This is a genomic window from Brevundimonas sp. NPDC055812, from assembly GCF_053616535.1.
Genome location: NZ_JBSHDX010000001.1, coordinates 54,770 through 108,559 on the forward strand (window position 1 = coordinate 54,770; position 53,790 = coordinate 108,559).

The 53,790-nt window shown below is 68.5% G+C and carries 55 protein-coding genes (2 of these 55 only partly in view); 26 read left to right on the top strand and 29 right to left on the bottom strand.

Going from position 1 to position 53,790, the window contains the following annotated elements:
• Nucleotides 1-145, bottom strand: the 5' portion of a protein-coding gene (gene murC, locus ACWGL1_RS00285; RefSeq protein WP_452110836.1) for a UDP-N-acetylmuramate--L-alanine ligase. Its footprint begins 1,301 nt before the window's first position; 145 of the gene's 1,446 nt are visible here — the first part of the coding sequence; the start codon lies at nt 143-145; its stop codon lies off the left edge, out of view.
• A gap of 61 nt (nt 146-206) precedes the next feature.
• A complete protein-coding gene (catB, locus tag ACWGL1_RS00290) occupies nt 207-836 on the bottom strand; it encodes a type B chloramphenicol O-acetyltransferase (protein WP_452110837.1) in 630 nt (209 codons plus the stop codon).
• Between the two features lie 304 nt (nt 837-1,140).
• Between catB and ACWGL1_RS00295 the strand changes: the two genes are divergently transcribed.
• The 3 genes from ACWGL1_RS00295 (at nt 1,141) to ACWGL1_RS00305 (ending at nt 5,709) form a co-directional block, all read left to right on the top strand.
• Complete coding sequence (locus ACWGL1_RS00295; protein WP_452110838.1) at nt 1,141-2,220, top strand: DNA methyltransferase; 1,080 nt, start codon at nt 1,141-1,143, stop codon at nt 2,218-2,220.
• 131 nt (nt 2,221-2,351) lie between these two features.
• A complete protein-coding gene (locus tag ACWGL1_RS00300) occupies nt 2,352-3,443 on the top strand; it encodes a glycosyltransferase family 4 protein (RefSeq protein ID WP_452110839.1) in 1,092 nt (363 codons plus the stop codon).
• Nucleotides 3,444-3,561: 118 nt separating this feature from the next.
• Nucleotides 3,562-5,709 (top strand): amylo-alpha-1,6-glucosidase, encoded by a 2,148-nt coding sequence (locus tag ACWGL1_RS00305; RefSeq protein ID WP_452110840.1) that lies wholly within the window; start codon nt 3,562-3,564, stop codon nt 5,707-5,709.
• Here ACWGL1_RS00305 and mutY read toward each other — a convergent pair.
• Complete coding sequence (mutY, locus tag ACWGL1_RS00310; RefSeq protein ID WP_452110841.1) at nt 5,706-6,728, bottom strand: A/G-specific adenine glycosylase; 1,023 nt, start codon at nt 6,726-6,728, stop codon at nt 5,706-5,708. The genes ACWGL1_RS00305 and mutY overlap by 4 nt on opposite strands.
• Before the next feature lie 22 nt (nt 6,729-6,750).
• On the opposite strand from mutY, the gene ACWGL1_RS00315 reads away from it, so the two are divergent.
• From ACWGL1_RS00315 to smc, 4 genes are all read left to right on the top strand, one after another.
• A complete protein-coding gene (locus tag ACWGL1_RS00315) occupies nt 6,751-7,314 on the top strand; it encodes a DUF721 domain-containing protein (RefSeq protein WP_452111121.1) in 564 nt (187 codons plus the stop codon).
• Nucleotides 7,315-7,413: 99 nt separating this feature from the next.
• Nucleotides 7,414-8,049, top strand: a complete 636-nt coding sequence (locus tag ACWGL1_RS00320) for a thioredoxin domain-containing protein (RefSeq protein WP_291778209.1) — start codon at nt 7,414-7,416, stop codon at nt 8,047-8,049.
• Nucleotides 8,050-8,053: 4 nt separating this feature from the next.
• Nucleotides 8,054-8,710, top strand: coding sequence for a DsbA family protein (locus ACWGL1_RS00325; RefSeq protein ID WP_346487241.1), 657 nt, complete (start codon nt 8,054-8,056; stop codon nt 8,708-8,710).
• 10 nt (nt 8,711-8,720) lie between these two features.
• Nucleotides 8,721-12,161: a chromosome segregation protein SMC gene (gene smc, locus ACWGL1_RS00330; RefSeq protein WP_452110842.1), complete on the top strand. Its 3,441-nt coding sequence runs from the start codon at nt 8,721-8,723 to the stop codon at nt 12,159-12,161.
• A 224-nt stretch (nt 12,162-12,385) separates the two neighbouring features.
• On the opposite strand, the gene ACWGL1_RS00335 is transcribed toward smc, so the two are convergent.
• The 5 genes from ACWGL1_RS00335 to ACWGL1_RS00355 all read right to left on the bottom strand — a co-directional run bounded on the left by ACWGL1_RS00335 (nt 12,386) and on the right by ACWGL1_RS00355 (nt 16,838).
• On the bottom strand, nt 12,386-13,246 hold the full coding sequence (locus ACWGL1_RS00335; protein WP_452110843.1) for a WecB/TagA/CpsF family glycosyltransferase: 861 nt from the start codon (nt 13,244-13,246) through the stop codon (nt 12,386-12,388).
• Between the two features lie 159 nt (nt 13,247-13,405).
• Complete coding sequence (locus tag ACWGL1_RS00340; protein WP_291778428.1) at nt 13,406-13,828, bottom strand: MucR family transcriptional regulator; 423 nt, start codon at nt 13,826-13,828, stop codon at nt 13,406-13,408.
• Between the two features lie 165 nt (nt 13,829-13,993).
• Nucleotides 13,994-15,211, bottom strand: coding sequence for a DUF2336 domain-containing protein (locus ACWGL1_RS00345; protein ID WP_452110844.1), 1,218 nt, complete (start codon nt 15,209-15,211; stop codon nt 13,994-13,996).
• A 56-nt stretch (nt 15,212-15,267) separates the two neighbouring features.
• Complete coding sequence (gene cysK, locus ACWGL1_RS00350; protein ID WP_291778190.1) at nt 15,268-16,257, bottom strand: cysteine synthase A; 990 nt, start codon at nt 16,255-16,257, stop codon at nt 15,268-15,270.
• A gap of 98 nt (nt 16,258-16,355) precedes the next feature.
• Entirely contained in the window at nt 16,356-16,838 is a 483-nt protein-coding gene (locus ACWGL1_RS00355; RefSeq protein ID WP_291778187.1) for an Lrp/AsnC family transcriptional regulator, read from the bottom strand.
• A gap of 85 nt (nt 16,839-16,923) precedes the next feature.
• Between ACWGL1_RS00355 and ACWGL1_RS00360 the strand changes: the two genes are divergently transcribed.
• Complete coding sequence (locus tag ACWGL1_RS00360; RefSeq protein ID WP_452110845.1) at nt 16,924-17,835, top strand: EamA family transporter; 912 nt, start codon at nt 16,924-16,926, stop codon at nt 17,833-17,835.
• Between the two features lie 133 nt (nt 17,836-17,968).
• Here ACWGL1_RS00360 and ACWGL1_RS00365 read toward each other — a convergent pair whose 3' ends face one another.
• Nucleotides 17,969-19,468, bottom strand: a complete 1,500-nt coding sequence (locus ACWGL1_RS00365) for a methyl-accepting chemotaxis protein (RefSeq protein WP_452110846.1) — start codon at nt 19,466-19,468, stop codon at nt 17,969-17,971.
• 206 nt (nt 19,469-19,674) lie between these two features.
• Here ACWGL1_RS00365 and fliI point away from each other — a divergent pair, with 206 nt between their 5' ends.
• From fliI to ACWGL1_RS00380, 3 genes are read left to right on the top strand one after another with little or no spacing between them, the layout of a single operon-like run.
• Entirely contained in the window at nt 19,675-21,018 is a 1,344-nt protein-coding gene (gene fliI, locus ACWGL1_RS00370) for a flagellar protein export ATPase FliI (RefSeq protein ID WP_452110847.1), read from the top strand.
• A 16-nt stretch (nt 21,019-21,034) separates the two neighbouring features.
• Nucleotides 21,035-21,448, top strand: a complete 414-nt coding sequence (locus ACWGL1_RS00375) for a flagellar export protein FliJ (protein WP_452110848.1) — start codon at nt 21,035-21,037, stop codon at nt 21,446-21,448.
• Between the two features lie 3 nt (nt 21,449-21,451).
• Complete coding sequence (locus ACWGL1_RS00380) at nt 21,452-22,522, top strand: endo-1,4-beta-xylanase (protein ID WP_338576343.1); 1,071 nt, start codon at nt 21,452-21,454, stop codon at nt 22,520-22,522.
• 19 nt (nt 22,523-22,541) lie between these two features.
• Here the strand turns inward: ACWGL1_RS00380 and ACWGL1_RS00385 are convergent, their stop codons facing one another.
• Together ACWGL1_RS00385 and ACWGL1_RS00390 are read right to left on the bottom strand one after the other, a co-directional pair.
• The gene (locus tag ACWGL1_RS00385; RefSeq protein ID WP_312219780.1) at nt 22,542-22,922 is read right to left on the bottom strand and encodes a hypothetical protein; all 381 of its coding nucleotides are present in this window, start codon (nt 22,920-22,922) and stop codon (nt 22,542-22,544) included.
• On the bottom strand, nt 22,922-23,050 hold the full coding sequence (locus ACWGL1_RS00390; RefSeq protein WP_003169681.1) for a hypothetical protein: 129 nt from the start codon (nt 23,048-23,050) through the stop codon (nt 22,922-22,924). The genes ACWGL1_RS00385 and ACWGL1_RS00390 overlap by 1 nt, the downstream gene beginning before the upstream one ends.
• A 146-nt stretch (nt 23,051-23,196) precedes the next feature.
• Here ACWGL1_RS00390 and ACWGL1_RS00395 point away from each other — a divergent pair, with 146 nt between their 5' ends.
• Entirely contained in the window at nt 23,197-24,306 is a 1,110-nt protein-coding gene (locus ACWGL1_RS00395) for an NADH:flavin oxidoreductase/NADH oxidase (protein ID WP_338576346.1), read from the top strand.
• On the opposite strand, the gene ACWGL1_RS00400 is transcribed toward ACWGL1_RS00395, so the two are convergent.
• From ACWGL1_RS00400 to rpsD, 3 genes are all read right to left on the bottom strand, one after another.
• Entirely contained in the window at nt 24,282-26,528 is a 2,247-nt protein-coding gene (locus ACWGL1_RS00400; protein WP_452110849.1) for a bifunctional diguanylate cyclase/phosphodiesterase, read from the bottom strand. The two genes, ACWGL1_RS00395 and ACWGL1_RS00400, sit on opposite strands and share 25 nt — an antisense overlap.
• A gap of 238 nt (nt 26,529-26,766) precedes the next feature.
• Complete coding sequence (locus tag ACWGL1_RS00405; RefSeq protein ID WP_291778166.1) at nt 26,767-27,159, bottom strand: hypothetical protein; 393 nt, start codon at nt 27,157-27,159, stop codon at nt 26,767-26,769.
• Between the two features lie 162 nt (nt 27,160-27,321).
• Nucleotides 27,322-27,939, bottom strand: coding sequence for a 30S ribosomal protein S4 (gene rpsD, locus ACWGL1_RS00410; RefSeq protein ID WP_003169687.1), 618 nt, complete (start codon nt 27,937-27,939; stop codon nt 27,322-27,324).
• 256 nt (nt 27,940-28,195) lie between these two features.
• Here rpsD and ACWGL1_RS00415 point away from each other — a divergent pair, with 256 nt between their 5' ends.
• Entirely contained in the window at nt 28,196-29,668 is a 1,473-nt protein-coding gene (locus ACWGL1_RS00415; protein WP_452110850.1) for an amidohydrolase family protein, read from the top strand.
• A 67-nt stretch (nt 29,669-29,735) separates the two neighbouring features.
• On the opposite strand, the gene ACWGL1_RS00420 is transcribed toward ACWGL1_RS00415, so the two are convergent.
• Nucleotides 29,736-30,350, bottom strand: coding sequence for a superoxide dismutase (locus ACWGL1_RS00420; RefSeq protein ID WP_452110851.1), 615 nt, complete (start codon nt 30,348-30,350; stop codon nt 29,736-29,738).
• A 192-nt stretch (nt 30,351-30,542) separates the two neighbouring features.
• Between ACWGL1_RS00420 and ACWGL1_RS00425 the strand changes: the two genes are divergently transcribed.
• Nucleotides 30,543-30,725, top strand: coding sequence for a hypothetical protein (locus ACWGL1_RS00425; protein ID WP_291778122.1), 183 nt, complete (start codon nt 30,543-30,545; stop codon nt 30,723-30,725).
• Between the two features lie 15 nt (nt 30,726-30,740).
• On the opposite strand, the gene cckA is transcribed toward ACWGL1_RS00425, so the two are convergent.
• Genes cckA through fliQ form a run of 4 tightly spaced genes read right to left on the bottom strand, consistent with a single transcriptional unit; the run spans nt 30,741 to nt 34,989 of the window.
• A complete protein-coding gene (cckA, locus tag ACWGL1_RS00430; RefSeq protein ID WP_452110852.1) occupies nt 30,741-32,810 on the bottom strand; it encodes a cell cycle histidine kinase CckA in 2,070 nt (689 codons plus the stop codon).
• Between the two features lie 59 nt (nt 32,811-32,869).
• A complete protein-coding gene (gene flhB, locus ACWGL1_RS00435) occupies nt 32,870-33,946 on the bottom strand; it encodes a flagellar biosynthesis protein FlhB (RefSeq protein WP_291778112.1) in 1,077 nt (358 codons plus the stop codon).
• Entirely contained in the window at nt 33,939-34,709 is a 771-nt protein-coding gene (fliR, locus tag ACWGL1_RS00440) for a flagellar biosynthetic protein FliR (RefSeq protein ID WP_291778110.1), read from the bottom strand. Before fliR ends, flhB begins: the two co-directional genes overlap by 8 nt.
• Before the next feature lie 16 nt (nt 34,710-34,725).
• Nucleotides 34,726-34,989 carry a flagellar biosynthesis protein FliQ gene (fliQ, locus tag ACWGL1_RS00445; RefSeq protein ID WP_291778108.1) on the bottom strand — a complete coding sequence of 88 codons (264 nt, stop codon included), beginning with the start codon at nt 34,987-34,989 and terminating at the stop codon, nt 34,726-34,728.
• A gap of 191 nt (nt 34,990-35,180) precedes the next feature.
• Between fliQ and ACWGL1_RS00450 the strand changes: the two genes are divergently transcribed.
• Nucleotides 35,181-36,176: an OmpA family protein gene (locus ACWGL1_RS00450; protein WP_452110853.1), complete on the top strand. Its 996-nt coding sequence runs from the start codon at nt 35,181-35,183 to the stop codon at nt 36,174-36,176.
• A 70-nt stretch (nt 36,177-36,246) separates the two neighbouring features.
• Complete coding sequence (folE, locus tag ACWGL1_RS00455; protein WP_291778102.1) at nt 36,247-36,837, top strand: GTP cyclohydrolase I FolE; 591 nt, start codon at nt 36,247-36,249, stop codon at nt 36,835-36,837.
• 25 nt (nt 36,838-36,862) lie between these two features.
• On the opposite strand, the gene ACWGL1_RS00460 is transcribed toward folE, so the two are convergent.
• Nucleotides 36,863-37,741, bottom strand: a complete 879-nt coding sequence (locus ACWGL1_RS00460; RefSeq protein WP_452110854.1) for a hypothetical protein — start codon at nt 37,739-37,741, stop codon at nt 36,863-36,865.
• Between the two features lie 121 nt (nt 37,742-37,862).
• Between ACWGL1_RS00460 and ACWGL1_RS00465 the strand changes: the two genes are divergently transcribed.
• Nucleotides 37,863-39,008: an acyltransferase family protein gene (locus ACWGL1_RS00465; protein ID WP_343830967.1), complete on the top strand. Its 1,146-nt coding sequence runs from the start codon at nt 37,863-37,865 to the stop codon at nt 39,006-39,008.
• Here the strand turns inward: ACWGL1_RS00465 and ACWGL1_RS00470 are convergent.
• The 4 genes from ACWGL1_RS00470 to ACWGL1_RS00485 form a co-directional block, all read right to left on the bottom strand.
• On the bottom strand, nt 39,005-39,388 hold the full coding sequence (locus ACWGL1_RS00470) for a VOC family protein (protein ID WP_291778094.1): 384 nt from the start codon (nt 39,386-39,388) through the stop codon (nt 39,005-39,007). The two genes, ACWGL1_RS00465 and ACWGL1_RS00470, sit on opposite strands and share 4 nt — an antisense overlap.
• A 159-nt stretch (nt 39,389-39,547) precedes the next feature.
• The gene (locus ACWGL1_RS00475; protein ID WP_121481316.1) at nt 39,548-39,751 is read right to left on the bottom strand and encodes a cold-shock protein; all 204 of its coding nucleotides are present in this window, start codon (nt 39,749-39,751) and stop codon (nt 39,548-39,550) included.
• Nucleotides 39,752-39,949: 198 nt separating this feature from the next.
• On the bottom strand, nt 39,950-40,774 hold the full coding sequence (locus tag ACWGL1_RS00480) for an extensin-like domain-containing protein (protein ID WP_452110855.1): 825 nt from the start codon (nt 40,772-40,774) through the stop codon (nt 39,950-39,952).
• A gap of 14 nt (nt 40,775-40,788) precedes the next feature.
• Nucleotides 40,789-41,901 (bottom strand): serine hydrolase domain-containing protein, encoded by a 1,113-nt coding sequence (locus ACWGL1_RS00485; protein ID WP_452110856.1) that lies wholly within the window; start codon nt 41,899-41,901, stop codon nt 40,789-40,791.
• A gap of 94 nt (nt 41,902-41,995) precedes the next feature.
• On the opposite strand from ACWGL1_RS00485, the gene ppk2 reads away from it, so the two are divergent.
• Both ppk2 and ACWGL1_RS00495 read left to right on the top strand, forming a co-directional pair.
• The gene (ppk2, locus tag ACWGL1_RS00490) at nt 41,996-42,739 is read left to right on the top strand and encodes a polyphosphate kinase 2 (protein ID WP_452110857.1); all 744 of its coding nucleotides are present in this window, start codon (nt 41,996-41,998) and stop codon (nt 42,737-42,739) included.
• Nucleotides 42,740-42,767: 28 nt separating this feature from the next.
• Nucleotides 42,768-43,532, top strand: coding sequence for a COG4705 family protein (locus tag ACWGL1_RS00495; protein WP_291778072.1), 765 nt, complete (start codon nt 42,768-42,770; stop codon nt 43,530-43,532).
• A 4-nt stretch (nt 43,533-43,536) separates the two neighbouring features.
• On the opposite strand, the gene ACWGL1_RS00500 is transcribed toward ACWGL1_RS00495, so the two are convergent.
• Nucleotides 43,537-44,175 carry a hypothetical protein gene (locus ACWGL1_RS00500; protein ID WP_452110858.1) on the bottom strand — a complete coding sequence of 213 codons (639 nt, stop codon included), beginning with the start codon at nt 44,173-44,175 and terminating at the stop codon, nt 43,537-43,539.
• Nucleotides 44,172-45,458 carry an acyltransferase family protein gene (locus ACWGL1_RS00505; RefSeq protein WP_452110859.1) on the bottom strand — a complete coding sequence of 429 codons (1,287 nt, stop codon included), beginning with the start codon at nt 45,456-45,458 and terminating at the stop codon, nt 44,172-44,174. The genes ACWGL1_RS00500 and ACWGL1_RS00505 overlap by 4 nt, the downstream gene beginning before the upstream one ends.
• A 12-nt stretch (nt 45,459-45,470) precedes the next feature.
• On the opposite strand from ACWGL1_RS00505, the gene ACWGL1_RS00510 reads away from it, so the two are divergent.
• The gene (locus ACWGL1_RS00510) at nt 45,471-46,397 is read left to right on the top strand and encodes a LytTR family DNA-binding domain-containing protein (protein WP_452110860.1); all 927 of its coding nucleotides are present in this window, start codon (nt 45,471-45,473) and stop codon (nt 46,395-46,397) included.
• Here ACWGL1_RS00510 and ACWGL1_RS00515 read toward each other — a convergent pair.
• Both ACWGL1_RS00515 and ACWGL1_RS00520 read right to left on the bottom strand, forming a co-directional pair.
• Complete coding sequence (locus ACWGL1_RS00515) at nt 46,361-47,557, bottom strand: MFS transporter (protein WP_452110861.1); 1,197 nt, start codon at nt 47,555-47,557, stop codon at nt 46,361-46,363. The two genes, ACWGL1_RS00510 and ACWGL1_RS00515, sit on opposite strands and share 37 nt — an antisense overlap.
• A 97-nt stretch (nt 47,558-47,654) precedes the next feature.
• Nucleotides 47,655-47,870, bottom strand: coding sequence for a DUF4287 domain-containing protein (locus ACWGL1_RS00520; RefSeq protein ID WP_200167180.1), 216 nt, complete (start codon nt 47,868-47,870; stop codon nt 47,655-47,657).
• A gap of 125 nt (nt 47,871-47,995) precedes the next feature.
• On the opposite strand from ACWGL1_RS00520, the gene ACWGL1_RS00525 reads away from it, so the two are divergent.
• The 6 genes from ACWGL1_RS00525 to ACWGL1_RS00550 all read left to right on the top strand — a co-directional run bounded on the left by ACWGL1_RS00525 (nt 47,996) and on the right by ACWGL1_RS00550 (nt 53,316).
• Entirely contained in the window at nt 47,996-49,015 is a 1,020-nt protein-coding gene (locus tag ACWGL1_RS00525) for a UbiA family prenyltransferase (RefSeq protein ID WP_452110862.1), read from the top strand.
• A gap of 25 nt (nt 49,016-49,040) precedes the next feature.
• Nucleotides 49,041-49,883 (top strand): DUF3298 and DUF4163 domain-containing protein, encoded by an 843-nt coding sequence (locus ACWGL1_RS00530; RefSeq protein ID WP_291778056.1) that lies wholly within the window; start codon nt 49,041-49,043, stop codon nt 49,881-49,883.
• Between the two features lie 174 nt (nt 49,884-50,057).
• Nucleotides 50,058-51,359: an adenylosuccinate lyase gene (gene purB / locus ACWGL1_RS00535; RefSeq protein WP_452110863.1), complete on the top strand. Its 1,302-nt coding sequence runs from the start codon at nt 50,058-50,060 to the stop codon at nt 51,357-51,359.
• Nucleotides 51,359-52,090 (top strand): 2OG-Fe(II) oxygenase, encoded by a 732-nt coding sequence (locus ACWGL1_RS00540; RefSeq protein WP_452110864.1) that lies wholly within the window; start codon nt 51,359-51,361, stop codon nt 52,088-52,090. The genes purB and ACWGL1_RS00540 overlap by 1 nt, the downstream gene beginning before the upstream one ends.
• Before the next feature lie 2 nt (nt 52,091-52,092).
• On the top strand, nt 52,093-52,581 hold the full coding sequence (locus ACWGL1_RS00545) for a DNA-deoxyinosine glycosylase (protein WP_452110865.1): 489 nt from the start codon (nt 52,093-52,095) through the stop codon (nt 52,579-52,581).
• Nucleotides 52,582-52,698: 117 nt separating this feature from the next.
• Entirely contained in the window at nt 52,699-53,316 is a 618-nt protein-coding gene (locus ACWGL1_RS00550; RefSeq protein ID WP_343830946.1) for a fasciclin domain-containing protein, read from the top strand.
• Between the two features lie 164 nt (nt 53,317-53,480).
• On the opposite strand, the gene ACWGL1_RS00555 is transcribed toward ACWGL1_RS00550, so the two are convergent.
• On the bottom strand, nt 53,481-53,790 hold the 3' portion of the coding sequence (locus tag ACWGL1_RS00555; RefSeq protein ID WP_291778042.1) for a DUF1476 domain-containing protein. It continues 14 nt past the right edge of the window; 310 of the gene's 324 nt are visible here — the last part of the coding sequence; its start codon lies off the right edge, out of view — the gene reads right to left on this strand; it ends in the stop codon at nt 53,481-53,483.

Here is a 53,790-nt window from a genome sequence, read left to right on the forward strand (position 1 = left end):
TGGCGCTGGTCTTGGCGTCCGAGCCCTGCACCTGATAGCCGATCTTCAGCATGATCTCGGCGATGCCGCTCATGCCGATGCCGCCGATGCCGACGAAGTGGACAGGCCCAAGGGCGAACGGAACGGGGCGAAGACGACGGATCATCTTCGCCCCATAGCTCAAACAGGATGCGATTTGCACCATGCCTTCGCCGGGATGAGCGGGTTTATAGGGCCCACTCGCGCCAGAAGGCGTGCAGGGCCGCGATATCGCCGCTGCACAGCAGGGGCATGGCCTGGCCCAGACGTTCGTCGTCCCAGTCCCACCACTTCATCTCCATCAGCATGGCGATGCTGTCGTCGTCGAACCGCTTGCGGATGACCCTGGCCGGATTGCCGCCGACGATGGCGTAGGGCTCGACATCGCGCGTCACCAGCGCCCGCGTGCCGATCACGGCGCCGTCGCCGATCTTCATGCCCGGCATGATGATGGCCTCGCTGCCGATCCAGACGTCGTTGCCGATGACTGTGTCGCCCGCCTTCTCGAAGGCGTCGACCGCCCCAGCGAAATGCGGGACCTCGGGCATGTAGAAGAAGGGGAAGGAGCTGGCCCAATCGTTCCGGTGCCCCTGATTGCCGGCCATGATGAAGGCCGCTCCGCTGCCGATCGAGCAGAAGTCGCCGATGATCAGCCGGTCTACGCCCGGCTCGGTCATCAGATAGCGGGCGCAGTCGTCAAAGCCGTGGCCGTGATACCAGCCGGAATAATAGCTGTAGCGCCCGACGATGATGTTGGGATTGGTCGCCAGATCGGACAGCAGTCGGCCCTTGAACGGGCTTTCGAAAACCTGAGTCATGGAAATCTCTATGTGCGCGGCCGCACCCGGTCAGCGCCGGGCAGCCGTTGAATTTTACTGAAGCTATGAAGCGCGCAGCCGTCATGCGCCGGGCGAAACCGGGTCGCACAGGATGCGCCGCTCGGGGGCGTCAGGCCCGCACGGACGCTATCAGAAGGGTCTGACCGCCATTTCCATGCTGTGATCATGGCGCCCGCACCGCCCGGGCGCAATCAGCACAATCGCCGCCGCGTGAATCTTGGTTACTCCGCCTTAACCGTAAGGATTCACCATAAGCGCCTCATCTGTCCGGGGCCGCTTATCCATGTCCGAGTTGAAGACCGACGTCATCCTGCGTGGCGACTGCATCGAGGTGCTGAAGGGCCTGCCGGACAAGTCGGTGGACATGGTCTTCGCCGACCCGCCCTATAATCTGCAGTTGGGCGGCGACCTGCTGCGTCCGGACAACTCCAAGGTCGACGCGGTCGACGACGACTGGGACAAGTTCGACAGCTTCGCCGCCTATGACGCCTTCACCCGCGCCTGGCTGGGCGAGTGCCGTCGCGTGCTGAAGGACGAGGGCAGCCTGTGGGTCATCGGCAGCTATCACAACATCTTCCGCCTGGGCGCGGCGATGCAGGACCTGGGCTTCTGGGTGCTGAACGACATCATCTGGCGCAAGTCGAACCCGATGCCGAACTTCAAGGGCACGCGCTTCACCAACGCCCATGAGACGCTGATCTGGGCCGCCAAGTCGCGCGAGCAGAAGCGCTACACCTTCAACTACGACGCGCTGAAGGCCTTCAACGAAGACACCCAGATGCGCTCGGACTGGACCCTGGCCCTGTGCACCGGCAATGAGCGGCTGAAGGACGAGGACGGCGCCAAGGCCCACCCGACCCAGAAGCCCGAGGCCCTGCTGCACCGCGTGCTGCTGTCGGCCAGCCGCGTCGGCGACGTGGTGCTGGACCCCTTCTTCGGCACCGGCACCACGGGCGCTGCGGCCAGGCGTCTGGGCCGCCACTTCATCGGCATCGAGCGCGACGAGACCTACGCCAAGCTGGCTGAAAAGCGCATCAAGGCCGTCATCCCCGCCGCGCCGGAAGACCTGGTCGTCACCGGCTCCAAGAAGGCCGAGCCCAAGGTGCCGTTCGGCGCCCTGGTCGAGGCCGGGCTGCTGGCGCCGGGCGACAAGCTGTACTGCCCCAAGGGCGAGCGCGAGGCGCGGGTGCGGGCTGACGGCTCGCTGGTGTCCGGCGCCCTGACCGGCTCGATCCACAAGCTGGGCGCCCTGCTGGAAAACGCCCCGGCGTGCAACGGCTGGACCTACTGGCGCTTCAAGACGGATACGGGCCTGCGCCCCATCGACGCCCTGCGCGCCGAGATCCGGGCCGGGATGCAGTAAAGGGCGAATTCCGTTCGCTCCTAACTCACAGGCGGGATTGAAGAATATCGTTCCAGCAACGCTGGAACCCAGGCGAACCTGGGCGGATTGAGGTTGCAGCGCCGCGTATCGACGCGACGCAGGAGCCCGCCATGAAAATCGCCCAAGTCACGCCCTTGTATGAGGCCGTGCCGCCCCGTCTTTACGGCGGCACGGAGCGCGTGGTCGCCCATCTGACCGACGCCCTTGTCGATCTCGGCCACGACGTCACCCTGTTCGCCAGCGCCGATGCGCGCACCCGCGCCCGCCTGATCCCGGTTCGCGATCAGGCCATGCGCCTGGACCCCGCCCCGTTGAAGTCGGATCTGGCGGCGCATATGAGCCAGCTGGCCGAGGTGCTGGACCGCGCCGACCGTTTCGACGTCATCCATTTCCACACCGACATGGTCCATTTCCCCTTCTTCGAGGGCTGGGCGGACAAGACGGTGACGACCCTGCACGGGCGGCTCGACCTGAAGGATCTTGCGCCCGTCTATGACCGCTGGTCGGAGTTCGGCCTGGTGTCGATCTCGGACGACCAACGCCGCCCCCTGCCCCACGCCAACTGGCGCGCGACCGTGCACCACGGCATGCCGGGCGACCTCTATCGCTTCTCGCCCCGGCCGCAGGGCTATCTGGCCTTCCTGGGCCGCATCTCGCCGGAGAAGCGCCCGGACCGCGCCATCGAGATCGCAACCCGGCTGAACAAGCCGCTGAAGATCGCAGCCAAGGTCGACGCCGCCGACCGCGTCTATTGGGAGACGGTGATCGAGCCGCTGGTGCAGGGCAATCCCCTGGTCGAGTTCGTCGGCGAGATCGGCGATGCGGAAAAGTCCGTCTTCCTGGGCGGCGCCGAGGCCCTGCTGTTCCCCATCGACTGGCCCGAGCCGTTCGGCCTGGTGATGATCGAGGCCATGGCTTGCGGCACGCCCGTCGTGGCCTTCGCCTGCGGCTCGACGCCCGAGATCATCGAGGACGGCGCCACCGGCTTCCTGGTCTCGACCATGGAGGAGGCGGTCGCCGCGGCCGCCCGAGCGCATCGGCTGGACCGGGAGGCGATCCGCGCGCGGTTCGACCTGCGCTTCTCCGCCACGGCCATGGCGCGGCGGTATCTGGACGTCTACGCCGATCTTCTGGCGCAGCGGCCGTTCGCGGCGCCGATGCGGAGCATCGAGGAAGAACGCAGCTTCGCCGCCCTGGCCTGACCTCTCCGCCTGATCAGCCGAGCCTGACGACGAACGCCGTTTTCATCTGAACTGAACCGCCTCCCCGGCCGTTCGCTTGTGACTTCATCAGGGGGACGAACCGCAAGCGGAGACGCTTATGGACGACGCCTATTCTGTCCAGGCCACGGCCGCCGACACCAATGATCAGGACGGTCTCGAGACCCTGATGGCGCTGAAGGACGGCGACGCCTTCCTCGTCGCCGATCACTGGGGGGACGTGAAGGCGGGCGCAGACGGCCTGTTCGAGCGGGACACGCGGCTGCTGTCCCGCTTCGTCCTGACGGTCGGGCGCGCGCGGCCGTCACGGCTCAGTTCGGGCGTGACCAAGGACAACGTCTTCTTCACCTGTCATTCCACCAACCGGCCCCTGCCGCCGATGGGCGGGCGCTCGGCCCCGGCGGGAGTGCTGCACCTGGAGCGACGACGCTTCCTTTGGAACCGGCGCCTGTTCGAGCGGGTGCGGATGGTCAACCACGGCGTCGAAGACATCCTGCTGCCGCTGACGTTCGAGTTCGACGCCGACTTCGCCGACATCTTCCAGGTGCGCGGCACGGTGCGGTCCCAACACGGTGAAATCCATCCGCCGGTGATCGACGGACGGCGCGTGACCTTCAGCTACACCGGCCTGGACGGCGTGGGACGGACCAGTTGTCTGGCCTTCTCGGAGCCGCCCGCCCGCCTCAGCGCCAATCGGGCCGAGTTCATGTTCAGCCTGCCGCGCGGGCGCAGCCTGGACCTGTTCATCGAATGCGGCCTGGACGCCTGCGAACAGCCGGACGAGACGCGCTGGCGCTGGCACGCCATCCTGGCGCGGCTGGCCATGCGGCGACGGCTGCGAAGGGGCGCCATCGTCGAGGGCGGACGCAACCAGGGCTTCAACGACTGGCTACGACAGTCGCGGGCCGACATCGCCCTTCTGGTCACCGACCTGCCGACGGGCCCCTATCCCTATGCAGGGACGCCGTGGTTCTCGACCCCGTTCGGGCGCGACGGCATCATCACCGCCTGGCAGATGCTGTGGATCGACCCCGGCCTGGCCAAGGGGGTGCTGACCTATCTGGCCTCGCGTCAGGCGACCGAGACCAACGCCTTCATGGACTCGGCCCCCGGCAAGATCATGCACGAGACGCGCGGCGGCGAGATGAGCGTGCTGGGCGAGGTGCCGTTCGGCCTCTACTACGGGGGCGTCGACACCACCTGCCTGTTCATCGCCCTGGCCGGCGCCTACGCCAAGCGCACCAACGACTATGAGACGGTGCGCGCCCTGTGGCCCCATCTGATCGCGGCGGCGGGCTGGATGAGCGACTATGGCGACAGCAACGGCGACGGCCTGATCGACTACGCGCGCGCGGCGGACACCGGCCTGTCGAACCAGGGCTGGAAGGATTCCGAGGACTCCATCTTCCACGCCGACGGCCGCTTTCCCAAGGGGCCGATCGCCCTGCTGGAGGTCCAGGGCTACGCCTTCGCCGCCTGGAAGGCGCTGGCCGAGATGGGCGCCGTACTTGGCGACGGTCGCGCTCTCGAATGGGCGAACCGGGCCGAGGCGCTGCGCGCCCTGGTCGAGGACCGCTACTGGATGGAGGACGAGGGCTTCTACGCCATCGCCCTGGACGGCGACGGAGAGCAATGCCGCGCCATCGCCTCCAACGCCGGGCATCTGCTGTTCACCGGCCTGCCTTCGCAAGAGCGGGCGCGACGGGTGACGCGACGGATGCTGACGGCCGAGTTCCGTTCGGGCTGGGGCCTGCGAACCCTGGCCAAGGGACAGGCTCGCTTCAACCCGATGAGCTATCACAACGGCTCGGTCTGGCCGCACGACACGGCCCTGGCGGCGGCGGGCATGGCCCGCTACGGCGAGCGGCGGGCGGTGGCCATGCTGCTGGGCGAGATCTACGGCTCGGCCGCCCATTTCCAGATGCGCCTGCCCGAACTGTTCTGCGGCTTCGTGCGCGAGACGGGCGAGCCGCCCATCGCCTATCCGGTCGCCTGCCTGCCCCAGGCCTGGGCCGCCAGCTCGGTCTTCCTGATGATGCAGTCGGTGCTGGGCCTGAGCATCGACGCCGCCGAAGGCCTGGTCGAGGTCGACAATCCCGCCCTGCCCGCCGGGCTGGACCGGCTGTCGATCACGCGGCTGAAGGTCGGCGAGGGGGTGATCGACCTGCACTTCCAGCGCCTGAGCGGCCATGTGGTGGTGATGCCGCGCGGGCGCAGCGGGACGGTGAATCTGAGGGCGACGGGCTAGGCGGCGCCCAGAGCCCGCTCCAGCGCCTTTCTGAACACGGTCGGCAAGGCGTTGGCCGCCTCGTCCGCCGGGGTCCATGAGAAGTCGCCCTCGCCCGTCGCCACATGCACCTCCAGCGTCAGGCTGAAGTGGGTGAAGACGTGCTCCACCGCCCCGGCCGCGCGCCAGTCGCCCCCGATGGGCGGGGCGAAATCCGGCATCGCCCCCCAGTCCGACGTCGGCAGGCCCGCCATCCCCCCCAGCAGACCCTTGTCCGGCCGCCGCACCAGGGCGACGCGCCCTGCGCCGTCCGTCAGCACATAGGCGTGGCCGCGCCGATGCGGCCGTTCGGCCTTCTTCGCCTTCAGGGGATAGCGTTCAGGCGTCCCCGTCTTCAGCGCCTCGCAGCCGAAGGTCAGCGGACACCGCTCGCATAGCGGCGACTTGGGCCGACAGACCCCCGAGCCCAGGTCCATCAAGGCCTGCGCCCAGTCGCCCGGCCTGTGCGCATCGACGAACAGGCCGGCCAGCCGCCGCAGTTCGGGCCGGGCGGCGGGCAGCGGGGTCTCGACCGTGAACAGGCGGCTCATCACCCGCTCGACATTGCCGTCGACGACGTTGGCGGGCTGGTCGAAGGCGATGGCGGCCACGGCCGCGGCGGTATAGGCGCCCACTCCCGGCAAGGCCAGCAGTTCGACCTCGGTCTGCGGGAAGGCCCCGCCGTGCTCGGCCGCCACCGCGCGGGCGCAGGCCAGCAGGTTGCGCGCCCTGGCATAGTAGCCGAGCCCCGCCCATGCGGCCATCAGCTCGGCGTCCTCCGCCGCCGCCAGATCATTCACCGTCGGCCAGCGCGTGGTGAACCGTTCGAAATAGGGCGTCGCGTGCGGCACCGTGGTCTGCTGCAGCATCACCTCTGACAGCCAGACGCGATAGGGGTCGGTCTTCGCCCTGGCCCCCGGCGGCGCGCGCCACGGCAGGCCGCGGGCATGGGCGTCATACCAATCGAGCAGGGCGGTGCGGAGGGAGGGGACGTCGACCATGAGTTCAGGCTATATAGAACGAATGCGCCGCATCCTGCCTACCGAAGCTGAAGCGCGCCAGATTCTGGCGCAGAGGCGTACGCGCCCGGCCCTGCGCCCGCCTCCGCCAGCGGGCCGGTCGCTGGCGCCGTTGATCAAGAAGCTGGACGCCCAGTTCGGACGCGGCGCCTCGGCGCTGGAGCCGCGCTGGGTCGAGATCGTGGGCGAACGGCTGGCGCGCGTCACCCGCCCGCAGAAGCTGACCAAGGGACGCGGCAACGCCGGCGGGACGCTGGAGCTGCGCGTCGCGGGCCCCGCCGCCCTGCTGGTCCAGCATCAGTCGGCGGACATCATCCAGCGCGTGAACCTGTTTCTCGGAGCGGGCTCGGTCGAGAAGCTGCGCATCGCCCAGGGGCCGGTGAAACCCCTGCCCGCCTCGGGCGCCAAGCCCCGCCCGCGCGGCCGCGCGGCCCTGCCGCCCCTGCCCGCCGCCACGGAAGCGGCGCTGAACGCCTCGGTCGAGGCGGCGCCTGAGGGACTGAAGGCGGCCCTTGGCAAGCTGGGCCGCGCCGTGCTGTCGCAGCCGCCGCGCGACGAGGGGCGTTGACAAACCTTCGCCATCGGCGTTCTCGACATTCAGACGATTTCGCCTGCGCGCGCGAATCGCGCGACGTTTCTGAATCTCATTTCTGACAAGGACCATCCGATGGCCCCGACCTTCAAATACGCCGCCATGAGCCGCCGTGCGGCGCTGTCCGCCGCGGCCCTGGCCTCCATGGCCGTGCTGGCGGGTTGTTCGGGCGGAGCTTCCGGCGGCGCCGCCGAGGGCGACATGGCGCTGGGCGCCGATGAAGGCGCCAAGGTCACCGTCGTTGAATACGCCTCGGTCACCTGCGGCCACTGCGCCGTATGGAACGAGGAAGTCTGGCCTGAATTCAAGACGAAGTACGTCGACAACAAGAAGGTCCGTTACGTCTTCCGCGAGTTCCCGACGCCGCCGCAGGACATCGCCGTCGCCGGCTTCCTGATCGCCCGCTGCGCCGGACCGGACAAGTATTTCGACGTCGTCGAGGACATCATGGCCAGCCAGAAGGAATGGATGGCGGGCGTCCAGCCGCGCACCACCCTGTTCCGCGCCGGTCAGGCGGCGGGCCTCAGCGAGCAGCAGATCAACGACTGCATCCGCGACAAGGGCGCCATCGAGGCGATGGAGAAGCGCATCCAGGCCGGCATCAGCGCCGGCGTGACCGGCACCCCCTACTTCCTCGTCAACGGCGTTAAGGTGGCGGACAGCTCGCTGTCGGGCCTGTCCGAGGTCATCGACGCCGAACTGGCGAAGTAAGCCGATGCTGCGGCCGCGCCTGACTCTCAACGCCCTGTTGGGCGCAGCCGCCCTGGCGACCGCCGCCGTCGCCAGCCCTTCGGCCGCGCTCGATCCGGCCGTAACGCGCGCCTCCACGACGGCGGCTGTCCCCGCGGTCACGGCCGCCGACCGCGTGCTGGGTCGGGCCGACGCCCCGGTGACGGTGATCGAATACGCCTCCTTCACCTGCAACCACTGCGCCGCCTGGACCAATGAGACCCTGCCGCAGTTCAAGGCGCGCTACATCGACACCGGCAAGGTGCGGCTGGTGTTCCGCGACATGCCCACGGCGCCGGCCCAGATCGCGGCGACGGCGGCGGGCATAGCGCGCTGCGCCGCGCCGAACCGCTTCTTCGATGTCGCCCACAGCCTGATGAGCGGTCAGGCCGCCGCCTTCGAAAAGGGCGACGCCCGCGACTGGTTCGCCGCAGCCGTCGCCGCCAGCGGCCGCAGCCAGGAACAGATCGAAGCCTGCATGAAGGACCCCGCGACCAGCCAGGCCCTTCAGGCCGAGGTCGAGGGCGCCGTGGCGGCCGGGGTGACCGGCACGCCCTCCTTCTTCGTCAACGGCAAGCGGGTCAGCGACCATTCGCTGGAGGCCCTATCGGCGGCCATCGACCCGCTGATCCGGACCCGCTGATCGGGACGCGATGCAGTTCCAGCGCCTCCGGCTCGTCGGCTTCAAATCCTTCGTCGACCCGGCCGAGGTGCAGATCGAGGCCGGGCTGACCGGCATCGTCGGGCCCAACGGCTGCGGCAAGTCGAACGTGCTGGAAAGCCTGCGCTGGGTCATGGGCGCCAACTCGGCCAAGGCCATGCGCGGCCAGGGCATGGAGGACGTGATCTTCGCCGGCGCCGCGGGCCGTCCGCCGCGCAACCACGCCGAAGTCCAGCTGACCATCGACAACGCCCAGAAGCGCGCGCCCCAGCCCTTTACCGATGCGCCCATGCTGGAGGTGTCGCGCCGGATCGAGCGCGGCCGCGGCTCGACCTATCGCATCAACGGCAAGGAGGTGCGGGCGCGCGACGTGCAACTGCTGTTCGCCGACGCCTCCACCGGCGCCAACAGCCCGGCGCTGGTGCGTCAGGGCCAGATCTCGGAGCTGATCGCCGCCAAGCCCCAGAACCGCCGCCGCATCCTTGAAGAAGCCGGGGGCGTGGCGGGCCTGCACACCCGTCGTCATGAGGCGGAGTTGCGGCTCAAGGCGGCCGAGACCAACCTCGACCGACTGGACGACATCGGCAAGGAGCTGGAGTCGACGCTGAACCGGCTGAAACGCGAGGCGCGTCAGGCGGAGAAATACAAGAAGATATCGGCCGAGATCCGCGCGCTTCAGGCCGCGTTGCTCTACGTCCGCTGGACGGATGCGAAAACGGCGGCCGAGACGGCGGCGGCCGAACTGCGCGAGGCCGACCGGCTGGTGGCCGAGACCACCACAGCGGCGGCGGCGGCCCAGACGGCGGCCCTGAACGCTCAGGAAGGGCTGAAGCCCGCGCGTGAAGAAGACGCGGTCGCCACCGCCCTGCTGAACCGCGCCATCATCGAGCGCGACCGGCTGGACATGGCCGAACAGGCCGCGCGCGCCGAGGTCGACCGTCTGAAGGCCGAGGTCGCCCGCATCGAGGCCGACCGCGTGCGCGAAGACGGCATGGCCGCCGACGCCGGGCGCGAGCTGGAACGGCTGGATCGCGAACTGGACAAGCTGAAGGCCGAGATCGCCGCCGCCCCCGAGCGTGGCCCCGAACTGGAACGCGCTCTGCTGGAGGCTGAGGACGCGCGCAAGGCCGCCGACGCCGAGGTCGAACGGCTGGCCGGGACGCTGGCCGCCGTCGAGGCCCGCGCCAACGCCGAAAGCGCCCGCAAGCGCGACGCCGAGGCCCGGCTCGCGCGGGTGAAGGGCCAGCACGAACAGGCCCGCCGCGAACGCGAGGCGCTCGGCCCGCTGGAGACGCCCGAGATCGAGACGGCGCGCACGGCGCTGGAAACCGCTCAGACCGAACTGACCGCCGCGCGCGAAGCCGTCGAAGCCGCCGAGGCCAAACGCAGCGACATCGCCCGCGCCGAGCAGGAGGCGCGCACCGCCGCCCGCGCCGCCGAGGACCGGCTCGGTCGGCTGCAGACCGAGGCGCGCGGGCTGGCGCAACTATTGGTCACCGGCAAGCGCGAACACCCTCCGGCGCTGGACCGGGTGTCGGCCGCCAAGGGCTATGAGGCCGCGCTGGCGGCGGCGTTGGGCGATGACCTGGACGCCGCGCTGGACGCCCGCGCCCCGGCGCACTGGGCGGGCGCGGACGCCGCCCCGCCCGATTGGCCGCAAGGCGTCGAGCCCCTGTCGGCCCATGTGACGGCGCCGGATCAACTGGCCGCGCGCCTAGCCTTCTGCGGCGTGGCCCCGCGCGAGCAGATCGCCGAACTGGCCCGCGCCCTGCCGCGCGGCGCGCGCCTGACCACGCTCGAGGGCGACCTCTATCGCTGGGACGGCTTCGTCAGCTGCGCCGAGGCGCCCCGCCCCGCCGCCGTGCGTCTGGCCCAGCGCACCCGCCTGTCGGAACTGGAAGCCGAGATCGACCTCGGCAAGCCCGCGCTGGAGACGGCGCAAGGGGCGCTGAAGGCCGCAGGCGAAGCCTTCCGCGCCGCCGAGGAAGCGGTGAAGGCCGCGCGGCTGCGCCCCTTCACGCTGGACAAGCAGGTCGTCTCCGCCCGCGATCGGCTGGAATCCCTGATGCGCGATCAGGCCCGCAAGGAGGCCCGCGCCCAGTCGCTGGACGAGGCCGTCGCCCGGCTGGACGGCGAGGTGCAGGAGGCCGAGGCCGCCTTCGCCGAGGCCAGTTCGGTCGAGTCGTCCTCCGATGTGGTGGTCGGCCTGCGACAGGAGCTGACCGAGGCGCGCGGCGGGGCCGAGCGCGCCCGACTGGCGGCGCAGGCCGCCCGCTCCACCCGCGACGAAGAGGCCCGCGACCGCGCCATGCGTGAACAGCGGCTGGGCAGTCTGACCCGCGCCCGCGAGGGCTGGGCTGCGCGATCCGGCGACAGCGCCGCCCGCCTCAAGACGCTGGAGCGCGATGCGGAGAAGGCGCAAGTCGCCCTGACCAAGGCCGAAGCCGCGCCCGCCGGTTTCGCCGAGCAGCGCAACGCCCTGATGGACTCCCTGGCCGAGGCCGAAAAGCGCAAGCAGGCGGCGACCGATGCCGTCGCCGTGGCCGAGGCGGGCGCTCAGGAAGCCGACCGCGCCGCCCGCGCCTCTGAAACCGCCGCCTCTCAGGCCCGCGAAAGCCGGGCAGGTCTGTCCGCCCGCGCCGAGGCGGCAGCGGAAAAGCTGACCGAAAGCGCCGCCAACATCCGCGAGACGGCGCAGATGTCGCCCGAGGAGCTGGGCAAGAAGCTGACCGACGACGCCATCGCCCGCCCACCCGACGCGGCGGGGGCCGAAAGCCTGCTCTACGGGCTTGAGCGCGAGCGCGAGGCGCTGGGCGCCGTCAACCTGCGCGCCGAGGAAGAGGCGGCCGAATACGGCGACCGGCTCAGCGCCATGAAGACCGAGCGCATCGACCTGACGCAGGCGATCGCCAAGTTGCGCGACGGCATCGACGAACTGAACGCCGAAGGGCGCGAGCGGCTGATCGCCGCCTTCGACGTCATCAACACCAACTTCAAGACCCTGTTCGAGGCCCTGTTCGGCGGCGGTCAGGCCGAGCTGAAACTGGTCGAGAGCGACGATCCGCTGGAGGCGGGGCTGGAGATCTACGCCTGTCCGCCCGGCAAGCGGCTGTCGGTGATGAGCCTGATGAGCGGAGGCGAGCAGGCCCTGACGGCGGCGGCGCTGATCTTCGGCGTCTTCCTGGCCAATCCGGCGCCGGTCTGCGTGCTGGACGAGGTGGACGCGCCGCTGGACGACGCCAACGTCGACCGCTTCTGCCGGATGCTGCACGAGATGCGCTCGCGCACCGACACCCGCTTCATCGTCATCACCCACAACCCGGTGACCATGAGCCGGATGGACCGCCTGTACGGCGTCACCATGCCCGAGCGCGGCATGAGCCAACTGGTCAGCGTCGACCTGCAACAGGCCGAAGAGATCGTCACGGCGTGATCCGAGGCGCGGGGTCGACGTGGACGGAAAAAACAGAGTCCAATTCGTCTGAATCGTCTGAAATCGGCGCGGTCGTCTCCTTGTCAGCCGGCGCCGCGCTCGGCGCGCTCAGGAGTATGCGGGCTGGCTAGCGGACGGCCGGTCGATCCGGTCCAGCCAAGAAAAGGCCTCGAGAATACAACGCCTCAATCAGCGTCATTGCGATGGCTGACAAGGGGCGCGGTTCAGCGCTTCCTGCGCCGCATGGCCGCGCGCACGTCGCCCAGCGCCGGTCCGATCAGGAACCAGGGCTCGATGCAGTAGCGCGCAAACAGCCGCTTCGGATCGGCGAACAGGCGGAACAGCCATTCGACGCCCACCCGTCCCATCCAGCGCGGCGCGGCCTTCTGAACCCCGGCCTCATAGTCGAAGGCGGCGCCCACCGGCAGGATCGGAACCGCCGGCAGAGACGCCAGATTGTCCGCGATCCACAGCTCCTGACGCGGCATCCCCATGCCGACGAACAGCACGTGCGGGGCGAAATCCCTGACCGCCGCCAGAACCGCCGTATTGCCCAAGGACCCGGGCGTGGCGTCGAAATAGCCGCTGAGGCCCTTCACCATCGCGCCCGGATAGCGGGCCGCCAGCCGCCGCGCCGCCTCTTCGGCCACGCCATCAGCGCCGCCGACATAGAGGACGCGCCAGCCGTTGCGGTCGGCCAAGCTCCAGAAATGATCGCGCCAGTCCAGATAGGTGCAGCGGTGCTGCGGCCGCGCGGGATGGCCCAGCAGACGCGCGAAATGGATCAGCGGCGTCGAGTCCAGTTCGATCAGATCGGCCGCCTCGTACAGACGCCGCATCCCCGGCGTGCGCCGGATCAGGTAGAGGCTGTGCAGATTGTGGTTGGCGACGATGCTCTGCACGCCCGCGTCCACGCTGCGCTCCAGATGCAGCAGCACCTCTTCGGGCCGAACCAGATCGATCGGCTCGCCCAGCAGGGTGATCCGCTCGTCGGGACGGCGCGTCTGGCGAAACGGCGCGCGAATGCGTCGCCGCCGATCGGGCGGAGGGCCGGAAGGATCGAAACCGGAAGGCGCGTGGTACATGCCGTCTGTCTAGCGCGGCCGTTTCAACGGCAGGTGTGCGGACAGGGTTAACCGCCGCCGCGCCTCAGGTCACCCCTGTCCCAGGCTGTGCGTCTGACAGCAAAACGCCCGCCCTTCGATCGAAGAGCGGGCGTTGCATCTCTCGGATGCGTAAGCGGATTACTTACGCGTGGCGCGGGCCGGCTTACGGCCGCCCTGGCCCAGACCCATCTGCTTGGCCAGTTCCGAACGCGCCTTGGCGTAGTTCGGGGCGACCATGGGATAGTCTTTCGGCAGACCCCACTTGGCGCGGTATTCTTCGGGGCTCATGTTGTATTTGGTGCGCAGGTGACGCTTCAGCGACTTGAACTTGCGACCATCCTCCAGGCAGATCAGGAAGTCCGGCGTGATCGACTTGCGAACCGGCACCGCCGGTTCCTGGGGCTCGGGCTCGGGCTCGACCGGAGCGACCGAAACGCCCGAAAGAGCCGCGTGGACCTGTGCGATCAGACCCGGCACGGCGTCAGCCGAAACGGAATTGTTGCTGACATAGGCCGACACGATGTCAGCGGTCATCTCGAGCAGTTCGGGTTTTTCTTCCATCTGCATCAGCCTCTTGCATGCCCCATTTTCAATCGACTGATCTGAATCGACCTGCCGTCGAGCGGTTTCATACTTATGTTTTGTATTGAAAGCAATGCGGAGGTGATTTCTCGCTCAAGAAGCGAAGTGTGAGCTCGAATTCAGCATAGATCAGGAACGGCCATTTCAACGACCAAAGTTATCCGCCAAGGCGAGCGCCGCCGCGCGCTCGGGCGCCGAGTATTCGTCGATCATCTGGTCTTCACCATCGCGAATGGCGCGCAGCAGGGTCGGCGTCAGAGCGGATGACAGGGACCAGTTCCAGTAACGCAGCACTGTCTGGGCGCGATCGACGGCCAGCATTTCATAGGTCAGCTGCACCCGGCTCCAGTCCGGATGCACGGCGCCGTCCCCGGTCGTCTCGGGTCGACGCATGGATCGCCACAGGGTCTGAAGACTAGAACGCGTCAGCCCCGCCGCCTTGCAGAGTATAGCCACAGGCTCTCCGCCGGGATCGCCCATGATCTTGGCCGCCGTCAGCGGCTTCACCCCGGAAAGATGGCCGATCTCGCCGACCAGGTCGCGCGACAGGCCGTGGGCGGCCGCGGCGGCGACGGCGGCCTCAAGGTCAGCATAGGGGCTCTTCTCTATCGCCGCGCGATTTCGCTGACGTCTTTCAATGAACTGAAGCGCCTTGCGCGCCACCGGGTCGGCCCAGCCCTCCTCGGCCGCCAGGGCGAAGACGTCCTCGACGCTGGTCTGCATGACGTCGCGCGAGACGGCGAAACGCTGCAGGATGACGCGTCGGTCGTCCGGCCCGCACCACCAGAACATGACATAGGCCCCCGAGGGGCGCAGCTCCGGCCGCTTCAGCAGAGCCGTGCAGAGCGCGCGCGACGACCGGCTGAGAGCGATCACGCCCTCGAGGCTGGTCTGGGTCAGGCGGGCGGAGGGGTTGGCCAGGACGGCGGCGATGACCGGCTCCTCGCCCCAGCTCAACAGGGTGTCGGTCACAGCTTCCGACAGGTCGCGCCGGGCGGCCATCATCAGCCGGTGCCGGATCGTGGCGTCCCGCGCGCAGCCGATCAGATCGGCGTCCGACAGGGCGGCGCAGTCTTCCAGCAACGGCGCCGCCACCGGCGGTTCGTCGCGCAACAACAGGCGTTTCAGGGCGTCCGGCAGTTCGCCGAGAGGGGCCAGCCGCAAGGCCACGCGCCGCCGCTCCTCCAGCATCGCCGGACGCAGCACGTCGGCCAGAAGATCGCCGACCACCGCCCGCTCGAAGGCGTTGAGCCGGCTGGCGGGCAGGCTGACGACATCGGCCAGCCGACGCAGCAGCACCTGCCGCGCCGTGCGCCCGCGCGGCGTGCTCGTCTCGTTCAAACTGGCCTGGGTGTCGCCCATGACGACACCCTAGGCGTCAGCGGTTAACCAGCAGTGCAGTCGCGCTCCAAGCGACTTCACAGTCCCTCGAACAGGGCCGTCGACAGATAGCGCTCGGCGAAGCTGGGGATGATGGTCACGATGGTCTGACCGGCATATTCATCCTGCGCCGCCAGGCGGAAGGCCGCCGCCAGGGCCGCGCCCGAGCTGATGCCGACAGGTACGCCGTCCTCGCGCGCGACGCGGCGGGCCATGTCGAAAGCCTCCTCATTGGTGACCTGCTCCACGCCGTCGATGACCGCGCGGTCGACCACGGCGGGGATAAAGCCCGCGCCGATGCCCTGAATCTTGTGCGGGCCGGGCGCGCCGCCCGACAGGACGGGCGAGGCCGTCGGCTCGACCGCGATCATCTTCACCGAGGGCTTCTTCGCCTTCAGCGCATGGCCGACGCCGGTGATGGTGCCGCCGGTGCCGACGCCGGACACGACCACGTCGACGGCCCCGGCCGTATCGTTCCAGATCTCCTCGGCCGTGGTGGCCTCGTGGATCGCGGGGTTGGCCAGGTTCTCGAACTGGGCCGGGCTGACCGAGCCGGGAATTTCCGTCAGCAGTTCCTCGGCGCGGGCGATGGCGCCCTTCATGCCCTTTTCGGCGGGCGTCAGCTCCAGGCGCGCGCCCAGCAGGGCCAGCATCTTGCGCCGCTCGATCGACATGCTCTCGGGCATGACCAGGATCAGCTTGTAACCCTTGGACGCGGCGACGAAGGCCAGGGCGATGCCGGTGTTGCCGCTGGTCGGCTCGATCAGGGTCGCGCCCGGCTTGATCCTGCCCAGTTGCTCCAGCGCCTCGACCATGGCCACGCCGATGCGGTCCTTGACCGAGGCGATCGGGTTGAAGAACTCCAGCTTGGCCAGCACCGTGGCCTTGGGCTGAAGCGCCGCCGTCAGATTGGGCAGCCGCACCAGGGGGGTGTCGCCGATGGTGTCGACGATGCTGTCATAGACCCGGCCCCGCCCCGCCTTCTTGTGGCGGCTGGCGTCATAGGCGGCGTTGGAAGCGTCGGACATGGGAGGTCTCCGTGCGGGTGTCGGCTCAACAGATAAGTCTTATACGCCGCGAACAAAGCAGACCCGCGCAGGAATTCTGACGCAGGCTTTAGCGGAGCTCATCGCGCCAGGGCGCGGCGGGCGGGGTCGAAGGGCAGGACCTCGCGGATGGAGATCAGGGTCTTGAAGGCGCGGACGCGGGCGTCGTCGTTCAGCATCTCGCGGGTGAAGACCTCATAGGCCTCCATCGTCGGCACCACGACATAGAGGATCAGGTCGGTGTCGCCCGTCACATACCAGGCGGCCTGAACCTCGGGCCGTGCGGTCAGCTTGTCGATCAGGGCGTCCAGAACGGCGGTGCCCTCGCGCTCCATCTCGACCAGGACGTGCATGGTCAGGGCCCGCGCCAGGCGCGCCGGGTCGACCACGGCGACGTCGGCGATGATGACGCCCTCGTCGCGCAGCCGCCGCAACCGCCGCGACACCGCCGATTCCGACAGGCCGACCTTTTCCGCCAACAGGCGCGCGGGTTGGAGATTGTCGCGCCGGACCAGGGCCAGCAGGCGACGGTCGAAGGAATCGAGGTCGGCGTTTTCTTGCATTATCAGGGATCATACGCCTGTTTCTTGCGTCATGGCAGGTGAAATCAGCGAGAAACGCAGGCGGGTTTTGGCTAGGTTCCGCGCCATGTCCTCCCTGACGCTCGCCCTTCGCACGCCGCGCCTCGCGGCCATCCTGCCCTATCTCGCCCTGGTCGGGGGGATGGTGTCCCTTTCGGCCGGCACCTCCTTCGCCAAGACGCTGTATCCGATGGTCGGGCCGGCCGGGACAGCGGCGCTGCGCGTCGGCCTTTCGGCCCTGGTGCTGCTGGCGATCTTCCGGCCGTGGCGCACCGCCTTCACTCGCAACGACCTGCGGGCCCTGGCGGTCTACGGCGGGGTCATGGGGTTGATGAACCTCAGCTTCTACATGGCGCTGAACACCATTCCGCTGGGCGTGGCCCTGGCCATCGAGTTCATGGGGCCGCTGTCGGTCGCCCTGTTCAACTCGCGCCGCCTGATCCATTTCGTCTGGGTGGGTTTTGCGGTGCTGGGCCTGAGCCTGCTGCTGCCGCTCGACGGCGCCGTGGCGACGCTGGACCCCGTCGGGTGCGCCTATGCGGCGGCGGCGGGCCTCTTCTGGGCGAGCTACATCGTCTTCGGCAAGCGGGTCAGCCACCTGCCCAGCGGCGCGACCGTCGCCGTGGGCATGTCGATGGCGGCCGTGACGGTCGTGCCGTTCGGCCTCGCCGGCGCAGGACTGACCCTGTTCGATCCGAAGATCCTGGCGCTCGGCCTGGTCGTGGCCCTGGTGTCCAGCGCCCTGCCCTATACGCTGGACATGATCGCCCTGCGCCACATTCCCAAGCGCACCTTCGGCGTGGCCGTCAGCGGCGATCCGGCCATCGGCGCCCTGGCCGGGCTGTTCGTGCTGGGCGAGCATCTCAGCACCCTGCAATGGCTGGCCATCGCCGCCATCATCACCGCCTCGGTCGGCGCGGTGCTGACCTCGCCCTCGGACGAGGCTCAGCCGCTGCAGGACCCCGCCGCCCCCGCCTGACCACAGACGCGTTTCGATGAAGGTCCTGCTGTCCCGGCTGCAACGGCCGATTCCCAACCTGATCGCCTGCCTGGTCTTCGGCGCCGTGCTGGCCCTGCTGATGCGAGCGGCGGTGAAGCTGCTGTTCTAGGGCCTAGAACTCGGTCCATTCCTCCACCGCCGGACCGTTGGCCACGGCGCGCAGGCGCGCGCGCTGGGCCTCCAGCGCCGGAGGCGGGCCGCCGCGGCCGGGCGTCTCCCGACCTTTCAGCTCGCGCGCCCCACCCTCGTCCGCGCCCGTGCGGAAACGCCCCACGAGTTCAGCCAGGTGTTCGGCCTCGGTCTTGAGATTGGCGGCCGCCGCCGTGGTCTGCTCGACCATGGCCGCGTTCTGCTGCGTCACCTGGTCCATCTGGTTCACCGCCTGATTGACCTGCCCCAGGCCCGAGGCCTGCTCCTGGGCCGAGGCGGCGATCTCGGCGACCAGGCCGTCCATCTCATTGACCTGTTCCGCGATCGTCGTCAGGGCGCGGCCCGTCTCGGCGACCAGCTCCACGCCTTGCGCCACCTCGGCGCCCGAGGCGGCGATCAGGGTCTTGATCTCCTTGGCGGCCTCCGCCGAGCGCTGGGCGAGGGCCCGCACCTCCGAGGCGACCACGGCGAAGCCGCGTCCGCTGTCGCCCGCCCGCGCCGCCTCGACCCCGGCGTTCAGCGCCAGCAGGTTGGTCTGGAAGGCGATCTCGTCGATCACGCCGACGATGTCGCTGATCTCGGCCGATCGGCGGCTGATGCCGTCCATGGCGGCGACGGCCCGGCGCATGACGTCGCTCGACCGATCCGCCTCTGCGTGAGCCTTGGACGCGACCGTCGCCGCCTGGCGCGCGCCTTCGGCCGCCCGCTGCACGGTGACGGTGATCTGATCCAGGGCCGCCGCCGTCTCCTCCAGCGAAGCGGCCTGCTGTTCGGTGCGGCGCGACAGGTCATCCGAGGCCTGGCTGATTTCGTCGGAGCCGCCGCGCAGCGTGGCCACCGCCGCCAGCACCTGCCCCAGCGCCGTGCGCAGGCTGGCGACGGCGCCGTTGAAGTCCGACTTCACCGCCTGGTGGGCGCCCTCCATCTCATGCTCGATGGCCGCCAGGAGATCGCCGTCCGAGAGGCGGGAGAGCTGTTCGGCCAAGGCGCCGACAAGGCGAGCCTGCGCCGCCTCGGCCGCCAGGCGGGCCTGCTCCGCCCGCTGCGAGGCCTGTTCGGCCTCGGTGATGTCGACCGCCAGCTTGACCACCTTCAGCGGCCGACCGGCTTCGTCCAGCACGGGATTGTAGGAGGCTTCGAGCCAGACCTCCCGCCCGCCCTTGGCGATGCGGCGGAACTTGCGGGCGACGAAGCGGCCCTCGTTCAGTTCCCGCCAGAAGGCGCTGTAGTCGGGCGTCGACGCCTCATCGGGGTCCATGAACATCCGGTGATGCCGTCCCTGAATCTCGTCCAGGGCGTAGCCCATGGTCTGAAGCAGATTGTCGTTGGCGCCGAGAACCGTCCCGTCCAGATTGAATTCGATCACGGCCTGGGACCGCCCGATCGCCGCCATCAGGCGGTCCAGTTCCTCAAGCCGCTCCAGATCCGCAGCCTGTTTTCGCCGACGATTTCTGCTGAACATCCGACCCGCTCCCCTTCTGATTGCGGTGATGACCCTAGGCACGTCTGAGGGAAGTCTACGGCCGGAAGCTTTCTTTTTCCTTTCTCGCGCGCATAAGTTGTAACGTCAGGCCGGCTTCATCGCTCATTAACCATGATGCAGCAGTGTCCGCCCATCGGCCGCGCGCCTGGGATCGCCCCATCGCGCCTGCGGTCCAGGGGCTTTCTTTGCGCAATCTCGTCGCCGCCGTCGAAGCGATCGACCCTTTGGTCGTCACCGGCAAGGTGGCGGGCGTCAGCGGCCTACTGATCGAGTCGCGCGGCGGCCTGTCGCGTCTGGCCGTCGGGGCGCGGGCCGAGATCGAGCGGCGCGGCCAGCCGCCCCTGCCCGCCGAGGTCGTCGGCTTTCGCGAGGCCAAGGCCCTGCTGATGCCCTTCGGCCCGGTCGAGGGCGTGGCGCCCGGCGCCGACATCAGGATCATCGACACAGCCGCCAGCGTGCGCCCCACCACCGCCTGGCTGGGCCGGATCATCGATTCCTTCGGCGAACCGATCGACGGCCTTGGGCCGCTGACGCCCGGCCTCGTCCCCTACCCCTTGCGCGCCCCGCCGCCGCCCGCCCATTCGCGCGGCCGGGTGGGCGAACGACTGGACCTGGGGGTGCGGGCGATGGACGTCTTCACCACCACCAGCCGGGGCCAGCGTCTGGGCATCTTCGCCGGTTCGGGCGTGGGCAAGTCGGTGCTGCTGTCCATGCTGGCGCGACAGGCGACCTGCGACGTCGTGGTGGTCGGCCTGATCGGCGAGCGGGGCCGCGAGGTCCGCGAGTTCATCGAGGAGACCCTGGGCGAAGAGGGGCTGAAACGCGCCGTCGTCGTGGTCGCCACCAGCGACGAGCCGGCGCTGAAGCGGCGCCAGGCGGCATACATGACCATGGCCGTGGCCGAGTTCTTCCGCGATCAGGGGCTGGAGGTGCTGTGCCTGATGGACAGCGTCACCCGCTTCGCCATGGCCCAGCGCGAGATCGGCCTGGCGGCGGGCGAACCGCCGACGACCAAGGGCTATACCCCCACCGTCTTCACCGAACTGCCCAAGCTGCTGGAGCGCGCCGGGCCGGGGCCGATCCGGCCGGACGGGACCGAGGCGGGGCCGATCACCGCCCTGTTCACCGTACTGGTGGACGGGGGCGACCATGACGAGCCGATCGCCGACGCGGTGCGCGGCATCCTGGACGGCCACATCGTCATGGACCGCAAAATCGCCGAGCGCGGCCGCTTCCCCGCCATCGACGTGCTGAAGTCCGTCAGCCGCACCATGCCCGGCAACCAGTCCTCGCCCGAGCGCGAGCTGAACCGCCGCGCGCGCCAGTGCCTGAGCGCCTATTCCAACATGGAAGAGCTGATCCGCATCGGCGCTTATCGCACCGGGGCCGACCCCATCGTCGACCGCGCCATCGCCCTGAATCCGGCCCTGGAGGGCTTCTTGACCCAGGACAAGGACGACGTGACGCGCCTGGCCGACAGTTTCGACAGACTTGAAACCATCCTGAACCAAGGCATGGTGGACCAATGATCGCGGGAAACGACGCATGACGGCCTGGGCCCAATCCCTGATCCGCATCTCCAACTATGAGGTCGAGACGCTGCAGAAGCGACTGGCCGAAATCAGCGCCCGCAAGGCCGAGGCCGAAATGCGCGTCGCCGTGCTGGACGCCGAGGCCGAGGTCGAGCGTGAAAACGCGCGGCACGACCCGTCGTCGGGCATGATGCTGCAGGCCTATCTCAACGGCTGGAAGCAGCGCCGCGCCGACGCCGAAGCCGAAGTCGCCGCCGTCGCCGCCGAGGAGGAAGGCGCCCGCGACGCCCTGACCGGCGCCTTCGAGGAACTGAAGAAGTTCGAGCACGTCGCCGAGACCACCCGGCTGAACAAGCTGATGGCCGCCGCCAAGCGCGAAGCCGCCGCCTATGACGAAATGGGCCTGCGCCGCCGCGCCGAAGGCTGACACGTGATCGACCGCCGCGCCCTGCTGGCTTCGACCCTCGCGCTCGCGTCCTGCGGCGCAGGCGAAGCGCCTGTTCCGTCGCCGACCGGCCCCGTCCGCCCGCTGAAGTCTGTCGCGTCCTTCCCTGTCGGGACCGTCGCCATGTCGGGCCAATTGTCCGATCAGGACTGGTTCCGTCTGGTCTCCACCCACTTCTCCCAGCTCACGCCCGAGTGGGAGATGAAGATGGAATACATCCTCCAGAAGGACGGCTCCCTGCGCTTCGACGCGCCGGACCGCATCGCCTATTTCGCGCGTGATCTGGGCATCCGCCTCTTCGGCCACGCCCTGATCTGGTACGCGCAGGAGCATCCGTGGTTCACCGCCCTCGTCGACGACCGACCGCGCTTCATCGCCGAACACGACCGCTACATCGCCGAGGTCGCCGGGCGCTGGCGCAGCCAGATCGTCGGCTGGGACGTGGTCAACGAACCGGTCGAGGATGACGGGAGCGGCTATCGCGACTGCGTGTGGAGCCAGGGCCTGGGCGGCGTCGACGCCTATATCATCCGCGCCTTCGAACAGGCCCGCATCGCCGCGCCGGCTGCGACCTTGTTCCTGAACGATTACAATCTGGAGAACACGCCGAAGAAGGGCGCCGCCTTCCTGCGTCTGGTCGAGCGGCTGCTGAAGGCGGGCGCCCCGGTTCAGGGCATCGGCGTCCAGTCTCACCTCGACATCGAAATCCCCGACGGCCGGATCGCCGGCTTCATGAACGAGGCCCGCCAGTTCGGCCTGCCCATCCATGTCTCCGAACTGGACGCCTCTCTGAAACGCGGCGGCCGGATGCCTGACCTGCGTCCCGGCGCCCAGCGACGCGAACAGCAGACGGCGCGCGTGGCCGAACTGGCGGAAGCCTTCATGGACCTGCCCCCCGCCCAGCGCTTCGCCTTCACCGTCTGGGGCGTGCGCGACAGCGACTCCTGGCTGCGCCGCGCCGAGAACGACGACGGCAAGGACAGTCCGCTGCTGTTCAACGACGAAGGACGGCCGAACCCGCTGTTCGGCGTGCTGTCAGGCGCGTTCGGCGCCTGACGCCTCTCCAGGGCCGGGCCTACAGGCTGATCGGATTCAGCACGCGCACGGGCTGGCCGCGCTCCAGGCCCAGCTCGTCATAGGTCCAGCTGACCGTCTTGCCCTCGGGGACCAGGGCCTTGCACAGGTCAGGCGAACGGCGGGCCAGGGTCAGTTCGGCGGGATCGCCGTCCTTGATCCGCACCTCGAAGCTGGACGCCTCGGTGCAGCCGTTGGAGCCGACGACGACGTTCAGACGCTGGCCGTCGAAATCGACCTTGCGGACGGCTTCCAGCGGCTCGTCCCGAGCCGCGCTCTGGTCCGTGACGATCGAGACCTTCTCGCCGCCCTCGTTGGAATAGATGACGCAACCGCCCAGCAGCGGCAGCAGGGCGACGGCGGCGACGACGGCCAGGCGCATCAGTTCGCCTCGGCGGGGGCCGAGTGGATGACGCGGGTGGTCGGCTTCTCGGTGGCGATGATGATGCAGCCCGACAGCATGGGCGCGGCGACCGCGGCGACGGCGAGAGCGATGATGAGACGACGCATAGGTGTTCCCCTTGTTGGTTGGCGGCAAACTGCCAGGCTCGCGGTTGGGGATCACGTGAATAATCGGAAAGGGAGGCCTTGAACCCAACCGCCACAGTCATAGCTACTGTGCCCCGCCTCCCCGGGGTTCATCGAAAGATTCACGCATGAGCCTGCTGTTCACCCCGCGCGCCGTCGGGCCGCTGACGCTGAAGAACCGCATCGTTATCGCCCCCATGTGCCAGTATTCGGCCGTGGACGGCGTTCCTCAGCCCTGGCACGCCCAGCATGTGGCCAGACTGGCTCTGTCGGGCGCCGGACTCGTGGTGATCGAAGCCACGGGCGTCGAGGCCGCTGGCCGCATCTCCTGGGCCGACACCGGCCTGTGGAACGACGCGCAGGAAGCCGCCTTCGCGAAGATCATCCGCGACATCCGCACCTATTCGGACACGCCGATCGGGATTCAGCTGGCCCACGCCGGACGCAAGGCCTCGACCAATCCGCCGTGGATCGACCGGGGCGGCCCGGCCCCGGCGGACAAGGCGTGGGAGACCTTCTCCGCCTCGGCCCAGCCCTATCGCGACGACTGGCATACGCCGACCGCCCTGGACCAGGCGGGCATGGACCGCGTGGTCGCCGCCTTCGTCGATGCGGCCGAGCGCGCCGACCGCGCCGGGTTCGACCTGGTCGAGCTGCACGCCGCCCACGGCTACCTGCTGACCCAGTTCCTCTCGCCGTTGTCGAACGAACGGACGGACGAGTACGGCGGCTCGCTGGAGAACCGGATGCGCTTCCCGCTGCGCGTCGCCCAGGCCCTGCGCGACGCCTGGCCCCGGACCAAGGCCCTCGGCGTCCGCTTCAACGGTTCGGACTGGACCGAGGGCGGGATCACCCCGGACGAGGCCGCCGTCTTCGGCCAGGCCCTGCACGAGATGGGCTATGACTACCTGCACCTGACCAGCGGCGGCAACGTCGCGACCGCGCGCATCCCAGGCGACCAGCCGGGCTATCAGCTTCCCTTCGCCGAGGCGGTCAAGGCGGCGGTCCCCGAGGCCAACGTCATGGCCGTAGGCATGATCGTCACGCCGCAACAGGCCGAAGCGGTGCTGACCGAGGGCAAGGCCGATCTGATCGCCGTCGCCCGCGCGGTTCTGGACGACCCGAACTGGGGCCATCACGCCGCCGTCGCTCTGGGCGCGAAAGAGGCCCTGCCCGTCCAGTACGAACGGGCGGACGCGACGCACTGGCCGGGCTACGCCGCCGCGCGCTCGGCCTGAGGCTCGGCGGCTTCCGTCGCCGCGATCCTGACCACGCCGTTCAACAAGGCGTCGGCCTCGGGCTGAGGCCGACCCAGCAGGTAGCCCTGCACCTCATTGCAGCCCTGGGCGCGCAGGAAGGCCAACTGCTCCGCGGTTTCGACGCCTTCGGCCAGGACCGGGATCGACAGACTTTCGCCGATGGTCAGGACGGCGCGGATGATGGCCCGCGACTGCGGCGCCTCGCCGTCCAGTTCGGTCATGAAGGAGCGGTCCAGCTTGATCTTGTCGAAGGGGAAGGCCTTCAGCGTCGACAGGGAGGAATAGCCCGTGCCGAAGTCGTCCATGGCGATGCTCACGCCCAGGGCCTTCAGTTGGCGCAGCACATGGGTGGTGCGCTCCATGTCGGTGATCATGGCCGTCTCGGTGATCTCCAGCTCCAGGCGCGACGGCGCCAGGCCGGTCTCCAGCAGGATCTGGTGCACCAGACGAGGCAGGTCGACGTGGCTCAACTGGACCGGCGACAGGTTCACGGCGATGCGATGCGGCTCGGCCCAGGCGGCGGCCTGACGGCAGGCCTGGCGCAGCACCCATTCGCCGATCGGCAGGATCAGACCGTTCTCCTCGGCCACAGGGATGAAGTCGGCCGGCGAGATGTAGCGGCCGTCGTGATCCTTCCAGCGCAGCAGAACTTCATAACCGGTAGCCTTGCCGGTGCTGACCGAGGCCTGCACCTGATAGTGCAGCTCGAACCGCTCATTCTCAAGCGCCTCGCGCAGGGCCTGGGTCACACGACGGCGCGCACGGACCGCCTGGTCCATGTCCGCCTCATAGAAGCAGACGTCCTGGGTCAGGGAGGCCTTGGCGCGATACATGGCCAGGTCGGCGTTGTTGATCAGGGTAGAGACGTCGTGGGCGTCCTCAGGCCACAGCGCCACCCCGATGCTGGCGCCGCAGGACAGGTCGGCGTGGTCGAGGGTCACGGTCTGAACAACGGCCTGACGCAGGCGCTCGGCGACAGCGCGAGCCTCGTCGCGGTCGGCGACCGAGGCCAGGGCCAGGAATTCGTCGCCGCCCTGACGCGCGATGAACTCGCCCTCGCGCAGCGCCCCCTTCATCCGCTGGGCGATGACGCACAGCAACTGGTCTCCAACCGCGTGACCGTACAGATCATTGACTTCCTTGAACCGGTCCAGGTCCAGGGCGAACAGGGCCAGGGCCTCCCCCTCGGCGGCGGTCTGCTTCTGGCGGGTCAGACGCTCCAGGAAGGAGGCGCGGTTCGGCAGACCGGTCAGGCTGTCGTTGCGCGCCAGATGAGCGATGCGGCGCTCCTGGGCCATGCGGGCGCGCAGGTCGCGTACGGCGTAGATCATGGTGCGGCTGCGCGCGGTGAGGTCGCGACGGGCCGATAGTTCGACGGGAATCTCCTGTCCCTTCGCCATCAACACGGTCTGGGTCACAGCCCCGTCATCGAGACGGCGGGCGTCCTGCACCCAGGCCTCCAGATCCGAGCCGATCAGGGCCTGGCGATCCGCGCCCGTCAGTTCCGCCAGCACTTCGTTGACGGCGACGATGACGCCGTCCCGCTCGATCGCCATGCCGTCCACGCCGGTCTCGAGCAGGTACTGCAGGCGTTCACGGTTCTGCGCCAGAGCCTCGCGGTCCAGAGCGTGGCTGGCGGCCCCGGCGCCCAGAACCAGCAGGCCCACCCCGGCCACGCCCAGCGCCAGCACGTCACGCGCGTTCTCGCCCGTCAGCATGCCGTCCAGCGGCGCCAGGGGGATGACCGTCATCGCCGCCATCGCGGTGAAGTGCAGGCAGACGATGCCCAGCACCATGGCCGCTCCGCCCTTCAACCGGGCGTAACGGTCGTCGGCCGACGCCAGATGGAAGCTCAGAGCGCCGAACAGCACCGAACCGGCGACGGATACGGCCAGATAGACGGCCGACCAATGAACCACGCCCTCGACCGACAGGGCCGCCATTCCCACAAAGTGCATTGCCGCCACGGCCGCGCCGAACAGGATCCCGCCAGCCTCGACGGAGAACCGGCGGCGCATGGAGGCGGCCGCCAGCGCCAGGCCGACGCCCAGAATCGCCACCGCCAGGGAGACGCCCGTCAACAGCGGCTCATAGGCCGTCTCGACGCCTGGCCGATAGGCGATCATGGCCACGAAGTGCGTACACCAGATCGTCGCCCCGCCCGCGACGGCGCCCAGGAAGAGCCAGGACAGACGAGCCATCCCTGCGTTCTCCCTGACCCTTTCAACAGTCCTGTGGTGATGAAGCTGCCCAGCAGGCAGATCAGGGCAGCGAGGGCGACGAGCCCCAGATGATGCTCGTCGGTAAGGCAGGTCAGGACACGCATGGAAGACGCCGGGGAGGAAAAGAGCCGGCCGTTCTAACTCCCAGGCATTAACCCTGGCTGTTTCGATATGGATAAAGGAAAGTTGAAAAAGGCCGCCCTAACGGCCTTCGCCCTCACTGGCTGATGGCTACGGCCGCGCCGTCCATCATGTAGGGGTTGTTGACCACGACATTGGCGCCGGGCGGCAGGCCCAGTTCCTGGAAGGTCCATTCGACCTGGACCCCGCCCTTGATCGGACGGGTGCAGCGATCCTCGTCCAGGCGGCGCAGGGTGATGACCGCCGAATCCTTGAGCCGGGTGATGAAGGGCTTCACGTCGCTCTTGTCGGTGCAGCCGTTGGAGCTGACGCGGAACACGGCCAGGTCGCGGGTGAAGGCGGCGGCGTGGATCGGCTCCAGCTGGCCCGGCATCCCTTCGGTCCGCACCAGCGAGCCCGGCTTCTGGGCGCAACCGGTCAGGACGACGGATAGCGCCACAGCGGCGCAGAAAGCGATCCGATATCTCATTTCAGCCTCCCGCGGCTCGATCCTGACAGCCGGCGCAACATGCCTTGGTTTGGCCCAAAAGGGAACCGCCGCTGCGTCGGATAAGAAAAAGAGGCCCCGGCGAGCCGGAGCCTCTTCTTGATCCTGAAACCGCGCCCGACGGATCGGGCAGGTCCGTCGAACTTACGAGGAGTAGTATTCGACGACCAGGTTCGGCTCCATCTTCACCGGGTACGGAACGTCGGACAGTTCCGGCACGCGGCCGTAACGGACCGAGAAACCACGATCGCCCAGTTCCAGATAGTCAGGCAGGTCGCGCTCGCTCGACTGCTGGGCTTCGAGCACCAGAGCCATGTTGCGCGACTTTTCCTTGACCTCGATGACCTGGCCCGGCTTGACGCGGTACGAACCGATGTCGACCTTCTTGCCGTCCACGGTCACGTGGCCGTGCGAGACGAACTGACGGGCGGCCCAGACGGTCGGCACGAACTTGGCGCGGTAGACGATGGCGTCCAGACGCGATTCCAGCAGACCGATCAGGTTTTCCGAGGTGTTGCCCTTGCGGCGGGCGGCTTCGGCGTAGGTCGCCGCGAATTGCTTCTCGGTGATGTTGCCGTAGTAGCCCTTCAGCTTCTGCTTGGCTTTCAGCTGCAGGCCGAAGTCAGAGACCTTGGACTTGCGGCGCTGGCCGTGCTGGCCGGGGCCGTAGGAACGCTTGTTGACGGGAGACTTGGCGCGACCCCACAGGTTTTCACCCATGGCCCGGTCGAGTTTGTACTTGGCGCTGTGGCGCTTGGACATGTGTCACTCTTCATCATGATGCGGCCCGGCCCCTCCCCTATTGGAGCGGCGATCTCAACGGCGGTCCACGCATCGTCCGTAATAGACATCGCGCCTCGGGCGAAACCCGGTGCGAGAAGGCCGGGCTTATGAAGGCGGCGAGGCCGGGAGTCAATGTCGGCGGCCTTGGCCCAGCATGACAGAAAGGAAACTTGAGCCCGCAGCCTCCGCCCGTGCAGTTGTCCGAACCAGAAGCAACAGCTCAGGAGGAGACGACATGATGGGCAAGCTCTGGCGCACGGCGGCGACGACCCTGGCCGTCCTGACGGCGACGGCGGCGCAGGCCGGCGAGGCCGACCGACCCGACGCCCTAGTGCTTTCCGGTCGGATCATCGACGGCTCGGGCGCGGCGCCGATCCCTCATGGCCGGGTCGTGGCGATCGACGGCGTCATCACCTGCGTCGGCAAGGCGGCCGATTGCGCCGCGCCTCCAGGCGCCGTTTTCATCGACGCGGGCGAAGGCAGCATCATGCCGGGCCTGATCGATCTGCACGCCCACCCGCGCCCCCACTACTACGGCTGGTTCCTGGCTTCGGGCGTGACCACGGTGCGGTCCGCCAACACCGATCTGGCGATGGTCCGGGCCCTGAAGGCCCTGCCCGCGCCGCAGACCCGTCTGGTCTGGGCCGGGCCGATGCTGGACGGCGAGAACAGCATCATCAAGCGCTTCTACCCTGCGGCGGAGCCGGACGGGCCGTCGCCCGCGCGCCCGGCCGACGGCCCGTCCCTGGAAGGCGTCGAACTGTTGATCGCGGGGACGCCCGAGCAGGCGATCGCCGCCGTGGACGCCCTGGCGGCGGAAGGCGCCGACTGGGTCAAGCTGTACGAACAGCTGCCGCCCGACGCCTTCGCCGCCGCCGTTCAGCGCGCCAGGGCGTTGGGCCTGCCGACCATGGCCGATCTGGGCATGGCCTCGACGCGCGGTCTCGGAGGCGCGGAGGTCGATCTCCTTCAAGCCGCCGCCTTGGGCCTGGACAGTCTGGAGCACGCCAGCGGCGCGGCCCTGGCCTACCGTCGTCTGGGCGGCGATCTGGACGCAGACGTTCTCGATCCAGCCCTGATCGATCAGCTGGCCCGCGCATTGCTGACGGCGCAGACGGCGCTGGTCCCCACCCTGTCCGTCTCCCACTTCACCGCCGAGACGCAATCGCCCGATCCGGTGTTGGCCGATCTGCCGTTGGGCGATGCGCAGGGGTCGGTCCGCGGCGGGCTGGATCAGCAATGGCGCGGCGTCCACCAGCATTTCCACGCCAATGCCGAGAGCAACGACAAGGCGAGACTGGACGCCCGCATCGGCGCAGCCGTGATGGTGCGTCTGGCCCAACTGGGCGGCCGCATAGGCGCAGGCTCCGACACCCCCGCCGGCGCCTACAACCTGCCTGGCGGCGGTCTTCATCTGGAAATGGAGCTGATGACCCGCGCGGGCCTGAGTCCCCTCCTGGCGCTGTCGTCGGCGACCGGAACCGCAGCGGACATCCTGCAACGCGAGGACATCGGCCGCATCGCCGTGGGACGCCGCGCCGACCTGCTGGTCGTGGAGGGCGACCCGTCGCAGGACATCCGCGACACCCGACGCCTGCGTCAAATCATACTGGACGGTCAGGTCCTTGACTCCGCCCTCCTGAAGAACAGGGCCCTGCAGGACGGCGAGGCGCTGCTGGCCGCCGTCATGGCCGAGCAGGCGGACTAAATGAAAACGGCCGCCGCTTCCCTTCGGAAACGGCGGCCGCAGATCAGGCGCTCAGACGCCGGGGCGCTCAGCCCTTGGCGGCTTCGTACAGTTCGTTGACCTTGTTCCAGTTCACCACCGACCAGAAGGCCTTGAGGTAGTCGACGCGGCGGTTCTGGTATTTGAGGTAGTAGGCGTGCTCCCACACGTCGGCGGCCAGAAGGACGGCGCCCTTCTCGTCGGCCAGGTCCATCAGCGGGTTGTCCTGGTTCGGGGTCGAGGTGACTTTCAGCTTGCCGTCCTGCAGGATCAGCCAGGCCCAGCCCGAACCGAACTGACCGGCGCCGGCGGCGTCGAAGTCGGCCTTGAACTTGTCCATGCCGCCCAGTTCGGCGTCGATCTTGGCGGCCAGTTCGGCCGAGGGCGCGCCCGCCTTGTCGGCCGGGGCCAGCAGTTCCCAGAACAGGCTGTGGTTCCAGTGGCCGCCGCCGTTGTTGCGGACCGCCTTGGGCAGCTTCGACATCTGGGCGAACAGATCTTCGAGCGACTTGCCCTGCATGGAGGCGTCGGCGTCGATCGCCTTGTTCAGGTTGTCGACGTAGGTCTGGTGATGCTTGTCGTGGTGGAAGGTCATCGTCTCCTTGTCGATGGCCGGCTCCAGCGCGTCATAGGCGTAGGGCAGCGGGGGCAGGGTGAAGGCCATGGGAGACTCCTCTTTACGGCGTTTGATTCCTCTGGACCCTATCTAGGGCCGCGCGCGACATACCCAAGCCTTGAACGTCGCCTTTGTTCACAATTCTCGAGCCAAAGCCGATTTTCGGAACCTAAAGCGCGAAATAGCTGTTTTCCGAACGCCCCTGACCGTCTTTCCGGTCGCTTTTCAGGGCGGTGCGCCATGTCTGGTCGTTCTCGCGACGCCTTCCTCTCCGACGCCGAAGCCGAAAGCCTGCGCCTGCAGTTGCTGGAAGTGATTCCGCGTCTCCGCCGTCATCAGCTGATCGATCTCGCCGACACCCTGCACGAAGCCGCGCGGGAGCGGCGCTGGTCGTCGGACGATCGGCTCGACCTGAGGGCCTGACGCCCTCGCCCGGCATCAGCCCGCGTGAAGCTCCTGCTTCACCCGTTCGGCCAGGGTCTTGATGTCCAGCGGCTTGGGCAGGAAGGAGACCCCCACCTCGTCCTGCAGCAGGTCGGAGAAGTCGCTCTCGGCATAGCCCGAGATGAACATGACCGGCGCGTCGCCAAGGAAAGGCCGCGCCTTGCGCAGCAGCGAAGGCCCGTCCAGCCCCGGCATGATGACGTCCGAGATCAGCATGTCGATCTGGCCCGCCCATTCCTCGGCCAGGACCAGGGCCTCCTCGCCGTCGGCGGCCTCGATCACCTCATAGCCGCGCTGGCGAAGCAGGCGGGCGGCGATGCCGCGCACGGCGGCCTCGTCTTCGACGAACAGGATGCGGCCGGCGCCCGACAGGTCGCGCGGCGCCTTGACGACCTTCTCGACCACCGGGGCCTCGACCAGTTCCTCGGCCGTGGCGGCGGGCAGGAAGATGCGGAAGGCCGCCCCCGCGTTTTCCAGATTGGCGACCGTGATGTGGCCGCCCGCCTGCTGGGCGATGCCGTAGACGGTGGCCAGTCCCATGCCCGTGCCCTCGTTCACCGCCTTGGTGGTGAAGAAGGGCTCGAAGATCTTGTCCAGCAGGGCCGTCGGCACGCCGGGGCCGGTGTCCGACACCTCGATCAGGGCGACGTCCTCGGACGCCTCGCGCCAGCCCAGATCGCGCGCCTGCGCGCCAGTCAGACGACGGGTCTTGATCGTGACCACGCCGGCGCCCGGCTCGACCACGCCGCGCATGGCGTCGCGGGCGTTGACGGCCAGGTTCATCACCGCCGTCTCCAGCTGGCTCTTGTCCGCCAGCACCAGCGGCAGGTCGCGGCCGTAGTCGGTCTCCAGCCGCACGTCCTCGCGCAGCAGACGACGCAGCAGCACGGCGAACTCGCCGACCAGTTCGCCCAGATCCAGCCGTTCGCGCCGCACCGTCGACTTGCGCGAGAAGGCCAAGAGCTTCCGCACCAGATCGGCGGCGCGGATGGCCGTCTGGCGAATCTCGTTCAGCCCCTCATAGGAGGGATCGCCGACCGGGTGCCGCTCCAGCAGGCCGCTGAGTTGCAGCTGGATGGCCGTCAGCAGGTTGTTGAAGTCGTGCGCCACGCCGCCCGCCAGCTGGCCCACGGCCTGCATCTTCTGGGCCTGCGACAGCTGCAGCTCCATCGACTTCTGCGCCGCCACGTCGAACAGCCAGACGCGACGCCGGTCGCCTTCGGGCGCGACGTAGAGGTGCAGCTGGCGATCCGGGTGGGCGCGGGCGATCAGCTCGATCGGGCCGGACGACCCGGCCTCCAGCTTGGTCCTGGCCTCGGCCACGCCCGTCGGGTCGAACAGATGGCCGAAGGCGGCGTCGCCCGAGGCGGCCGGGCCGGTCAGCAGGGCCAGGGCCGCGTTCGGCTCCTCGACCCGGCCGGCGAACAGGTCCTCGCCGCCGATCACCGCCGAGCCGAAGGGGGCGCCTGCGGCCATGGCGCGGGCCTCGCCCGTCGGGGCGGCGGGCTGGGGCGCGGCGGGCGCGGACGGAGCCAGCGGCAGGACGGCGTCGGGCGCGGCGCGGACCAGGAAACGCCCCTGCCCCGCCTGGCCGATCAGCACCTCGATCTCACGCGCGCCGATCTGGACGATGGCGCGGCCCTGATGTCCCTCGCGCGCCTGGGCGAAGGCCATGTAGAGAGCTTGCGCCGACTTGCCGCGCGGCAGGGTGGTGACGGCCCCGTTCTCCTCGGCCCAGGCGGCGTTGTAGGCCAGCACCTGCCCCGACGGCCAGACGAGGGCGGCGGGCTCGGCCATGGCGTCCAGCATCTCGACCGCCGTGTCGCCCGCTGCGGGACGCCGCTCGGACCGGCCGAACGCCGACAGCCAGATCAGCGCCGTCGCGCCCGCTGCGAAGATCAGGATCAGCCCCGGCGCGGTGAAGGCGCCGGCCCGAAACGCCGGATAGGCGATGGCCGCGATCGCCATGGCGAAGCCGACCGCCATCAGGACCAGCCACGGATCGAAGCGCGGGCGACGCACGGCGCGAGCCTTCTGGCGGTCCTGCGGTCGGGAAATGGTCATGGCGTCTCGCCCGGGCGAATCAGGGTTCGTCAGCATACGCCGTTCCTCCACCGTCGCCCTCATCGCCGCTTCCTCTGCTGCATGACGAAGCCGATGACCTTGGCCGCCGCCTCGAAATGTTCGCGCGGAATGATGTCGTCCACCTCGACCGCCGCATAGAGGGCGCGGGCCAGGGGCACGTTCTCGACGATGGGCACGTCGTGCTCCCTGGCCACCTCGCGGATGCGCAGGGCCAGGGCGTCGACGCCCTTGGCGACGCAGACGGGCGCGCCGTCGCCCTGATCCGGCTCATAACGCAGGGCGACCGAATAGTGGGTCGGGTTGGTGATGATGACGGTGGCGTCGGGCACGGCCTGCATCATCCGCTGACGACCGCGCTGCATACGGATCTGACGCAGCTTGGCCTTTACGTGCGGGTCGCCTTCGGACTGTTTGAAGTCTTCCTTCAGCTCTTCCTTGGTCATCCGCATCCGCTTGGCGAAGCGCATCCGCTGCCACAGATAGTCGGCCCCCGCCGTCAGCCCCAGAAACACCAGGGCCGACAACATCAGCGCCAGGGCCAGGTCCCGCGCGAAGGGCAGGATGGAGGCCGGGCTCATGGCGGCCAGGTTCTCAAGCTCGCGCGTGTGGGGCTTCAGCACCCACCAGCAGACAAGGCCGATGGCGACCAGCTTGATGAAGGTCTTGAGGAACTGCACCAGACCGTCCGGGCCGAAGATGCGCTTGAAGCCCTCCAGCGGATTCACCTTGGACCATTTGGGCTTGATCTTCTCAGTGGTGAAGATGAGGCCGGACTGCGCCAGATTGCCGCCCGCCCCGCCCAGGATGACCGCGAACATCAGGGCCGCCAGAAAGGGCGCCGCCGCCCAGACGGCGCGCATGCCGATCTCGACGCCCGCCCCCGCCTCCAGCCCGCCGATCATGGCGTGCGGTTGGGCCAGGAAGGGAGTCAGCGCCTCGGCGATCCGGGTCGAGAACCAGCCGCCGCCGGCCAGCAGCACGCCCGCCGCCCCGGCCAGGGACAGGGCGGCCGCCACGTCCGGCGACTTGGCGACGTCGCCCTTCTTGCGCGCATCCTCGAGTTTTCGCGGGGTGGCGTCTTCTGTTTTCGACTCGGGATCGGGGCCGTCAGCCAACGGCGCCTCCCGTGAAGAAGGCCGCCACCGAACGGTAGCGGTCGATGAAGACCGTCCCCAGCACGCCCAGGCTCAGGGTGAACACCGACAAGCCCAGGATGACGCTGAGCGGCGCGGCGGCGAAATAGACCTGGAAGCTGGGCATGACCCGCGCCACCAGCCCGGAAGCCAGGTTGAAGATCAGGGCGAAGACCAGCACCGGCGCCGCCAGCTGCACCCCCAGCATGAAGCTCTGGCTCAGGGTCCGCACCGCCATGGCGGTGAAGTCCGACACGATCAGCGGCCTGGCCGGGGCGATGGCCTCATAGGAGCCGACCATGCCGCCGATGAACAGGTGATGGGTGTTGGTGGCGAACACCAGGGTCACGCCCAGCAGCATCAGGAAGGCCGACAGGGTCGTGCCGGGCTGGGCCTGCAGGGGGTTGGCGGTCTGGGAGAAGCCGAGCGTCGTCTGCAGGGAGACGATCTCGCCCGCCGTGGTCATGGCGGTCATGAAGCTGCGCAGAATGGCGCCGATGGCCAGGCCGGTCAGCACCTCGCGGATCACCCAGCCGACGGTGGCCCCCAAGGTCGCCGGAAGGGCGGGCAGGCTGCTTCCCACGATGGGCCACAGCGCCAGCGACAGCACCAGAGCGAGCGACAAGCGCACCCTTGGCGGCACATAGGATTCGCCGAAGCCGGGCAGCAGCATCAGGATCGCCCCGACGCGCGCGAAGATCAGCCCCCCGGCCCAGACCTGTTCCGCCGTGGCGTAAGGCTCCATGCCCTCTCGCCCTCGCCTACATGCCCGCGATGCGGGCGGCGATCTCGCGCATGAAGCCGCCCAGAAGCGCGCCCATCAGCGGCAGGAACAGCAGCAGCGACACGAAGACGGCGACGATCTTGGGCGCATAGACCAGGGTCTGCTCCTGGATCTGGGTCAGGGCCTGGAACAGACCGATGGCCACGCCGACGACCAGGGCCACGATCAGGGCCGGCAGGCACAGCTGGATCGTCAGCCACAGGGCGTCGCGACCCACATCCAGAACTTCCGCGCCGTTCATCGCCGATCCCCGAAGCGCCCCGAACACACGCGCGGGACAGTGGGCAGAAAATGCCGACAGGATGGTTAACGCGACGTTAGGACGAGAGAAGGAGGTCAGGGTTCCGGTCGAGGCCGTTTCACGCGATTGACAACACCGGCGACTAGACGAACGGTTTCGCCCTCCTCGATTCCACGCCTGAAGGATGCCCCATGAAACCGTTCCTGCGTCTCGCCTCCGTCCTGATGATCGCGGCCTCGGCGTCGCTGGTCGCCGCGTGCGACAACAAGGCGCCGGAACAGACCGAGACGACCGCGGCTCCGGCCGAGGGCGCGTCGGCCGCCGCAACGGGCGCCTTCGACGTGAACGGCGTGGCGCTGTCGACCGCCAGCCTGGGCGACTTCCCCTATCTGCGCCTGCCTGAGGGCTACAAGCCGCAGAACAGCGAGACGCAGGATTTCGCCGACTTCCCCTTCTGGACCGGATCACGCTTCGAGATGGTCGAAGGCCGCATCCATCAGGTTCGGATCACCAACGACAGCGACAAGACCTTCTCGAGGCTGGAACTGCTGCGGAACATGGAGCACGCGCTGAAGGACGCCGGCGCCGTGCGCATCTTCGACGGTCAGATCCCGAGTGAAGCCGCCCATGCCCTGCCCGAAGCCGTGCAGCTGGCCGCGCTGGACGGCCTCGGCGACATCTACAACGACCCGTCGCAGACCTGGATCATCCGTCAGGCGGACCGCACCGTCTGGGTCCACCTGCATGTCGGCAGCGCGTCCGGCTCCCTGGCCGTGGCCGAGGTCAAGACCCTGGTCCCGACCGCCGGCCTGCTGCCCGCCAGCGAACTGGCGCGCAAGATCGCCGCCGACGGCCGCGTCGCCGTGCCGGTCGAGTTCGCTCTGGACAAGGCCGACATCCTGGACGCCTCGCGACCTCAGATCGACGCCGTCGCCCAACTGCTGAAGGATGATGCGACCCTGCGTCTGTCCGTCGAGGGCCACACCGACAACACCGGCGCGCCCGCGCGCAACCGCCCCCTGTCCGAGGAACGCGCCCGCGCCGTGGTCGCCGCCCTGACGCAGCAGGGGATCGACGCCCAGCGACTGGAGGCCAAGGGCTTCGGCGCCGACAAGCCCGTCGCCGACAACGCCAGCGACGAAGGCCGCGCCCGCAATCGCCGCGTCGAGCTGGTTCGTTTGTCCTGAGCCGGAAAGAGACTGTTTTAAACAGCGGCGCCGTTTCCAAAACCGGCGCAGGGGGGGTATGCAGCCTGTCATGAGCGACCAGACCCCCTTTTCCCCCGCCGTTTCCCAGGAAGAAGCCGAAGCCGCCGTCCGCACCCTGATCCGCTGGGCCGGCGACAACCCTGACCGCGAAGGCCTGATCGAAACGCCCAAGCGCGTGACCAAATCCTATCGCGAGCTGTTCCAGGGCTATGAGGTCGAGCCGCGCGACTATCTAGAAAAGACCTTCGAGGAGGTCGGCGGCTACGACGAACTGGTCGTGCTGAAGGACATCCGCTTCGTCAGCTTCTGCGAACACCACATGCTGCCGGTGGTGGGCAAGGCGCACGTCGCCTATCTGCCGACCGACCGGGTCGTCGGCATCTCCAAACTGGCCCGCGTGGTGCGCGGCTACGCGCGCCGCCTGCAGATCCAGGAGAAGATGACCTCCGAGATCGCCAACGCCATCCAGGACGTGCTGCGTCCGCTCGGCGTCGGGGTGGTCATCGAGGCCGAGCACAGCTGCATGACCATGCGCGGCGTCGACGTTCCGGGCGCCAGTCTGTCGACCAGCTGCCTGCTGGGCGCCGTCCGCGAAGACCCGCGCACCCGCGAGGAGTTCCTGCGGCTCGTGCGGGGGTGAGGCCAGGCTTGCCGTCCGGCGGGTCCTAAGGGTTCGCCGGTTTTCCCGCTGCGGCCGACGGCGTCATGACGACCGGCGCAGTGGGCGCCTGCCCCGTTTCCAGACCGTCGATATAGGCTAGCTGAGCCTTGGCGGATCGATCTTCAGGGTCCAACTTCAACGCCTCGTCATAGGCGGCGCGAGCTTCCGGCAACCGCTGCAGTTCGATCAGGCTGAAGCCCCCGCTGCGATGCAGAGCGCCGGCGTTCAGCAGGATGCGGACCGAATCGGACGCCAGCGCCTCGCTCGCCAGTTTGAGAGCTTCTTCATTGCGCCCGGCTGCCTGCAGAGCCGACGCTTTTTCCTTAATCAGCACCCAGTCGTCGGGCTGACGCGCCAGCCCCTGATCCAGCACGGCGATCGCCTCGTCCAGGCGCCTGCGTTCGACAGCCTCGCTGCCCAGCATCAGCGCGACAAGCTGGTAGACGTTGGGTTGCTGCCGCACCGTCACAGAGGACGCGCCGTCTTCCTGCGCCGCAACCTGAAGCATCGTCGCCGTCAGCACAGTCTCGCCGATTTCCAGCGTGCGCACGATCCACTCGTCGGCGTTCCGCTTTTCGACGTACGGGTAGATGGCCGGCGCGCGCGCCAAGGCACGCCTGAGCGCGGGGAGATGACGGTCCAGGCCTGCGTAACCTCGCGTCTGTATGTCGCGCATCGCCCGTTCCACCAGGTCGAAGTCCCGCTTCTCCTGCCCCGAAAGGTCGCCGCTCACGATATTCAACGTTACGGTCGGCCGCTCCTCCATCTTGGAAGAACCCTGGGGCGTCGAAACCTGCTGTGCGCGGACATCGCTCGGCGCCGAAAGAACTAGGGCCATGGCCAGGGCAGCCGCGCCGCCTATCCTTGCTGTAGCCGTCTTCATGATCGCCGCCTTGCTGACATACGAGCCTCGCCAATACATTACAACGTTACATCAAGGGCGATTAATCTTGCAATGGTCCGGCCCCGTTCCTGCATGGCTCGCCCGGAACAAGGGGGTCGCCATGCTGCAGGCCGTGTTTTCGTCCCGGAATGAACCGCCGCCGATCTCGCGCGGCGGATGGCTGGATGCGCTGCGCTTCATCGTGGCCGCCTTGATCATCCTGCATCACTTCCAGATGTCGGCGCCCGTTCCCCTGGCCGAGAGCCTCCATCCCGTGTTCGAACGGGGCGGCTTCCTGCTGACCAACTTCTTCCTGATCGACAGCGGTTATGTGCTAATGCGGGTCTACGGCCGCGCGGTCGGCTCGGGGAGGATGTCGAAGACTGACTTCTTCCTCAAGCGGGCCTTGAGGGTCTATCCGGCGCACCTGATCGTGCTGGGCCTGCTGGTCGCCCTGGTGCTGGCGGCGACGCTCGCCGGAAAGCCGCCCAGCCATCCCGAGTGGTTCGCCTGGGATCAACTGCCCGCCCAGGTCGCCCTGGTGCAGTCGTTCGGCGTGTACGGCGGCATCGGCTGGAACGCCCCGACCTGGTCGATCTCGGCCCTTCTGGGCTGCTATGTCGCCTTCCCCTTCGTGCTGCGCGGTCTCAGCCGGATCGGGCCGTGGACCGCGCTGGCCCTGGTCGTGGTCGGCTATCTGGCGGCCAATGAGCTGAGCTGGGCGATCCTGAAGTATCCCGTCTATCAGATGCCGCTGAACCTGGGCATTTGGCGCGCCCTGCCCCTGTTCATCCTCGGCATGGGGCTGGCCTGGTTCGCGCAAGGGGTGTGGATCAATCCGCGCGTCGCCGGTTGGGCCGGGGCGCTGGCCGCCGTCGCCCTGGCCGGGGTGCAGCATTTCGACAAGCACGCCCTGATCTCGCTGGTCTTCATCAGCCTCATCATCGTGGCGGCGGGCGCGGCGCCGGGCCGCAAGCCGTCGAAGCTGGTCGAACAGGCGGCCATGGTGTCCTTCTCCATGTTCATCTCCAACGAAGTGGTGCGCATCGCCTGGTTCGGCCTGGCCGAGGCCTTCGCGGACAAGCTGGCCCTGGGCGACGCCTGGCGCTGGGGCCTGTGGGGCCTGGGCGTGCTGGCCGCCTTCGTCTTCGCCTTCGGGCTGCACTATCTGATCGATCAGCCGATCCAGAACCGCATCCGCGCCTGGCTGAAGGCGCGGGGCCGCGAGAAGCCTGTCAGCCAGCCGGTCGTCTCGCTGGAGGGCTAGGCTGCGCCCGCTCCGCCGAACAGGTGCAGGATGTTGCCGTCCGGATCCTTGAACCAGGCCAGACGCAGCCCCCCGGCGACATGGATGTCTCCATCATGCTCCATGCCGTCGTAGCGCTCGAAGGCGACGCCCTTGGCCTTCAGATCGGCGACGATGTCGTCCACCTCCACGCCCACGTCCCAGACCACGGCGTTGGCCCGGTTGGTCCCGGCGAAGTCTGAGCGATAGACCGTCAGCCAGGTGGCGCCGGTGCGATAGCCCAGCACCCCGTCCATCCCGGTGTCCGCCAGATTCAGCCCCAGCACGTCCGAGTAGAAGGTCCGGGCGCGCTCCAGATCCTTCACCGCCACAATGGCCGAGGAATTCTTGTTCTTGAGCATGGGTCTCTCCTCTTCTGCTGAAGAGAAACCCCAGGCGCGCGGTTCGATCCCGCGTTCGACGCGGCCGAGCGGCCGCGTGCTGACAATCCGCCGACAAAAAAGACGCGAAGGTCGCCCTCCGCGTCTTCCTGTTTGATGAACCCGAAGGTCCGTCAGGCCTTAGAGGAGCTTGAGCTCCACAGCCGAGGTCTTGCCGCGCTGGGTTTCCAGCTCGTATTCGACCTTGGCGTTGTCATCCAGGCCCGCCAGACCCGCCTTCTGGACGGCGGTGATGTGGACGAAAACGTCCGAGCCGCCCGTGTCGGGTTGAATGAAGCCGTAGCCCTTGGTGGGGTTGAACCACTTGACCGTGCCGGTCGCCATATTGCGTCTCCGTAAACGCGCTTTGCCAGGCGGGCTTCCATGCAGGAGAGCCCGTCAGCCCATCTGGACAAGCTCGTTCAGGCGAAGGAGCGAGACGCGGGTTTGGACCCCACGTGAAATCCGGACTGCGGCGATGTTGTCACCCGACTATCCACAGCGGTCAACTGTAAAGCGAAACCGAACTGACAGTCGTTACAGTTAATTTCGCCGCCGCGCGCATACTCCCCGGCCCGCTGCGTCCAGGTGAAAGTGGTCGCGATGCGCAGCGTTGTAGTCCGGCGTCAGCACATTGCCGAACAGACGACATCCCCCGTCGCGCAAACGCCGAAGAAACGCCGCCCCGGCGGCCCCTGAAGGGCCCTGACCGTCCCAATCGGCGGCCAGCGTCGTCCGGCGGCCGTCCGATAGGCCCACGCCCGCCACGTCGAGCGCGTTGGCGCGCGCGTGCTGGCTGGGGCGCGCCGCCGTGTCGGCCGAGCCGTAGACGCGACGGCAGGCGTAGGTTCCCAGATTGTCGATCCGGACGGCCTCGGCGCCCATGATCTCGCGGGCGGCGGGACGGACGACCTCGCGATCCCACAACAGGAACCGCGCCGCCATGGGGCAGCGCATGGCCACGCCCGACGGGTCGAGGGGCGTCAAATCGCCGCCGGTCAGCCGCACCGCCCCCTGCACGACGCAGAACCCGCCGTCGTCGCGATCCGGCGCCCGCTCGACCGCGACGCCCGCCTGACGCAGCAGGGTGATGCAGCGCGTCGTGCCGGTCTCGACCTCGACGGCGGTCGCCGTCGGCGGCAGGTCCAGCGCCCGTATCTTTGCGGCCGTGGCGGCGCCCATGGGCAGGCGCAGGTCGAGCGGCTTCCACGGCAAATCCTGCGGCGGAGCCCAGGCGTCGATCAGGGCGAAGGCGCCGCAGGCGGCCAGGGCCAGCATCCACGCCTCGCTCCAGAGATCGGCCAGAGGGGTGGACGGCGGCGTGGACGGCGGGGGCTTGGACCTTGGCGGCGCGGAAGGGGAGGTCATCGCTGAGCCAATGCTCAGAGCGCGCGCAGGATCCCCATCGCCAGGGCCTGGCAGGCCGGGCCGCCGCGGCCCCCGTCGTTCGACAGGCCGAGCACGGCCCGACCGCCCGCCGGATCGACCAGAGCGATGGCGTGCCACAGGGTGTTGGAGCCTTCATGAGCGATCACGGGGCCTCTGGCCCAGGGCTGGGGCGGCAGGACGATCCAGCCGCAGGCGTAGGTCCGCCCCTCGCCCGGCGTGACCAGCCGCCGCACCGTCTCGGGCTTCAGCCAGCCGTCGCCTTCGGTCAGGAAGACCTTGAGGAAACGGGCGTAGTCGGCCGCCGTCATATGCACCGTGCCCGCGGGGCCCAGGGCGAGCGGATTATCCGATCCCGGATCGGCCGGGTCCGTCGCCAGGGCCGTTTCGCCCGTGCGGCGATGGCCCCAGGCGTTCGCTCCCCCGGAGACATTGGTCTCAGGAGCGCCGAAACCCGCCGAAGTCAGGCCCAGAGGTCCGAACACCTCGGCCTGCATGGCCTCTTCCCACGACCCGCCGGTGATGACCTCGATCGCCGCCCCGACCAGCACATAGTTGGCGTTGCCGTAGGCGAACGTCCCGCGCACGCCCGACGGCGGCGCAGACAGCGCCCGTTCGACGATGGCGCGGCGTTGCGTGGCCAGGGACCGGGGATCGGCGCGCGCCGTCATCAGCCAGGCCATCCCCATGACCGCCTCGTCCTTCAGCCCCGCCGTATGGGTCATGAAGTCGTCCAGCGTCGCTCCGTCCCAGCCGGCCTCGATGGTCAGGTCGGGAAAGACCTCGGCCAGCGGCATGGCCCAGCGCGCCCGCCCCTGCTCGACCAGACGGGCGAACAGGGCCGCCGTCATCGCCTTGGTGTTGGAGCCCAGGTGCCAGCGGTCGGCCAGCGTCGCCGGATCGTCTCGCCCCGCCCGCCGCACGCCCCGCACGCCGGACCAGACCAGGCCCTCGTCCGTCACGACGCCGCCCGCCAGGGCGACCGGCTTGACCGTGTCGAAGGCCGCGGTCAGGGCGGCGTCGAACGCCCCCTCCCCTTCCGCGCGCGCGACCGAAGGCGCGACGGCAGCCGCAGCGCCGACCGCCAGGACATGACGTCGATTGATCATTTCACGCTCCTTTGCGTTGCACCGTGAACGGCGAGGCTGGCGACGCCAGTGAATTCGCCGCAAGGTTCGCCGATCGCGACACAAGGACACGCCCATGGCCAAGGACGACTACGACGACATGCTGGAAGCCCTGCAGATCCAGATGGTCGAGACTCAGGCCTGGGCCATCGAACAGGGGCTGAAGGTCGTCATCGTCTTCGAGGGGCGCGACGCCGCCGGCAAGGACGGGGCGATCAAGCGCATGACCGAATACATGGCGCCGCGCCAGACGCGGGCCGTCGCCCTGCCCAAGCCGACCGATCGCGAGACGACGCAGTGGTATTTCCAGCGCTACGCCGCCCATCTGCCGGCGGCCGGCGAAATCGTCATCTTCAACCGCTCCTGGTACAACCGGGCCGGAGTCGAGCCGGTCATGGGCTTCTGCACGCCCGCGCAATACGAACGCTTCCTGCACGACGCCCCGCATTTCGAGCGGATGCTGACCCAGTCCGGGACCTTGCTGATCAAGCTGTGGCTGGACATCAGCCGCGACGAACAGGGCCGCCGTCTGGAGGAGCGCGTCGATCACCCGCTGAAGCGCTTCAAGGTCTCGTCTCTGGACGCCGAAGCCCAGGCGCGCTGGAGCGACTATTCCAAGGCGCGCGACGAAATGCTGAAGCGTACTCATGTCGACTATGCGCCCTGGACCGTGGTGGCGACCGACAAGAAGAAGACGGCGCGGCTGAACATCCTGCGCCATGTCCTGCGCCGCCTGAACCGTCCCGGCCTGGAGTGCCGCGAACCGGACCCGGACGTGGTCTTCCCCGGCGATGAGGCGCAAGGACGGCTGGCGGATTAGGACGCCTCACACCACGAGGAGATGGACCATGACGGAGCAGGAACGCCAGATTCTCAGCAAGGTCCCCGCCGTCACCCTGGGTTTCTGGATCATCAAGATTCTGGCGACCACGCTCGGCGAAACGGCGGGCGACACCGTCACCATGACGATGAAGCTGGGCTATCTGGCCGGAACGGTCATTTTCATGACCGTGCTGATCGTCCTGGTCTGGGGCCAGATCACGGCGAAACGGTTCCGCCCCTTCCTCTATTGGGCGACCATCATCGCTTCGACCACGGCGGGCACCGCCCTGGCCGATTTCGCCACCCGTTCACTGGGCATAGGCTACACAGGCGGATCGCTGCTGTTGCTGGCCTGCGTCCTGGCTTCCCTGGCCGTCTGGCGCTGGAGCACGGGGTCCATCTCCTCCGACACGATCAGCACGCCGCGCGCCGAGGCCTTCTACTGGCTGACGATCACCTTCTCGCAGACGCTCGGCACGGCGCTCGGCGACTGGACTGCGGACACGGGCGGCTTGGGCTATATCGGCGCCGCCCTCGTGTTCAGCGCCCTGCTGGCCGTCGTCGCGGGCCTCTACTTCTGGACCAAGGCGAACCGGGTCCTGCTGTTCTGGGCCGCCTTCATTCTGACCCGGCCGCTTGGCGCCACGGTCGGAGACTTCCTGGACAAGCCGCTGGATCACGGCGGCCTGGCTCTGAGCCGCCCGCTGGCGTCGGTTGTTCTGGCGGCGGCGATCGTGGCGCTTATTTTGCTTCTACCTCAACGCGCAGGACGGCACCCCGGCGAAGCCTGAGCGGCTAACCGCCGAACAGGCGCCGGTTCTTGTCGATGAAGGCGCGCATGGCCCGCACCAGCGGCCCGCCTCCGCGCCCCTTCAGATAGGCCCAGCCGGCGCCCGCCCCGATCAGGGCGCCGATGGAGTCGACGATCAGGTCCCACATGGTGTCGACCAGGCCGGACTTCTGGGTGTTGAGGCCGAACACCTGGTCCAGGGTGAACTCCCAGATCTCCCACAGGGCGCCGATGGTCACGGCGAAGCAGAAGGCGAAGAAGGCCACCGTCAGGGGCGCGGCCTTCAGCTGGCTGCCCTGCACCAGCATCAGCATCAGCAGGGCGCCGACCAAGCCGAAGGCCACGGCCGAACCGCCGTGCAACACTACGTCCCACCACCAATAACGCTCGTAGAAATCGCCCAGTTCGCCGAGGAACAGGGTGGCGCACAGGAAGACGGCGATGGCGGTGACGAAGCCGATCGGCAGATTCAGCCCGACGCGCGGCGCCAGCCAGAACGGGACGAGCGTCAGCAGGAAGGTCCCGGCGCCGACGAAGGTGACGCTGAACTCCCCCGTCAACAGGCCGCCGACAGCCGCGCCCAGCAGCACCAGCCAGGTCAGGACGAGCAGCCAGGGGAACGGGGCCTTCCTGCGTATCGTCATCCGTCCTGTCCGACCGGCTGCTGTTCTCGGGGCTCGAGCCTAACCGGACGATTCCGAGGCGCAAGCCCGGCGTTGCTCTTCACCCCCAGCACCAGGTCCAGCGGTCCCAGGCGACGCGCGACCTCATAGGCGGCCCAGCAGCCGCCGAAGGTGACGGCGATCAGCAGCCCCGCCTCCAGCCCCTGCGGCAGGCCCAGCTTCGACAGGTGGTAGGCCGCGACCACGGTGATCGTCTGGTGCACGATGTAGAAGCAGAAGACGCCGCCCGTCAGATAGCGCAGCCACGGCCCGCCCCGGTTCAGATAGCGCGCGCCATAGCCCAGCACCGCGGCGATGAAGGCCCACTGATCCAGCGCATAGACGAGGCGCATGGCGGCCCTCAGCGCTTCGGGCGGCGTTCCGCTGTCGCGATAGGTCCAGGCATAGGCGGCCCATCCCGCCCAGGCGCCCAGGGCCAGGATCAGCGCAGGTCGCCGCAGCCGCTCATAGGTCGCCTTCAGCACCGCCGAGCGGACGCTGAGAAAGCCGAACAGGAAGGCGCTGAACGACACCGCGTGGTTGTACCAGTCGTCGGTCAGGGCGTGGGTCGTCGGGAAGATGCGCGCCAGGGTCCAGCGCAGCAGGAACAGCCACAGCACCGGCCAGATCAGCAGGCCCCAGCCCTTCAAGGCGCGCTCCAGCCCGGACTGGATCACGGGCAGCAACCCCCGCCCGAACGCCAGCAGGCCCGCCAGCACCAGACTGTAGACGAACAGATAGGCCACGAACCACATGTGGTTCCACGTCGGCGTGATCAGGCAGCCGTCGGCGTCGCACCAGCCGCCGGACGCCGTGGCGTATTTCACCCAGAAGTCAGCCAGCCAGGGCGAACGCGCCGGTTCGACAACGCCCAACCCCGAAGCCGCCTCGACCACCTCGTAGTAGGACTGCGGCGGCACGATCACGAACATGGCGAACAGCAGCGGCGGCAGCAGCCGCCAGGTGCGCGATCCGGCGAAACGGCGCGCGGCGCCCTTTCCCTCGCGTTCGAAACTGTCGAACAGGAATCGCGTCGCCGCGCCCGAGACCAGGAACAGCAGGGTCAGCCGCCAGGGGTTGGTCAGTTGCATCACCGGCTCCAGCCATTCGACCGGCCGGGGGCTGTTCACATGCCAGTCCCAGGGCACGTAGAACATGCCGACGTGGTAGAGGATCAGCAGCATGAAGGCGCCGACCCGGATCCAGTCCAGGTCATGGCGGCGCAGGATTGCCGGGGTTTCGGATGCGAGGGGTTCTGAGGACATGGACGACCTGAAATGACGGAAACGACGCCATCCGCCGTGCCTGAGGCGCCCCGCGCCCGGCAAGGCGCAGGGGCCGTCCGGTCAGACTCGAGGGCCGGACCGCTGGCGCCAGGGACGAGCGGCGCGTCCGCCGGGACGAACGGGGCGGACCGGCGCGACCTGCTGACCGGCGCGCCGATCATCATCGCCGTCACCCTGGGCTTTCTCGTCGTCAACGCCCTGACGGTTCAGGCCGACTGGCCGAGCCTGCGGTCATGGGCGCCCTGGGTGTGGGAAGGATCGAGCGCCCTGGCCCTGGCGTTGCTGATCTGGCTGCCGTGGATGGCGGCCGCCGCCGCGCCGACAGACCTGTTGCACGACGGCTGGCGCGCGCGAGGGCGGTTCCTGGCCCTGCACCTGGGCGCCGTCTGCCTCTACAGCCTGCTGCACGTCCTGATGATGGTGGCGATGCGGCACGGCGTCTACGCCCTGATGGGCGAGGTCTATGACTATGGCCCGCCCGTCGAGCGCTTCGTCTATGAACTGCGCAAGGATCTGCTGAGCTACACCCTGTTCGTCGGGACCTTCTGGGGCGTGCGCGGCCTGCGCGAGGCGCGCGAGACGCCGCTGCGGCCCGTCAGCTTCGACATCCGCGACGGAGCGCGGCTGATCCGGGCGCCGCTGAACGACATCCTGGCCGCAACCTCGGCGGGCAACTACGTTGAGTTCGTCCTGGCCGACGGGCGCAGGCCCCTGATGCGCGTCACCCTGGCGGCGGTCGAGGGCGAACTGGCGCGCTTCGGCTTCGTGCGAACGCACCGGGGCTGGCTGGTCAATGCCGCGCGGATGACCGGACTGCGGCCTGAAGGATCAGGCGACTGGACGGTGGAGTTGGGCGCCCTGGACGTCCCGCTGTCGCGTCGTTACTCCGAGGCGCTGGAGCGGCTGCGCGCCGCCTGAAGCCGCACCCACCCCGCGATGCCCAGGGCGCAGACAAGGCTCAGCACCGCGCCGACCGCAAAGGTCGCCTGCGGCCCGAAACCGTCCCACAGCAGGCCCGCCGCCACATTGCCCGCCAGGGCGATCAGGCCCGAGATCAGGGCGAAGAGGCCGAACGCCGAGCCGCGCAGATGGGCGGGCGCCGCATCGGCGATCAGGGTCATCAGCAGGCCCTGGGAAAAGCCCATGTGCAGGCCCCACAGGGCCACGCCCAGATAGAAGACGACCTGATCGCTCGCCAGCGCCAGCGCCACATCGGCGGCGGCCAGGAAGACCAGGCTGAGCAGCAGCAGGGAGGTGCGGCCGATGCGGTCCGACAGCGCCCCCACCGGGAAGGCCGCAAGACCGAACACCAGGTGCAGCAGGACGATGGCCGCCGGCGCGAAGGCGGCGGGGACGCCGACGTCCAGCCCCTTCATCAGCAGGAAGGACTCGCTGAACCGCGCCAGGCCGATCACCGCCGTCAGGGCGATCATGGTCCAGGTGGCGGCGTCCAGACGCAGCGCCCCCTTCAGGCTGGGCGGCTTCCTGGCGCCCTCGTCGGGACGCGGCGGGTCGGACACGCCGCCGACCAGCAGGGCCACGGCCAGGAAGGCGGGGATGGAGGCCAGCCAGAACACCGCCTTGATGTCGTTCGCCAGCACCACCATCAGCCCGATCGCCAGCAGGGGGCCGACGAAGCCTCCGACCGTATCCAGCGATTTTCTCAGGCCGAAGGCGCGTCCACGAATGTCCGGCGGCGTCACCGCCGCCACCAGGGCGTCGCGCGGAGCGGTGCGGACGCCCTTGCCGATCCGGTCCACGCCCTTGGCCAGCAACACCCCCTCGACCGAGGCCGCCAGAGGGAAGATCGGCTTGGACAGGGCCGCCAGCCCATAGCCCGCGACCGCCAGCCACTTGGGCCGCGAAATACGATCCGACCAGAAGCCCGACAGGAACTTCACCGCCGTCGCCACGACGACGGAAAAGCCTTCGACCAGACCGATCATCACCGCCGAAGCGCCCAGCCCCACCACCAGATAGATGGGCAGAAGCGTCTGGATCATCTCCGACGAGACATCCATCAACAGGCTGACGAGGCCCAGAATCCAGACGCTGCGGGGGATGGAGCTGCGAGCCATTCGCGCCCAGTGGCGGATACGGCGCTCACTGTCCAGCCTGGGCCGCAAACTTCATAAATCTGAGACTTCGCCTTTCCGCCAGATGGCGGTCAGAGCGCTATTTCAGTCCGTCTTCCGCCAGGGTGTGCGCCACAAGGGCGTTGGCGTGGCCGTGTCCCATGTCGTGCTCGTCCTTCAACATGGCGACCAGTTCCATATGCTTGGCCGGATAGCCGGCGCGAATCTCCGCCTTCCACTCGGCGACGGGGCGGCCGTACTTCTTCTCGATGGAGGGGAAATAGGACGCTGGGCCCTTGATCGGCGCTTCGGTCATCGGCGGCTCGCTTCTGTCTGGTTGCGAGTAAAGGCGGTGCGGCGAGCCGATGCAACCGTCTGGAGAGACGCCGGTTCGAAGCCCCCTCTTCACCCGCAGCGTCATCAAGGTCTAAGACGGTCGGCATGAACACAGCCCCGCTTCCCGACGCCGCCGGCCAGAACTGGGTCGACCGTCATGCGCCCGAGCGTCTGAAGCCCTGGCTGAAGCTGGGCCGCTTCGACCGGCCGATCGGGACGTGGCTGCTGCTGCTGCCCGGCTGGCAGGGGATCATGCTGGCGCTGAACCAGTATGACCGGCCGTTCGGCGGCTATGAGCTGTGGCTGATCGTCGGCTTCGCCGTCGGCGCCGCCCTGATGCGCGGTGCGGGCTGTGCGGTGAACGACATCGTCGATCGTGACTTCGACGCCCAGGTGGCGCGCACCGCCCTGCGCCCCATTCCGGCGGGCCAGATCAGCGTCAAGCAGGCCTGGGCCTTCGTCGGCGGCCTCAGCCTCATCAGCCTGTGCATCCTGCTGACGATGAACCTGACGTCGGTGCTGCTGGGCGCCCTGTCGCTGGGGCTGGTGGCTGCCTATCCCTTCATGAAGCGCATCACCTGGTGGCCGCAGGCCTGGCTGGGCCTGACCTTCAACTGGGGCGCCCTGCTGGGCTTCGCCGCCGCGACGGGCGGGCTGTTCGCGCTCGGCTGGCTCTATGTCCTGAGCGTGAAGGCCAGCGGGGACAGCTATTGGATGGCCGAGAGCCTGAACCGCATGGGGAACCTCGCCCTGTCCGCGGGCCTGCTCTACGCGGGCGGCGTCTTCTGGACCCTGGGCTACGACACCATCTACGCGCTTCAGGACATCGAGGACGACGTCATGGCCGGGGTGAAGTCCTCGGCGCGGGCGCTGGGCGGCAAGGTGAAGGAAGGCGTGGCCGTCTTTTACACCCTGGCCGTGGCCCTGGCGGGCGCGGCGGGCTACGTCGCCGGTCTGGGGCCGGTCTTCTATCTCGGTCTGGCGCTCTACGCCCTGCATTTCGTCTGGCAGGTGCGGCGGCTGCAGCCGGACGATCCGAAACTTTCCCTGCGTCTTTTCAAGTCGAATCGCGATGCGGGGTTGATCCTTCTGGCCGCCATCGCGTTCAACGGCCTAGCTTTCTGATCGAACCGTTCCAAAGGAGCCCGGCATGATCCCTTCGCGCCCCCTTCGCGTCCTTCTCGTCACCGCCGCCGTCGCGGCCTCGCTCGCCGCCTGCCAGCGCAATGAGAAAAAGGACACGCCCGCCGCGCCGGCCGCCTCCGCCCACGCCGTCGAAGGGCCGCTGAAGTACGACAGCGCCACGCCCTACGCCAAGGTCAGCCTGAGCCTGCCCGAGGCCGTGCTGTCCTATCCGGCGCTCTACACCCCGCTGTACCGCGACGAGGTGGCCAAGCTGAAGGAATACGCCGAGGGCGCCCAGGCCGACCGCACCGAGGCCGGATCGCCCGAAGGCATGCCCCCCTATGAGAAGACCATCGTCTACGGCGCCCCGATCGAGACCGGCCGCCTGTTCAGCCTGATGCGGACCGACTTCGACTATTCGGGCGGCGCCCACCCGAACACGGTGGCCACCGGCCTGCTGTGGGACAAGGCCGAGACCCGCCGCATCGCCGCGTCCGACCTGTTTGCGGATCGGGCCGACACGACGAACCTGGAGCGCGCCCTCTGCCAGGCGGTGAACACCGCCAAGACCAAGCGCCCCGGCTCCACGCCGGTCTCGACCACGGGCGACATGTGGGCCTGCCCCAAGCTGAAGGACGTGGCCGTGACGCTGGCGCCGGGCACGGTTCCGGGCAAGGCGGGCGGCCTGACCTTCCTGCTCGACGCCTATGCGGTCGGCCCCTATGTCGAGGGCGCCTATTATCTGACCCTGCCGCTGTCGGCCTTCCAGAGCGCCCTGTCCCCGGAATACGCGGGCGAATTCCAGGGCGAGCCGACCAAGGCGGGCGACGTCACCGACGACCTGCGGCTGAAGGCGCCCGCCGCCTGATCCGCGATCCGTCCTGTCTCTTGAGGAAGGCGTCGATCAGGGGATCGGGATGACGCCCCCCTGTCCGGCCCTTCCTGCGACTGGCTTCGCCGACCGCCCTCCCCCTCACGGGGGAAGAAGGATTGGAGCACCCCGTCTTGACTCACCGGCCCTCTCGCCCGACACGACCGGTCCATGATCACGCGCTATTCCCGCCCCGACGCCGTCGCCATCTGGTCGCAAGAGACCAAGTACAAGATCTGGTTCGAGATCGAGGCCCACGCCGCCACCAAGATGGCCGAGCTGGGCGTGATCCCGAAGGAATCGGCCGAGGCCATCTGGGCCAACGGCAAGGACGCCACCTTCGACGCCGACCGCATCGACGAGATCGAGCGCACCACCAAGCACGACGTCATCGCCTTCCTGACTCACGTCGCTGAAATCGTCGGCGAGGAAGCCCGCTTCCTGCACCAGGGCATGACGTCGTCGGACGTGCTGGACACCTGTTTCGCGGTGCAGCTGGCGCGCTCGACGGACCTGCTGCTGGGCGGCGTCGACCGGGTGCTCGCCGCGCTGGAGGCCCGCGCCAAGGAGCACAAATACACCCCGACCGTCGGTCGCTCGCACGGCATCCACGCCGAGCCGGTGACCTTCGGCCTCAAGCTGGCCGGCTATCACGCCGAGTTCCAGCGCGCCAAGCGCCGCCTGATCACCGCCCGTGAAGAGATCGCCACCTGCGCCATCTCGGGCGCCGTCGGCACCTTCGCCAACGTCGATCCGGCCGTCGAACAATACGTCGCCGATCAGATGGGCCTGGCCGTCGAGCCCGTCTCGACCCAGGTCATCCCGCGCGACCGCCACGCGGCCTATTTCGCCGCCCTGGGCGTCGTCGCCTCCTCGGTCGAGCGTCTGGCCGTCGAGATCCGCCACCTGCAGCGCACCGAAGTCCTCGAAGCCGAGGAGTTCTTCGACAAGGGTCAGAAGGGCTCGTCGGCCATGCCGCACAAGCGCAACCCGATCCTGACCGAGAACCTGACCGGCCTGGCCCGTCTGGTCCGTTCGGCCGTCACCCCGGCGATGGAGAACGTCGCCCTGTGGCACGAGCGGGACATCAGCCACTCCTCGGTCGAGCGCGGCATCGGCCCGGACGCCACCATCCACCTGGACTTCGCCCTGCACCGTCTGGCGGGCGTGATCGAACGTCTGAACGTCTACCCCGAGAACATGCAGAAGAACCTCGACCGCCTGGGCGGCCTGGTCTTCTCGCAACGGGTCATGCTGGCCCTGACGCAGGCCGGCGTCTCGCGTGAGGACGCCTATGCGGCGGTTCAGGAGAACGCCATGAAGGTCTGGCGCGGCGAGGGCGTCTTCATCGACTTCCTGAAGGCCGACCCGCGCGTCACCCTGCCCCACGACCAGTTGGAGGCCCTGTTCGACCTCGGCTACCACACCAAGAACGTGGACGTGGTCTTCGACCGGGTGTTCGGGAGGCGCTGATGGACGGCCCGGCGATCCGCATCAACCCGAAGATTGACATCGGACAAGCGGCCGACGCCTTCAAACGCGACGGCTTCGTACAGATAGACGAAATCTTCGAGCCTGCGGTGGCCGAACACCTTCTTCACCTCCTCGAGACCCGTATCGATTGGGATCTGGTCTTCCAGGGCGAGGACGGTCGGCCGAGCCTGTTCAACCAGACCCAAGCCAAAGCCGCCGGAAACGAGGAGCTTCGGCGACGCTTGGCGACGATGATGACGAAGGCAGGCGCCGCCTACGGCTTTCTGTATCTGACCTACCCACTCATAACGGCCTATCTGAGCGGGCGAGACTCTGGTCACCCCATTCACAGGCTCACTGAGTTCCTCAATGACGAGTTTGTTCGGCTGGGCGTCGCGATCAGCGGGCAGTCGGAGATCGTGAAAGCCGACGGGCAGCTTACGCGTTATCGGCCCGGCGACTTCATCGGCCTGCATAATGACATCGGGGCTGAACGGAGCGATCGCCTGATCGCCTATACTTTAGGGCTGACACGGCATTGGCGTGCGGACTGGGGCGGCCAGCTCTTGTTCCATGACGACGCAGGGGACGTCTCCCGAGGCTTCGCGCCGCGATGGAACACCCTGACGCTTTTTCGCGTCCCTCAGAACCACTCCGTTGCGCCGGTAGCGGCTTATGCCCAGGGCGCGCGGCTGTCCGTGGTCGGCTGGTTTCGGAACGCAGGCGCCTGATCATGCGCGCGGTCGGCTTCGCGCCTGTCGTTGATGATCGCACCCAGCTTCTCATCCTCGGCAGTCTTCCGGGCGACGCCTCGTTGAGGGCGGCGCAATATTACGCCCATCCGCGCAACGCCTTCTGGCGGCTGATCGGGAGCGTGACCGGCGTCGAGCTGACCGCCCTGCCCTATGAGGCGCGGTTGGCCGCCTTGCTGGCGCGTCACGTGGGTCTTTGGGACGTGATCGCCTCGGCCGAGCGCAAGGGCAGTCTGGACGCCGCCATCCGCACGCCCGAGGCGGCCGATCTGATCGCCCTGACGCACCGCCTGCCCGACCTGCGGGCGATCGCCTTCAACGGCGGAACCGCCGCGCGACACGGACGGCGCATCCTGGAAGGCGCGACGACCGCCGCCCTGATCGACCTGCCGTCGTCCAGTCCGGCCCACGCCCGCGCCTTCGAGGAAAAGCTCGCCCATTGGCGGATGCTCGACCCCTATCTGAGCTGAAGGTTCACGCCCGACGCCTGAAAATTTGAACCCGCTCGCATCCTTTTGCGTATCTGGGCCGTATCCCTTCCACCGGGGCCATGTCGTCCCGTGCGCCGCTATCGAAGGAGAGACGCCATGAATATCCGCATTGCAGTACTCGCCGTATCCAGCGTCGCCGTCTTGACCCTGGCCGCCTGCGGTCAGAACGACGGCAAGAAACAACCGTCCATGATCGAGGGCCCCACGCCTTCGGCCGTTCCCGCCACGACCGAACCCATGGTCGGCGGCGCCGCGATGAATCCTTCCGACAACCTGGTCGCCAACGCGTCCAAGGCTCCCAACCTGACCACCCTGGTCAGCGCACTTCAGGCCGCCGGCCTGACCGAGCGCCTGCAGGGCCCCGGCCCCTTCACGGTCTTCGCCCCTGACAACGCCGCCTTCGACAAGATTCCCGCCGCCACGCGCGAGAGTCTGATGCAGCCGGCCCAGAAGGCTGAACTGACCAAGATCCTGACCTATCACGTGGTGCCGGGCCGTTTGACCGCCGCCGATATCGCCGCCCAGGCCCAGGCCAACGGCGGAACCGCGACCCTGACCACGGTTCAGGGCGAGAAGCTGACGGTCAAGGACGCCGGCGGCGGCCAGTGGCGGATCACCGACGCCAAGGGCGGAACCTCGACCATCACCCAGGCCGACATCGCCCAGTCAAACGGCGTGGTCCACGTCGTGGACACGGTGCTGATGCCGAAATAGGCGCCGGATCGAACCGAACCGATCGAACTGATAGGCCTCAGGCGCGTTGATCAGATGCGCCCCGGCGCCTCCGGTCACCCCCGTTTCCCCGGCGGGAGGCAGATCGAAGAAGGGCCGCAACCGTCGCCGGTTGCGGCCCTTCTGTCATCGGGTGGCGATGCGCCCTATTCGCCGGCGCGGATCTGTTCGCGCGCGATCGAGGCCAGTTCGTCCATCTTGGAGCGAAGCTCGCCCTCGGACACCGTCATGCCCGAGGCCTTGAAGTCGCCGGCCACCTTGCGGAAGACGTCTTCCTCGCCCGGCTGCTCGAAGTCGGCGCGGACCACGGCGGCGGCGTATTGCTCGGCGCTTTCGGTCGACAGGCCCATCTTCTCGGCCGCCCACAGGCCCAGCATCTTGTTGCGACGCGCGATGGCCTTGAATTCCTGTTCCTGATCGAGGGCGTACTTGGCCTCGAAGGCCTGTTCCCGATCG

Excerpts from the sequence above, each read along its gene's own strand:
- ACWGL1_RS00540 (WP_452110864.1), top strand. The coding sequence starts at position 51,359 with ATGGACGGCCCGGCGATCCGCATCAACCCGAAGATTGACATCGGACAA.
- ACWGL1_RS00325 (WP_346487241.1), top strand. The coding sequence starts at position 8,054 with ATGCTGCGGCCGCGCCTGACTCTCAACGCCCTGTTGGGCGCAGCCGCC.
- ACWGL1_RS00475 (WP_121481316.1), bottom strand. The coding sequence starts at position 39,751 with ATGGCGACCGGCACGGTCAAGTGGTTCAACCCCACCAAGGGCTACGGC.
- ACWGL1_RS00460 (WP_452110854.1), bottom strand. The coding sequence starts at position 37,741 with ATGAAGACGGCTACAGCAAGGATAGGCGGCGCGGCTGCCCTGGCCATG.
- fliR (WP_291778110.1), bottom strand. The coding sequence starts at position 34,709 with ATGGAGCCTTACGCCACGGCGGAACAGGTCTGGGCCGGGGGGCTGATC.
- ACWGL1_RS00525 (WP_452110862.1), top strand. The coding sequence starts at position 47,996 with ATGAACACAGCCCCGCTTCCCGACGCCGCCGGCCAGAACTGGGTCGAC.
- cckA (WP_452110852.1), bottom strand. The coding sequence starts at position 32,810 with ATGACCATTTCCCGACCGCAGGACCGCCAGAAGGCTCGCGCCGTGCGT.
- ACWGL1_RS00470 (WP_291778094.1), bottom strand. The coding sequence starts at position 39,388 with ATGCTCAAGAACAAGAATTCCTCGGCCATTGTGGCGGTGAAGGATCTG.
- ACWGL1_RS00465 (WP_343830967.1), top strand. The coding sequence starts at position 37,863 with ATGCTGCAGGCCGTGTTTTCGTCCCGGAATGAACCGCCGCCGATCTCG.
- ACWGL1_RS00545 (WP_452110865.1), top strand. The coding sequence starts at position 52,093 with ATGCGCGCGGTCGGCTTCGCGCCTGTCGTTGATGATCGCACCCAGCTT.
- ACWGL1_RS00420 (WP_452110851.1), bottom strand. The coding sequence starts at position 30,350 with ATGGCCTTCACCCTGCCCCCGCTGCCCTACGCCTATGACGCGCTGGAG.
- ACWGL1_RS00485 (WP_452110856.1), bottom strand. The coding sequence starts at position 41,901 with ATGATCAATCGACGTCATGTCCTGGCGGTCGGCGCTGCGGCTGCCGTC.
- ACWGL1_RS00505 (WP_452110859.1), bottom strand. The coding sequence starts at position 45,458 with ATGTCCTCAGAACCCCTCGCATCCGAAACCCCGGCAATCCTGCGCCGC.
- mutY (WP_452110841.1), bottom strand. The coding sequence starts at position 6,728 with ATGGTCGACGTCCCCTCCCTCCGCACCGCCCTGCTCGATTGGTATGAC.
- ACWGL1_RS00400 (WP_452110849.1), bottom strand. The coding sequence starts at position 26,528 with ATGGCTCGTCTGTCCTGGCTCTTCCTGGGCGCCGTCGCGGGCGGGGCG.
- ACWGL1_RS00345 (WP_452110844.1), bottom strand. The coding sequence starts at position 15,211 with ATGGGCGACACCCAGGCCAGTTTGAACGAGACGAGCACGCCGCGCGGG.
- ACWGL1_RS00320 (WP_291778209.1), top strand. The coding sequence starts at position 7,414 with ATGGCCCCGACCTTCAAATACGCCGCCATGAGCCGCCGTGCGGCGCTG.
- ACWGL1_RS00530 (WP_291778056.1), top strand. The coding sequence starts at position 49,041 with ATGATCCCTTCGCGCCCCCTTCGCGTCCTTCTCGTCACCGCCGCCGTC.
- ACWGL1_RS00390 (WP_003169681.1), bottom strand. The coding sequence starts at position 23,050 with ATGCGTCGTCTCATCATCGCTCTCGCCGTCGCCGCGGTCGCCGCGCCC.
- ACWGL1_RS00520 (WP_200167180.1), bottom strand. The coding sequence starts at position 47,870 with ATGACCGAAGCGCCGATCAAGGGCCCAGCGTCCTATTTCCCCTCCATC.
- smc (WP_452110842.1), top strand. The coding sequence starts at position 8,721 with ATGCAGTTCCAGCGCCTCCGGCTCGTCGGCTTCAAATCCTTCGTCGAC.
- ACWGL1_RS00375 (WP_452110848.1), top strand. The coding sequence starts at position 21,035 with ATGACGGCCTGGGCCCAATCCCTGATCCGCATCTCCAACTATGAGGTC.
- ACWGL1_RS00500 (WP_452110858.1), bottom strand. The coding sequence starts at position 44,175 with ATGACGATACGCAGGAAGGCCCCGTTCCCCTGGCTGCTCGTCCTGACC.
- ACWGL1_RS00415 (WP_452110850.1), top strand. The coding sequence starts at position 28,196 with ATGATGGGCAAGCTCTGGCGCACGGCGGCGACGACCCTGGCCGTCCTG.
- ACWGL1_RS00305 (WP_452110840.1), top strand. The coding sequence starts at position 3,562 with ATGGACGACGCCTATTCTGTCCAGGCCACGGCCGCCGACACCAATGAT.
- fliQ (WP_291778108.1), bottom strand. The coding sequence starts at position 34,989 with ATGAACGGCGCGGAAGTTCTGGATGTGGGTCGCGACGCCCTGTGGCTG.
- ACWGL1_RS00510 (WP_452110860.1), top strand. The coding sequence starts at position 45,471 with ATGACGGAAACGACGCCATCCGCCGTGCCTGAGGCGCCCCGCGCCCGG.
- ACWGL1_RS00515 (WP_452110861.1), bottom strand. The coding sequence starts at position 47,557 with ATGGCTCGCAGCTCCATCCCCCGCAGCGTCTGGATTCTGGGCCTCGTC.
- ACWGL1_RS00295 (WP_452110838.1), top strand. The coding sequence starts at position 1,141 with ATGTCCGAGTTGAAGACCGACGTCATCCTGCGTGGCGACTGCATCGAG.
- ACWGL1_RS00550 (WP_343830946.1), top strand. The coding sequence starts at position 52,699 with ATGAATATCCGCATTGCAGTACTCGCCGTATCCAGCGTCGCCGTCTTG.
- catB (WP_452110837.1), bottom strand. The coding sequence starts at position 836 with ATGACTCAGGTTTTCGAAAGCCCGTTCAAGGGCCGACTGCTGTCCGAT.
- ACWGL1_RS00450 (WP_452110853.1), top strand. The coding sequence starts at position 35,181 with ATGAAACCGTTCCTGCGTCTCGCCTCCGTCCTGATGATCGCGGCCTCG.
- ACWGL1_RS00425 (WP_291778122.1), top strand. The coding sequence starts at position 30,543 with ATGTCTGGTCGTTCTCGCGACGCCTTCCTCTCCGACGCCGAAGCCGAA.
- ACWGL1_RS00355 (WP_291778187.1), bottom strand. The coding sequence starts at position 16,838 with ATGCAAGAAAACGCCGACCTCGATTCCTTCGACCGTCGCCTGCTGGCC.
- ACWGL1_RS00405 (WP_291778166.1), bottom strand. The coding sequence starts at position 27,159 with ATGAGATATCGGATCGCTTTCTGCGCCGCTGTGGCGCTATCCGTCGTC.
- ACWGL1_RS00495 (WP_291778072.1), top strand. The coding sequence starts at position 42,768 with ATGACGGAGCAGGAACGCCAGATTCTCAGCAAGGTCCCCGCCGTCACC.
- rpsD (WP_003169687.1), bottom strand. The coding sequence starts at position 27,939 with ATGTCCAAGCGCCACAGCGCCAAGTACAAACTCGACCGGGCCATGGGT.
- cysK (WP_291778190.1), bottom strand. The coding sequence starts at position 16,257 with ATGTCCGACGCTTCCAACGCCGCCTATGACGCCAGCCGCCACAAGAAG.
- ACWGL1_RS00315 (WP_452111121.1), top strand. The coding sequence starts at position 6,751 with ATGCGCCGCATCCTGCCTACCGAAGCTGAAGCGCGCCAGATTCTGGCG.
- purB (WP_452110863.1), top strand. The coding sequence starts at position 50,058 with ATGATCACGCGCTATTCCCGCCCCGACGCCGTCGCCATCTGGTCGCAA.
- ACWGL1_RS00300 (WP_452110839.1), top strand. The coding sequence starts at position 2,352 with ATGAAAATCGCCCAAGTCACGCCCTTGTATGAGGCCGTGCCGCCCCGT.
- ACWGL1_RS00385 (WP_312219780.1), bottom strand. The coding sequence starts at position 22,922 with ATGCGCCTGGCCGTCGTCGCCGCCGTCGCCCTGCTGCCGCTGCTGGGC.
- ACWGL1_RS00360 (WP_452110845.1), top strand. The coding sequence starts at position 16,924 with ATGTCCTCCCTGACGCTCGCCCTTCGCACGCCGCGCCTCGCGGCCATC.
- ACWGL1_RS00480 (WP_452110855.1), bottom strand. The coding sequence starts at position 40,774 with ATGACCTCCCCTTCCGCGCCGCCAAGGTCCAAGCCCCCGCCGTCCACG.
- ACWGL1_RS00365 (WP_452110846.1), bottom strand. The coding sequence starts at position 19,468 with ATGTTCAGCAGAAATCGTCGGCGAAAACAGGCTGCGGATCTGGAGCGG.
- ppk2 (WP_452110857.1), top strand. The coding sequence starts at position 41,996 with ATGGCCAAGGACGACTACGACGACATGCTGGAAGCCCTGCAGATCCAG.
- ACWGL1_RS00340 (WP_291778428.1), bottom strand. The coding sequence starts at position 13,828 with ATGGAAGAAAAACCCGAACTGCTCGAGATGACCGCTGACATCGTGTCG.
- ACWGL1_RS00335 (WP_452110843.1), bottom strand. The coding sequence starts at position 13,246 with ATGTACCACGCGCCTTCCGGTTTCGATCCTTCCGGCCCTCCGCCCGAT.
- folE (WP_291778102.1), top strand. The coding sequence starts at position 36,247 with ATGAGCGACCAGACCCCCTTTTCCCCCGCCGTTTCCCAGGAAGAAGCC.
- ACWGL1_RS00395 (WP_338576346.1), top strand. The coding sequence starts at position 23,197 with ATGAGCCTGCTGTTCACCCCGCGCGCCGTCGGGCCGCTGACGCTGAAG.